This is a genomic window from uncultured Jannaschia sp. (assembly GCF_947494055.1).
Taxonomy (GTDB): domain Bacteria; phylum Pseudomonadota; class Alphaproteobacteria; order Rhodobacterales; family Rhodobacteraceae; genus Jannaschia.
The window spans coordinates 1-54,157 of record NZ_CANLTR010000020.1 but is presented as its reverse complement, the minus strand read 5'-3'; the positions used below and the strand labels follow the sequence as shown (position 1 = coordinate 54,157).

The following is a 54,157-nucleotide window of genomic DNA, read 5'->3' as shown; positions in this document are numbered from 1 at the left end:
CGGGTGGACCTCCTCCTTCCAGGCGTCGGAAGCCACGAGGTTGGTGAACTTCTGGTTCGAGCCGCAGAAATACGGCAGGTTGATCAGGTCGATCGCGGAGGCGAAGGGGGCGAAGTTCGACAGCGAGTGCTGCGCCGCCTGGATCGTGCCGGACTGGACCTTCTGGACGAGCTCGCCGCCGACGCCGAGCTGCCCGCCGGAGGCCAGCTTGACGTAGACCTTGCCGCCCGAAGTGTTCTGGATGTTCTCCTTCAGGTCGAGCTGCATGAGCGGATAGGACCGATCCGCGGTCAGCACGTATTCGGTGCCGATCGTCATGACGTGTTCGGCCGCGGCCTCGCGGTCCCGCTCCTCGTTGGCGGTCTGCGCCACCGCCGCGTCGGACCAGAGCGTGCCGGCGGCGCCCGCGACCATCGCGGCGGTGAGGCTGCCCGTTCCGGCGAGCTTCAGGAAGTTGCGGCGTTCGGCCGAATTCAGCGCGGTCCGGTCTTCGGTCATGGTGGTGTCCTCCCTGGACAATGTCGCGCCGCTACTTTCGCGCGGCGGCTTCGTATCTGAGGATGGCGACGACGAACGCGACGGCCGCCATGAACAGGACCAGCATCTCCGAGACGTTGCTCAGGAAGGCGTCCCCCAGGGAACCCATGACGACGTTGGCCATGAAGACCGCGAACAGGGCGGCCGATGCCAGAAGGGCCATTCCGATTCCTCCCTCTCGAAATGCCGGCTTTTCGAGGTAAGCGCCCTCGTGTCGTTGGCGCAAGCCTTATTCAGAGCCACCTCCCGGCTCGATGCCGACGATCTCAGAGGATCTGGTCGAGGCCCCAGAAACGTCGGACCTGCTCGCTCCAATCGTCATGCGTCTCGGCGGCGGCAGGAGGAACGCACTCGACGCGGAAGCCGAAGCGTTCCAGGCGGGCAAGTCCGTCCTCCGACAGGACGATGATCCCGGTATCGCGCTCGAGCGCCAGCGCGGCGAGGCGCATGGCGCGCGCCGCGGCATCCGGCAACTCGCCCGCGACCCGGAAGCCGACGCAGATCGCGTCCTCGCGCTTGAACCGCGGTTCGGGGAACGGCAAGGCGTCGAACGCGGGGAAGACGTCTTGCCCGGGGGCGTCGGGCCGGGGGCCGAACGGTGCCGTCAGATCGTCGATGTCATCGGCGTGGTGCGGCGTGACGCGCGCCAGTATCGTCCAGTAATCCGTGGTCATCGTCATGAACCTCCTCGATCGCGCGTGCGGCGGCGCGGTTGCCGGGCTCCGGCAGGTCGATCCGCGCGAGCCGCGCCGCCGTCGCTTCCGCCTCTCCGCGGGACAGGAAGCGGTTAAGTTCGCGTTCGAGCCGCATGAGCTCGTTCGGCTCGACGACCGACGCCAATCCCCTCTCGCTCGCGGCGCGCGCCCGCGCGTTCTGATCGTCCATGAACGCGCCCGTCTGCGGCAGGAAGATCGCCGGCGTCCTGTTGTAGAGAACCTCGTGGAAGAGGTTGTAGCCCGCCGCGGCGACGCAGAGATCGGCTGCCGCGAGGAGAATGCCGGCCCGGTCGGTCCGGACGACGCGGGTCCGCCGCCAACCGAACCAGCCCGGCTCCTGCCGGGCTCCGGGCCAGAGGACCACGAGGTGGAGGACGTCGGATCGCGGCTCCGTCATGCCGCAGAGCGCCTGAATCTGCGCGCTCCGGTCCGCCGCGATGCCGCCGCCGAGCAGAGAGACCACGAGGTGGTCGAAGTCGAGGCCGTAGCGTGCCGCAAGCGATGCCCGCAGGGTATCGCGTTCGCGCGCGGAAAGCGTCGTCCGTCGCACGACGGGGCCGACCTCGCGGACGTGATCGCCGTGGGAATAGCGCGTGTTGAGCTCCGCGAAGGCCTCCAACGGGACGATCACCCGCGCGAACACCTTCTCGCGGTCGAGCGCGACCGAATTGTCCTGCGCCGGCTGCCAGAGGCCCCGGCGGATCCAGATGCCGCGGAGACGGTTCTCGAGGATCGTCCTGTAGATGGAGTCGAAAACGTATCCGCCGTCGAAGACGAGGCTCCTTCCGCCCGCCGTCAGGGCGCGGAGGCGGACATAGTTCACGAGGTCGTTCTCGAAGCTCTGCCGATGGGCGTCGCTGCGGCTGATCATCGGCATGACGTCGAAGCCGTAGGATTTCACGAGACGGGTGCAACTCGGAAAGGCGGCGAAGACGGGTTTCGTATCCGACGCGATCTCGCCCGCGACGAGCGCGCAGCGTTGCGCATGGCCGAGGCCGATCCCGTTCGTGGGGACGAAGGCGAGGGGGGCGATCGGGTCCGCGGGCGCATCGGGGGCCGGCGTTCCGAGGTCGGGCAGCGCCACCTCGGGCGCGAAGCAGGCGGCGGTGCGCGACCCCGCCGTCCGCCGCCCAATCTCGGCTCGGTTCGGCAGGATCTCCGCCTCCAGAAACGGCGCGAGCGTGACGGTGTCCACCGGGGCGCGCACGAAAAGCTCCAGATCCGAGGCGATCGCATGACCGGGCGTCGCGTCGAGGAGGGGAACGCCCGACCGGCCGAGATTGGCGACGAGACACTGAAGCCGGTAATTGCCGAGGAGCGGGGTGAAGGTCGCGCAGATATCGACGCGCTCCGCCAGATCGACGGGCAGAACCTCGCCGTAGTGAAAGACCGGCACCTCGGTCCCGTTCGTCGTCTGCCAGCCCCGCTTGGCACGGCCGTTCGTCAGGATCGTCACCTGCAGCCGCTGCGACAAGGCGAGGGCGACGACGCCCGCCGCTTCACGCGGGTCGGCGAGGTCCGGCTCGACGAGGAGGAGCCGCGGGCGGGCAGGGACCTTTCCGCGACGCGGCATTCCGAAGACCGGCCCGCGGGAACCGGCCCCCCCCGACCAGCCGTCATTCGTCAGGTCGTGAAGCTCCGGCTCGCTGCCGAAGACGTAGGAGAGCTTCGCCCGCAATCCGATGGCCGCCTGCCGGGTCGGATAGGTGCCGAAGGCCGTGCAGCGCGTCGCGTCCCCCGATAGCCGCCGCAACGCGACCAGCTTCGCGTCGGTGAGGCGGTGAGACGCGAGAAGGACGACGTGGTCCCCGGGACCCGGCAGCCGATCGGTAAGATATCGCGCGAGGTCGAATTGCAGGTTCCGGCCCAAGTCGGTGGGAATGGAGGCGAACTGGATGCGCGCACGGATACCGGCCGCGGAGAGCTGGCTTGCGAAGACCGCGAGATCCTCGAGATCGCGCGTCTCGGTGCCGCAGGTATCACAGAAGAGCATTGGCGCGGCCCTCGATTCCCTCGAGCCCGGCAAGGACCGTGCTGCGGAACGCCTCCGGCCGGAAGCGCCGGAGCCCGTCTTGCGCCTCCTCGACGAATGCGACGTACTGGGCCGGCTCGGCCAGGAACCTGGCGATCGTCCCGTCGACTTCGTTCGCGTCCGTCGGCACGACGGCCGGGCCGAAGGACTCCGCGGTCGCCGGGTCGGTGAGGACCATCTTGCCGGCCGCGATCGCCTCGGCGATGACCCGGCCAAAACTCTCGCGCCAGAGCGGATGCGTGAAATAGACGAAGAAGTCGATCTCCTCTAGAAAGCGCGACACGTCCGTCTCGCCGAACCTGCGCAGATCCCAATGCACGGGCACGCTGTCCGGCTCCGACAGGAAGCCGTCGCCCCCGAGGATGACCACGCCCTCCGCATGGGGGGGGAAGTGCCGCAGCATGACCTCCATGGGCGGAAACTTCTCGAGCCCCGGCCGCGAGTGACGCCCGCGCAGGTCCCTCGGCCTCTCCGTCGGCGGCCGGATCGGCATGTCGCAGATGTTGAACCAGTCGAACGGGGTCGCCTCCCACGGCGCCCCGGTCTGCTCCAGCCACGTCTCGACGCCGCGACGGTTCAGGGGCGAGACGGGTGCGAGCCAGCGCGACGTGCAGACGAGGCGGGATTCGATGAGCGACAGGCAATGCGCCACGTCGAAGCTCTCGGTGTCGCCCGGACGCAGGAAGTTCTCGTGCGTGACCAGCACCGCGGTCGAGCAGCTGAACCGGACCGGAAGGGCCACATCGAACTTCAGGCACGACGGATTATGGAAGACGATCGTGTCGGCCCGCACCACGGACGGGCTCCACCGCAGCTCGAGACCGGCATCCGCGATCGCGTCCTCGAGGTCCGCATTCACCCTCCTGTCGCGGAACATGGCCGTCTCGATCCCGACGATCTCGAGATCGACCAACGGCGCGAGTGCCCTTATCTCCGCCGCGACCGCGGCCGACGTCCCGCCCGGAAACCTCGGGTCGACCACGAGAGAGATCCGACGCCGGGGCCGCGACGGGCGGAACCCATCGCCGGATGTGGAGGCAGGTAGCTGCCTCATCCGCATCTAGTAGATCGAGACACCGGGCGCGTCGTCCTGCGAATCCCCGTCCTGCGACGAGCCGAACCCGAGATAGCTGATCACGTTGCGCGACTCCGCCATGAATTGCACGAGGAGTTGGGACAGGTCCGTGTAGCCCTCGAGCAGTTCCGGATTCTCGGCGAGATAGCTGCGCAGCCTCACGACGTCGTTCGCCTCGAGCAGCTCCTGGATGACCTCCAGCTGCTCGAGGGTCGGCTCGGCCGCGGAGGCCGTGTTGCCGAACGGCATGGCCATGATCATCGCCGCGATCGCGACGGCATACCTCCGTCTCATTCTCTCGTTCCCCCGTCAGACGCGGCGCATCGTCCACGCTTCCTTTTCCCCGGACCCATGGATAGCCAGATTGACGCCTAAACGAAAGCCTCGCGCGGGGTGGTGCCGCCCACGTCAAGCAGACCCTGCCGGCAGACGCGGCGGAACCGTCCGATTGGACGGCTGGAGGGTCAGTCCAGCTGATCCCGCAGCAATTCCTGTACCGCGCCAGCCAGACGTTGCCGCTCCCGCTCCTGTTGCGTGACCCGACGTGCGGCGGCCGTCGCGCGGTCCACGGGGTCCTGCGCGCGCCCGGATGTCCCGGACGCCCGGGCCTGCGCGCGCGGCGGGGCCGCGGGGGCATCCCCTCGCAGCCAGACTTCCAGGAACCCTTCCGGCGGCCGGGACTGCGAATCCGTGAAGCTCCGGACCGCGACCGCCGCACCGTCGAACGCGGTCGACGTGGACGCGGCGACCTCTTCCGCGGCTGCCCGGTCGCTCTCGTGGTAATATCTCACCTGCGTCGAGCTTATCTGGATCGAGGCCGGATAGGCGGCGACATCGGCGAACCCGGCCTTGGTCAGTTCCGCCGACACCTGGTCTGCCTCAGCGGGGGAAACGGCCGGGAAATGCAAGGCGACGCGTGACGTCCTTGGCGCGATCGCGGGTTCCGTTTCCGGGCTTTCTGCGGCCAACGGGCTTTCCGCAGGCAGCGAAGGCAACGGTCGCGCGTCCTCTCGCGGCACTGGCAGGAGCAAGGGCGTATCGGCCAAGCTCAGACGGAGGTCGAGCGGGTCCGGGCCGCGGCCTGCCGGCAAGTCGGGGAGGACGGGAATCCCGATGTCGAACGAGGGCGCCTGCAACGCGTTCGTGACCGGCGGTTCCGGCGCCGGCCGAGGCAACGCGGCGATCTGCGGGGCCGACGTCCCGGCCGGTTCCGCCAAAGACAGATCCGGCAGGGGGTTCCGTCGGACCGGCTCCCCGGACGAAGGCCAATCGACCGCCGCGATCTCCTGACCGGATGCGGTATCCGGAAACTCGGGACGTTCCGAAACGGCCGCAGGCACGGCGTCTGCGGGGGAACCGCCCGCTCCGAGCGCGGGGGCTCCAGCCGTCTCGGTGACTGGCGCGACCGTCTCCGAACCGGCCGTCTCGCTCGGCGCGGGCGCAGGTTCCGCGCCGTCCCTCGGCTCCGGCACGCTTTCGACCGCCGGCGGCACGATCGCGATCTGCCAGCCCTTGAACTGCAGCATCAATGTGGAGACGGCCCCGATGGCCGCGCCCGAAAGCAGGATCGCGGCGATCAGAACGGGAGATTGCCGTTTCCGCGGCACCGCGACATGCGGCACGACGGCGTGACCGTCCTCGTCGGAAACCGCCTCAAGACGCTTCGCCGGCTGGCGGTCCGGGTCGTGGATCACGGCCACCGCATTGTACGAGGCAGGCGAGGCACTTTCGGCGAACTGGTTCGGTCGCTCCTTCGCCCGCGCCGACGTCTGCATGCGTGCCGCGAGAGGGAACGTCATCGGAGAATTCGCCGGCGCTTCCTTGTCGGCTCGGACCTCTTCCGACGGGATCGGCGCGGCAGGCGCGACTGGCCCCTTCGGCACGGACGCGCGGTCCGCATCCCGCGATCCCTTCCCTTTGGCGGCCATGACTTCCGCGCGGCGCGCCCGGGCGACCGCCAGGCGCGCTTCGAGAGCGGCGGGATCCATGAGTTTCCGGATCGCTTCCCGCTCCGGATCATCGCTTTCGCACCCGACAGGATCGGGCAAGGTCCCGTTCCGAACCTGCATGTCGATTTCCGGTTCGTTTTTGCGCCAGCAGGTCTTACGCGAAAGATTAACCATTCGCCAGTCGCGCCGCCGCCAACGAGCGAGAAATTGCGCAGTTTCGCCGGAGCGCAACGGCGATCTTCATCAGACAGGGCGTCCGCCACCTCGACCGCGATGCGGTCGGCGCGCGACGTCGGCATAGGAACAGTGCGAGGTCGATGTGGTACGACGACGGTTCTTCGCCCCTTGGGCCCTGTCCTCCCTCTCAAACCACGTGCGCCTGCGAAAAGGTCCGTGGCGTTAAGGCTGGGAGATTTACCGGGACACGCCACCTTCAGCGCAAGCTGGCCTTCGTGCGAAACGGTGACCTCGGTTGGTCGGGATTCCGAAGGCGATCCTGATAATGGGCCGAAGTCGATAGAGGCAACCTGCGGCGAAACGCATACGGCATCGTCCCGATCTCACGCAGAGCTTCATCGCAACCGTTCGGATCTTCCGGGCACCTTTTCGCTTCAGCTGAACCATGTCTCGAGGTTCTTCGAGACGATCGCATCTTCGGTAAGGGTGCCGAACCGGCCACGCATCCCTTCCGATCTTTCGATGATGCTCTGATCTGCCGTAGCGTAGATCTCGTTGATCGAGGTCTGCTGGAGCGTCCGGAAGGTCGCGGCGGCTGTGCCGGTGAGCGTCCGCAGTGCCGCCTTCCATTCGTCCTGCAAGCCTTGATCCATCGATGACTGGCGGGACGCGACGCTTGCGGCGATCTCCGGGCCAAAGCGCCATGGCACGCGCCAGCTATTTGGGGAGCGCGCGCGCCATGGCGCTCGGCACCCCAATATTGGCCTGGTTTTGCGCCGCCACGTGGCCGGTTTTTACTCTGCCGTTGACACCGGTCTCGCAATAAATCGGAGAATGACCGCTTCATTCAAAATACTGGATGCCTAAGTCCGCCAAAGACGTGATTTGACCCGGAAGCTTACCGTTCGCGAAGATATCTGGTCAGTAAGGGTCACTGCTTGGGTAAAGTTCGGACGGAGGCAATCAACGCAGCGAAGGTCGCGACAGCCTCAGCTTTGCTGATCGCACCCCTGATCACTCTGGCTGACAAGGCCTCACCAGCGCCGACGAGTCCGACACACATTCGATACAGTTCAGGATCAGGCAGGTCGCTGTGCGGCGTCAGCACTACGGTGAACATCTCGACCGACTTATCAAGCAGCTCCTCGAACACAGCCGCCTTCTCTTCGCTACCCGCAAGGGCTGCCCCGACCGCATGGAATGCGTCGGTCGTGTCCGCCGCGCAGTCGATATAGGTCTCGGCCAAATTCCGCACCGCCTCGTCGGCTCCGGGATCACGGCTGATCAGAGCGTCCCGGAACGCGTTGACGCGTTCGGTATCGATCCAGCGGTACAACTCGATCAGGAGCCCCGAGCGGTCACCAAAGTGGTCGTAGGGCACGGGTTTCGAGACGCCGGCACATCGAGCCAGGTACCCGAGTGTAAGCCTGTCGGCGCCTTCGTCGCGCACGATTGCCAACGCGACATCGAGCAGCTGGCTTCGCCGCTCCTCCTTCGGCAACCGCTTTGCCCTCTCGCTCCGGTTCGTTTCGGCCAAACTTGATATTCTCCTGGTCCGGGTTGAAACCTACCATCAGTAGATTACATTTTCTTACCGTTGGTAGGTTATAATCCCTGCCTGACATGGTCTCAACCCAGCACAAGGAACATCTTTGATGTCACCAGCACCCATACTCCTCATGGGCGGGTCCGGAGCGATCGGCCATCAGACCACGCGCAAACTGCGCGGCACTCATCCTGAAATTCCCTTACTCATCGGCGGTCGCGATCTCACGAAAGCAGAAAACGCAGCCGCCGAGATCGGCCATGCTGAAGGGGTCGCGCTCGATCCGACCGCCGCGGACCTCGGTCTTGGCGATCGCCCGATCCGAGCTGTCGCCGTGTTATACATGGATCACGCGCTTGCCGGCCTGCGCTTTGCCCAGTCACGCGGCATCCCGCATATCAGCATCTCGACCGGAATATTCGAGATCGCGCCGGAGATCGCGACCTACATCAATGCTCCCGACGCGGCGCCGATCGTGCTGGGCTACGAATGGCTCGTGGGCGCAACCACCGTGCCGGCCCTCGAGATCGCCAGGACGTATTCCCAAGTGGACGAGATCCTGATCGGTGCGTTGGTGGACGAGCAGGACACCGGTGGTCCGACGGTGGCAAAAGACTTTGCGCATCTGAAGAGAATGATGCCCGCTGCGTTCACGCGGCGTGGCGGCGACTATCTCTGGCGCGAGGGCGACGCAGCCAAGACCTCGTTCCGCGCCATCGACGGTACCGTCATGGACGCGGAAGGCTTCTCGTCTATCGATGTCATGGGACTGGCTGCGGCAACTGGTGCTCGGAACGTCGAATTCAACATCGCTACGGGTGTCAGTTCCTCCCGTCGCCGGGGCGAGCCGAAGTCGACCGAGATCGTTCTCGAATTCGCCGGTCGGGACCAGAAGGACGAGCCGCTTCGGACCCGCCATGTCGTGATGCACCCTGACGGTGCCGCGCCATTGACCGGGATCGGCATCGCGATGATCCTCGAACGGCTGCTCGGCCTCGACGGTGAGGTACCAACCGCGCCCGGACTCTACTTTCCGTATCAGCTCCTCAGCTACGATACGTATATCTCTCGCCTCGAGCAGGACGGCGGGGCGGTGATCGAAGGTGAGATTCGATGAGGGGGCGAAATCCTATGGAATAGCCCGTTCCTGCGGGAGGAACCCGCTAAAGCCATTGGACGATCGGACACGGTCGCTGCGACGAACCCCTCGCCGACCATCCTCATCACCGGCACGCCGTGTGCCACAGCTCGCGCCAACGGAAGATCTTATCAGACCGGATGTTGTTCTGATGGGCTGCAGTGATGGCCGTCTCGCGAGGATCATGATCCGAAAAGGACACCTACTCTGAAAGCGATGGGAGTTCTCTCGGTTCGGTCAGGGCCTGTTTCTTGCTGTCCGTCGAGGCGCTGCCGACCCGGTGACGATTTGAACACAACGCGGGCGACCTGGGCCGGGATACGGATGTCGCCGCATAGTGCATGAGCGTGACCCCGTTCTGCTCGCGGATAACAGGAGACGTGGCCTCGACCTTTTCGAAGAGCTCCGGAGCGATCTTGGATATCGTGCCAGGCCGTTTCGCACGCGTGATCAGCAGGCCGGTCGCGGCGCAGAGTTCGGCGGGGAATGCGCCACGGAAGCCGTAGCGCCGTAGGTCGGTGACGGACCAGACGGGCATCTGCGGGAAGCGAAGCGCGAGCGATCCAGTCATCGCGTAGTCGGTCGTGGCGATCCATGTCGCGCTCGTCTCCTCTAGCAATGCGCCGATCTCGGCTCGGATCGCGGGCCATCCGCGGGTTTGATTCGGGGGATTGTCACTGCGCCCGATCGGGACCACTGGATTGAAGGCCGCCGCGATCAGACCGACGCTCATCGCGGTTGCGAGTCCGAGCGTGGCACTCGCCCAAGCTCTCGGCGAGTGGGATCGAACGAGGCCGAAAGCCGCGAGGATCGCGACATGCGCCTGGAGCGGCACGATCCAGTTCGCCTGCACCTGCGCATGGGTCGCGTGATAGGCGAAGTAGGCCAGGAGCGGCGCGGCGCTCCACGCCAGGAGCGCGCCGTCCCTCGGCGGAGCCTTCAGCGCGCGAAAGGCGAACCAGGTGGCCAAGGGCGTCGGCGCCAAGAGGAGGAGCGCCGTATACTCCCCGAGATGGCGGAGGGAGTAGTTGGACGCGCCAAGACGTGCGCCCTGGCGCTCCAGGCCGAGCCAATCGTTCTGAAGGTTCCAGACCAGATAGGGGAGAAGCGGTAAGAGCGCTGCCCCCATGGCCACGTAAGGCAGACGCGTCGAAAGGTAGGCGCGGCGTTTGGGTACGGCTAGGAGATAAGACAGCAGTCCGACGGCGAGAAAGGCGTTGGTGAACTTCGACAGCCCGCCAAGACCAAGAAACAGACCCGTGCACGCCCACCAGAAGGTGATGGACGGCGTTTTCGGAGCCAGCTCCATCGCGCGGAGCGCAGTCCAGAGCGTGGCGATCCAGAACAGGGTCGACGGAGCGTCGGGGGTGGCGAAGCTGCTTAGGGCAAAGACGAGGAGTGCAAGGTTGTAGAGCGTCGTCGCGAGCACCGCCACGCCCGCGCCGCCATCCGACATGCGTCTTGCCATGTCCCCGACAAGGTATCCCGAGATGGCGAAGCAAACGACCGGAAGCAGGCGGATACCGAGCGAGGTCTCGCCGAGTAGGTCGGTCCCCGCCCGGATCATGTAAGCGATCATGGGCGGGTGGTCGTAGTAGCCGAGGGAGAGGTCGCGCGCCCAGAGCGCGTAGTAGGCTTCGTCGTCGAAGAGCGGCACCAAAGCGGCAATGGCGAGATGGGACGCGAGGAAGAAGAGCGACAGGGCGAGCAAAGGGCGCCGCATCGGTCCTCCGCCTACCGGCGCCGCGCCTTTCCGAGGCGTCAAAGCTCGATGCCGAATAGCCGCTGCGCGTTGCGGAACGCGATCTTCTCCTTGGCGTCGCGGGGCAGGTCGACCGCGCGGAACCAGTCGGTTCCCTGCGTCATGTCCGCGAAGGGATAGTCGGTCCCGAACATCACGCGGTCCACGCTGACGTAGCGCAGAAGGAGATGGAGCAGCTCGTCCTGGAAGAAGGCGCTGGTCGTGTACCAGAAGTTGTCGGCGAAGTACTGACCGAGGGGCTTGTCGAGGGAGTCCTCGGTCGACTTGGCCATGTCTCCGACGATCCGTTCGTAATAAAATGGAAGGCCCTCGCCCATATGACCGACGATCATCTGCAAGTCGGAGTGGCGGTCGAACGCCCCCGTGATGATCAGGCGGAGGCACTGGGTGACGACCTCTTGGTGCCAGCCGTAGCCCGAGCCGCTGAAGATGTAGCTCTGGAACAGTCGGTCGTGATCCGGCCGCGACAGGTCGTAGTAGATGTCGTAAACCGCCTTCGGCGGAAAGCCCGGATGGAGGTAGATCGGCACGCCGAGGGCCTCGGCGCGCGCCAAGAGAGGCTCGAAGTCCGGGTGGTCGAGGAATCGGTTTCCGACGAACCCGTTCGTCATGGCGCCCACGAAACCGTCCTCGCGGACGGCGCGCTCCAGTTCGTCAGTCGATGCCTCGGGTTCCTGGAGGGGCAGGGTCGCATAGGCGCGATAGCGCCTCGGATGGCTGGCCATCGGCCCCTTGGCGATCATCCTGTTCAGCCGGTAGGCGAATTCGATCCCTTCCTGCCCGCCGACGTTCTGCACGCCCGGCGTATGTGCCGAAAGGATTTGCATGTCGATTCCGGCCGCGTCCATTTTCCCGAGGCGCTCCGCGCCGATTTCGAGCAGCCCGGTCTCGACCAGATACTCGACATGCTCGTCGTTGATTGCGTTCAGCGCGATCAACTCGTCGGTCGTGTAGGTCTCCTCAATGGCGATGAAGGGCAGGTTGCGGTCGCGCTGCGCGATGATCGATGGCTCCGCCGCTGCGGCGCGGGTCACGATCGCGGGCGCGGCCAGGCCGAAGCCGACACTGGCGGTCACGGTGCTCCGCAGGAAGGCGCGCCGCTCGAGGATCGGGCCGTTCCTATGTCTCGACGTCTTCATCTTAGGTTCAACTCCGGTTCTCTGTCGTTTGCAGGGCGGCGATGTGTTGGGCGCGCGCGCTCGGGTCGGCGGGCTCGATCTCGAACGCGGCGTAGAGCCACGCGACGACTGCGACCGAGAGGATCCAAGCAAACAGCACATCGCTGAGAAAATGCGCGCCGAACGCCACGCGAAGCCCCGATCCAAGGAGGACGACGGTTACGATGGCCGAGATCGCGACGACCCGTTTCGTGTCCGGCAGCCGCTTCGCGAAGAGCAGGAGCAGAACCGCCGCCACCGTCGCCAAGGCACTGGCTTCACCCGACACGAAGCTGCAGTATTTTTCGCACTGATCGGACACCGCGAATGCGGGCGAGAAAGACCTGTCACCGCCGAAGATCTCCAGCTGGCTTGGACGGGCCCGGCCGTAGAAGCCTTTCAGGAGACCGTTGACGATCAATCCCGGGCCGACGACGTACGAGGTGACCGCGAAGGCCAGGATACGCTGGTCGAGCAGGCACATGCCTCTGAACGATCCTTGGATGATCAGCACGATCAGGGCCACCGCCATCGCCCCGTCCGTCAGGAGGATCATCATCGTCCTGACGGCCTTGAGGATCGGCGATTGTCCCAGGGCGAAGCCGTTCTCGTCGCCGAAGACCGCGCTGATGGCGATATCCGCCTGCGGGACCCAGACGAGACAGAGCCCGAGGATCGTCGCCGCGGCCAAGCAGGGGATCACCGCGCGCGCCACGTGAGCCTCGACGTCGTGACGTAGTTGAAGATGGCTCCCATCGCCGCGCCTGCCAGCCCCGCAAGCCACCAGACATGGGATTGCTCGTGGACGAGCTGTCCGACGCCGACATTTGCGATCACGCCGAGGCTGCAGAGGACGCAGAACGTGACTAGACCCCACAGCAGCCGCCAGCCTCCGAGCCGCCGGTCGCGGTAGGTGAGGGCGTTGTTGAGGAAGTAGTTACCGGTCATCGCGACATAAGCCGCGACCGTCTGCGCCGGCGCGAAGGCAAGGCCGAGCGCGAGGGATGCCTTGAGGGCGGCAAGGTGGACGAGGACGCCGAAGCCTCCGACCAACGCGAAGAGGACGAAGCGGATCGACACGACGTCGCCCGTCGCCTTTGCCGCGAGGAGGCCAAGGAACTCCGCCGCCACGAGGTTGTCGAGCTTGGACTCCCCGTGCCTGCGCGCGCGGAAGGACAATGGAACTTCGCTCGTCCGCAGCGGCTCGGGCACCGACGCGATGATATCCAGGAGAATCTTGAACCCTTGGGCGGACAGGCGCGGGGCGAGCGCCTCGAAGACCGGCCTGCGCATGGCGAAAAAGCCGCTCATGGGGTCGGTGACGTCGATATGTAACAGCCTGCGGGCGAGCCAGGTTGCAATCCGGCTCCCGCCCAGACGCGCCTGGGACAGGCCGTCATTCGCGCTGCCGGATTCGCAGAACCGGCTGGCGATTACGAGATCGGCGCCCGCTTGGATACGGCGAAGCATCTCCGGCAGAAGCGACTCGTCGTGCTGCATGTCGCCGTCCATGACGGCGACAACCGGCGCCGACGATGATAGCATCCCCTCGATCGACGCACCCGCGAGGCCGCGTCGTCCGATACGGCGGATGCAGCGGACGCGTCTGTCCGATCCCGCGACCGATCTCACCGTCTCCGCGGTCCCATCGGGGCTGTCGTCGTCGACGAAGATGACTTCCCAATGTGTGCCCTCTAGCGCCGTTTTGAGCGCGTCGATCAACGGACCCACGCTGGGCGTCTCGCTGAAGGTCGGCACGATCACCGAGAGGTCGGGCGAACGATGCGGCGTCTCGAACGGCCTTTGGGCGTGATGCTGCGGATGGGGCGAGGGTAACATCGGCTTGCCCGAGGGATCGTCCCGTGACGGCCCATGACTCGCGCGCCCGTCCCGCCTTGGTCCGGGGCGCGTAGGAACAAGGCGCCCGAGCCTCTGGGGGGTGCTCATTCCGCCTTGTCCGCGCTCGGCATCAGGATAAGGCGCGCGAGGGTGAGGAAGACGAGCGCGCAGAGCAGCCATGCCAGGACCACGTCGGACAGGTAGTGCCCGCCGAAGGCGACGCGGTTGAGTGATACGGCGGCGGCGTAGATTGTGGCGAACGCCGTGACCGGTGTGCGGTAGGGGCCAGGCGTCAGCAGCGCCACCGCCACCAGCCAGAAGGCCGAGGAGGCCTCACCGCTCACGAAGGAGCAGTTTCGCTCGCACCAGTCGCTGACGACCCAGACCTTCTGGTAAGGCGCCTCGCCGCCGAAAAGGTCCGTCTGGCGCGGGCGTGGCCGCCCCCAATACGCCTTCAGGATGCCGTTCACCATCAGGCCCGGGCCGACCAGGAGGCAGGCGAGGAGCCAGAGCGGCCCACGCCAAGGCCGTCGGGCCCACGCCCGGCGGGCGATCTCGACCAAGGCGAGCAGCGCGACCGCACGCATGAGCCATTCGGCGCTGGCCCGCAGCACGACGAGCGGCGCACTGGCTTGCAGTGCGAAACCTTCGTCGCCCTCGTAGAACCATGCGCTGACGGTCAGGTCGATGCCGGGGTAGGCGTAAAAGACCGCGCTGACGGCCATCACAACCAAGGTCACGAGGAGGAACGACGCATTCGAAGTGGCGAAGGCGGGACTGAGTCGAGCAAGGCGGCCCGATGGGGGAGGAAGCGATGTCATGCCCGGGCGGCTAGGCCCCGTGACTGGCACGAAACTTGCAGGGCGGGACCGATCGACCCGTCGGAGCAGCGAGGCGTCGACGGTGGCAGGCGTGCTTTGTTGCAAGGTCCGCGTTGACCGGCTGACGCGGCTGCGGGAAGGATGGCCGATGCGCATCCTTCTCGCGGAAGACGACCGGCAGCTCGCCGACGCACTCGCGCGCCGCCTCGCCGAGGCGGGGCACGCCGTGGACGTGTTTCCTACCGTCGCCGATGCCGAAGCCGCTTGGACCGTGGCCCCCTATGACCTGGCCATCATCGACGTAATGCTCAAGGACGGTGACGGTCGTGCATTGGTAAGGACGGTCCGAGCCGCAGGACAGATGACGCCGACGCTGATCCTCACCGCGCGTGACGAGATCGGCGACCGCGTGGCGGGCCTGGACGCGGGCGCCGACGACTACTTGGTGAAACCTTTTGCCACGGACGAACTACTCGCGCGCCTGCGCGCCCTGAGCAGGCGAACCGGCGACGTGGCTGCGCCTGTAATTCGGATCGGCAACCTGACCTACAGGCCCGCGACCACGACCCTCGCCGTGGGCGATCGGTCGGTCCGGCTAACGGCAATGGAGCATGCCGCGCTCCATCACCTGTTGCGCGCCGGGGACCGGATCACGCCGAAGCAACGCATGGGCGAGCAGCTCTACTCGTTTGACGACGACTGGTCGGAGAACGCCGTCGAGTCGGTGATCCACCGGCTGCGCAAGAAGCTCTCCGAGGCGGGCGCGACCGTGGAGTTGAAGGCTATGCGTGGCCTCGGTTACCTGCTGGTCGAGACCCTGAGGTGAGTCGGCCGTATCGTCTCGACGTCCGGCTCGCCGTCATCGTCAGTGCGATGTCGGCCCTGCTCCTGGCGGCGGCCGGGACCTTCCTCGTGCTGGAGTTCACGGGCGAACAGATCGCCATCGAGGAGCGCGGGCTGGTCTCCCAAGTTGAGGACTGGGCCGATCTGGTGAACCGTGGCGCCGATGGCGCTGTAGTCTTCGAAAGACCCGCGGAGGTGCCGCAGGATCTGGACGCGCCCTATACCGGCCTACTGACCGGCACGCGACCGATCTACGGGTACACGGTCGTCGACGCGGATGGGCGTGTCTTGGATCGGTCCGAGGTGAATGCCCCGGCTGGCCGGCCCGGCGCCCGGACCTCCACGCCCGTGCTGTCGAGCGGTCCGGCGCTGGAAGGGTCCGGCCTCCTCTTCGTTGGTGAACTATACGTCCCGGAGGCCGACGTCTGGCTGCGTGTGGCGCGCGCGCGGTCGGATGTGGATGCCCTCGCAAACACTTTTTTGGCCCAACTCCTAGGTGAATTGGGTTGGGCCGCTTTGGCGATGCTGGCGGTGTCGGTCGTCACCGTCGTGGCGATCGTCCGCATGAGCCTTCGCGGCCTCCGCCGTGTCGCGGCACAGGCAGAGCGGATCACCTTCGAGAACCTCGGCCATGAGCGCCTCGGCGGCGAGGCGGCACCCGAAGAGGTTCAGCCCCTCATCCGTGCGGTCAACAAGGCCCTCGATAGTATCGAGGCGGGAGCCGGTGCCCAACGCGACTTTTCCATCCACGCCGCCCATGAGCTGCGAACGCCTCTGGCCGATCTCCGCCTCCGGCTGGAGGGACCGTCTTCGGAGACGGACCGGACAGCGGCCCTCCGGGATGTCGACGCGATGGCACGTCTCCTGGAGCAGCTCCTTCATATCGCCCGCCTCGACGGCGGCGCCCCGCTGCAACTCGGGACACTCGACCTATCGGAAGCCGTTTCCCGGGTCATGCAGGAAGCCGCGCCGCGTCTCGTGTCGGAAGGCTGGCCCATCGAAGCGGAGGGGCTGGAGACGCCGGTTTTCGTCATTGGCGATCCGACCTTGATCGCGCTCGTGCTGCGCAACTTGCTCGACAACGTCCGTAGGCACACGCCCGCTGGAACGTGCGTGACGGTCCGGATCGGCGAGAATGGTAGCGTCTCCTTCGAAGACACAGGCCCCGGACCGCCCGACTACATCCGCGAGCGCGGCTTCGAGCGCTTCGCGCGCGGCACTCGGGATGCGCGGAGCGGCAGCGGCCTCGGCCTCTCGATTTGCGAGACCGCGATGCGCCGCATGAGCGGGACGTTCCGGCTGCACCGGTCCCGGGAGGGATGCCGCTTCACGATGTCTTTTTGCAGGGCGATGGTGGATTAGGATGCGCGCTCCCTCGGCTTGGCCGCGCAGGCCGAGGCGACGCTGAAGCTCGATCCCTTTGCCGGGCATCTCTTTGTGTTCCGGGGCCGACGTGGCGACCTGATCAAGATCATCTGGTACGACGGCCAAGGCTCGTGCCTGTTCTCGAAGCGGCTGGAACGCGGGAGGTTCGTATGGCCCTCGGCGAAGGAGGGCCGCGTGGCGCTGACCCCTGCGCAGATGGCCATGCTCCTCGATCATCCATGTCGATGCCCCTCCGTATCATGCTGATGTGCCCGTAGGTCGATGCATTCGACGGCGCGGCTGCAGAGATTGCGCAGGGCCTCGATGGTGTGCGGGGTGTCGTCGAACAAGTAGGCGCCGTTGGCCCGGCGGTCGATGGTGATACGCCCCTGGCGGATCTGGACGTAGAGCCATTTGGGCGGAATGCCCAGACGTTCGGCCAGGGCGGTGACACCCAGACGACCCGGCTCGAGAGGCCATCGGGTTCGCTGTCGGGTGATCTTGATGCCGGCCCCGAGGCGGACGCCCTGAACGGTGGTGGGCAGAACGCGCTCGGGACATGAGGGCGAGCGGTGCCCCTCCCGGGTGAGCTGGGCGGCAATCACGTTGTCGGTGAGGCCCTGACCGGCCAACTCGAAGATACGGCTGCGCATCTGCGTGCCATGGGCAAGGTCGTCGATTCCGTTCACCCGGCGAGGTACGGCAAGCTCGCTTACCGCCCCGCCGACCCAGACGAGACGCACATTGACCACGTCATGCGTTCCTCGTTCGAGGACGGCCTTCTCGACGAGGCATCGCAGGAGCGCCTTGCGGCGTGCGTCCCCCGTGGCCGGATCGTCCCAAAGCGCCGGCAGGCGCCCGGCCAGCGAGACGACCTTGTCGCGCAGTGCCCGATCGAGAACGGCATCAGAAGCGGGCAGCGTATTGGATGCTTCCGCCTCGGCCTCGCGCAACTCGATCAGCGCGGCCTCCCACCGGCGCTCCAGCTCGGCGGCGACGAGCCGATTGTCGGGATCGACCTTGTCATACTGGCGCTGCGCCAGTGCGGCCTGGTAGCGCTTTCGTTCGATCTGCTGGAGGATGGCGGTTCTGGCGGTAGTGCTCACGTCCTTGCGCAGGTTGTGGGCGCGCGACAAGGCATCGATTTCAGCCGGTGCGACGGCCGCCAGGAAAGCCCGTCCGACAGCGGCGTCGATGGCGGCGGCACGTACAGTCTGGCATTCCGGCAGACCCTGCTGCGTCCGCAGATGATTGCAGACGTACTGGCCGCCGCCTTTGTAGCGGACAAACATCTTGTGGCCGCAGCGCGCGCAGTAGGCGATGCCTTGCAACAGCAGCTCCCCCTCGCGCGGCGTGCCTCTGGTCTTCCTGGCCATGTACTCCGCCCTGTTGTCAACGAGGATATCCTGATTTGCCTGATAGGTCCGCCACGGGATGTAGGCGGGATAGCGGTCCTTCACGACGATCCGCCAGTCCTCCATCGTACGCGGCGTCTTCTGCGGCTTGCCATCCGGGCAGGCCAGCTCGTCCCGTGACTTCATCCTCTTGCGTCCGTACACGAAGGCGCCGGCATAGGCGGGGTTCTTCAGGATCCCCGTCACGGCCGAGATGGTCGGCCGGGTCCAGCGCAGATCGCCATGTCGATCCCGGCGGGGCAGATCGAGCCCCCGGGCCGCGAGATCGCGCATGATTGCGGCCGCGCTCCTGAGGCGTGCGAAGCGCGAGAACACCAGCCCGAGCCGGCCCCGAACTCCCTCATCAGGGTCGAGAACGACGACGTCGCCCGGCAGCCGCACCAGACCCACCGGCAAGGTCAGCGCCAGATCGCCGCGCTGCGCCTTGGCCAGTAGCCCCGCCGTCAGACGCGAGCGGATGGTGTGCAACTCCAACTCGGAGATCGAGCCCTTCAGACCCAGGAGCAGCCGCCCGTTCGCCGAGCCGGGATCGTACACTCCATCGCGGTCGGCGATCAGGCAGCCGCGCAGCGCACAGACGTCCAAGAGCGGGTACCAGTCCGAGCAGTTGCGCGCGAGACGGGTGACGTCGATCGAAAGTACGATGCCGATCTCCCCCAAACCGACACGAGCGGCCAGGTCCTTGAAGCCGTCCCGCCCTATGAGCGAGGCGCCGCTCTGACCCAGGTCGGCGTCGATCACGTCGACGTCGGCCGCGTGCCACCCGAGGTTACGGGCACGCCCGGTGAGGGCGTATTGCAGCCGCAGGCTTTCCTGGTTGCTCACCACCTGTGCCGGCGTCGACTGACGGATGTAGACCACCGCCCGACGCGCCAGATGCGCCGGCGTGACGAGTTCGGACTTCATGAGGCGTCTCCTCGGCCAGGATCGCGGCCAGTTCCGCGGCGATGCGCCGGCGCAGAGCCAGCGGGAGCATCGCCCAGACCTCCTCCGGCTCGATCGGGATCGTCTCGTGGGGCATCGAACGTCTCCGCCAGCGAGATCAGATCCCGCAGACCCTCAACGCTCAGCTTCACATTCGACTCATCTCCAGGCGCCGCCACGCAGGCGGTCTCGGGGATCAGGAGCGTGGCGCCGTCAGCATGGGCGACCTCGAAGGACGGCTGCATGTTGCCCGATCGGACCGGCACTCGGCGCAGCACGCCGAAACGGCGGCCGAACAGAGGATGACGGGGGTCTCGAACTTCGACCTCATCATCCCAAATGGGACCGTCAGCCTCAGAAGAGGGGATATTCCTGTAGACCTTCGTTGGAGGGGATCGACTGGCGCACCCCGCAGCGAACGTGGCGACCGTCGCGGACCGGCTGATCGCCGCCAGCCTGGCCGTCATCCTTCCGATCATGGCCGCAAGGGATTCCCCGACGGATCCGGGCCCGGTAGGATCCGTCCATGCTCGACGAGGCCGCCACGCTCCCGGACGATCCCGACGATCTGCGCGACCTGGCCTCGCGCCTGATCGCCGAGGTGAAGGCGCAGGCGATCCTCATCCATTGCCCGGCAGGGCATTGCGCAGCAATGTCCCGATAGGGGAGAAGCGGCGCCACCAACTAGCCGGCCACCGGGCACATCGGTTCGGCGCCTCCGCCGAGACGGCCGAGCAGCTCCAGCTGGCCCTGGAGACGAGCGAGCTGGCGGCGGCGGCGATGACGGCCAGGCTGCGGCTGCCCGACGTCGAGGAGACGGCGAGGGACAAGCCCAAGCGCCGTCCCATCCCCGACCACGTGCCGCGCATGGAAGTAGAGCTGTCGCCCTCCCACAACGACTGCGTCGCATGCGGAGGTGCGCTCCGTCGGATCGGCGAGGACGTCACCGAGGAACTCGAGTACGTCCCCGGACGGTTCATCGTGAACCGCATCGTGCGGCCGCGCTTCGCTTGCCGGGGCTGCGAGGCCTTCACGCAATCGCCGCTGCCGTCACGGCCCATCGAGCGCGGCCGGCCGGGGCCCGGCCTGCTCGCGCATGTCCTCGTTTCGAAGTACGGCGACCATCTCCCGCTCTACCGACAGTCTCAGATCTTCGAGCGCGACAGCATCGACCTCGACCGCTCGACGCTGGCAGAGTGGGTCGGCAAGTCCACCGCGCTGCTGGAGCCGCTGGTGGAGGCGATCGGCCGGCACGTGCTCGACGGCGCGTCGATCCACGCCCCCTCTCGGCAGATTGCTTTGCAATCGCCTGCCGGGCAATGGACGACACGCCGGTCCGGATGCTGGCGCCCGGCATCGGCAGGACGCAGACGGCGCGGCTGTGGACTTACGTACGCTACGAGCGACCTTGGGGCAGCGACGCTGCGCCTGCCGCGCTCTACCGGTTCTCGCCGGATCGGAAGGGCATCCACCCGGCCCGCCATCTTGAGGGCTTCCGGGGCTGGATGCATGCCCCCTCTCGGGACATCGCTTCGCGATGCCCTGCGGGGCAATGGACGGCTACGCGGGCTTCGAAGAAATGTACCGCGGCGGCGCGATCCGCGAGGTCGCTTGCCTGGCCCATGTCCGGCACAAGTTTGTCGACGTGCACCGTGCGCAAGGCTCGTCCATTGCCGAGGAGGCCATTAGGAGGATCGACGCGCTCTATGCCGTCGAGAAGGCGATCCACGGCTCGCCGCCCGACGCGCGGGTCCGGGCCCGGCAGCGCGAGGCCGCGCACGTCTTCGATGCCCTCGAAGCCTGGCTCGCCGCGCAGCTTCCCACGCTGTCGGGCAAGACGCCGCTCGCGTTCGCAATTTGCTACGCGCTCACCCGCATGGCAAGGCTCCGGCCGTATCTCGACCAAGGGGAGCTAAGCGTCGACAACAATCCAGCCGAACGGGCCATGCGCGAGATCGCCCTGGGCCGGAAGAACTGGCTGTTCGTCGGCTCGGCCGCCGGCGGACGCGCCGCCGCCATCGCCGCAACGCTGATCGCGACCGCCAAGCTCGACAACGTCGACCCCGAAGCCTGGCTCGCCGACACGCTGGCCCGCATCCCCGACCACAAGATTACGAAAGTGAGCGAGCTGCTGCCATGGCACCATCGCCGCTGAGCGGTGACGCCAGACGCTTGCTGCGGACGCACCAAGCGTCCCAGTCGACCTTCACGAACTCGCGGTCCGCGTCCGACAGATGCGGTGCCGCGTCTTGGATCAGCTCGCCCCCGTCCCATGCCGCGAGCTGCGCGGGCGTCAGGTCGATCTCGCGGGTATGTTTTACGCCGGTCAGCCTGGAGATGCGGGTGATCTTCATGGTGTCGTCCTTTCCGTCCGGTCCAAATCCAAACGAAAGGAAGCCCCCTTGTATCTTTCCTGTGGGACGTTTGCCGCGCGCGGACTGTCTCCCGGGAGGTGCTGTCCTATGCCACCCTCCGGCGGGGATCGGGCCGTAAGCCCCCTGGTCTTTCAGGGCCGCGATGGAGCAATGGCCGGTCCCCGATACGGTTCTTGGCCTGCACAGATGAGAGGGGAATCAGCGATGTCCCGAATACAAGGAAAGGCACCGAACGAGCACGAGGACAGGAATGCCTCCGTCGTCGGCATTGACGTCAGCAAAGCAACACTCGACGTCTTCATCCATCCCACCGGTACGAAGTTTAGCGTTCGCAATGACCCATGCGGCCTTGCCACGTTAGGCGAGCAGCTTGCGCAGGTCTTTCCATCCATCGTGGTGATGGAGGCAACCGGGCGATATCACCGAGCGGCGTGGCTTGCCCTGCACGCGGCAGGGATCAAAGTCGCTGTGGTCAATCCCTACCGCTCACGACGCTTTGCCGACGTGATCGGACGGCTCGCCAAGACGGACACGATCGACGCCGAAGTTCTGGCGCGTTTCGGGGCAACCATGCGGCCTCGACCCAGCGAACCGCCCTCCGAGATCATGGCACGGATCGGCGAGATCGCTGTGGCACGGCGCCAGCTCGTGGCGCAGCGGGTCATGCTCGAGCAGCAGTTATCCGAGACCACCGTGGAGATCGTCCAACGTCAAATCGAGGCGAGGCTTACCCTATGCCGGACCCAGTACGACGAACTCGAGGCGACGCTTCTCGACCTGATCCGATCCGACGCGCATATCCGCCGGCGATACGAGATCCTGACCTCCATTCCGGGGATCGGTGCCGTCACCGCCACGACATTGCTGACCGAGATGCCGGAGATGGGCTCTGCGACCGCGGTGCAGATCGCCTCGCTTGCGGGCGTTGCACCGATGAACCGGGATTCCGGCACGATGAGGGGACGACGAACGATCCGCGGCGGACGCGTCGCTACGCGCAGCATGCTCTACATGGCGACCGTGGTCGCGGTCCGCTGGAACCGTGATCTCGCGGCTTTCTATGGTCGGCTCCGACGTAAGCATCCGGCGTAGGCCGCGATCAGGCGGCTTGGCGATGCTCTGAGGTTCGCCAGTTCCACGGGAGCAGGTCTGGCACTTGCGAAGCAGTTATGTCGGGCAGCCGGCCGAGAACATCGGCCAGCCATGCCTGGGGATCGATGTCGTTCATCTTCGCGGTAACGATCAGGGAATACATGAAGGCGGCGCGGTCGCCGCCGCGCTCGGATCCGGCGAAGAGCCATGACTTCCGACCGAGGGCGATGCCGCGCAGGGCGCGTTCGGCCGCGTTGTTCGTCAGGCAGATCCGGCCGTCGTCGAGAAAGCGGGTGAAGGTTTCCCAGCGGTTCGCCTTGAACATGTAGGCGATCGCCTTGGCGACGGAATTGTGCCTGGACATCGTGCCCTGTTCGGCGCGCATCCAGTCATGGAGGTCGTCGACCAGCGGCCGGACGAGGCGCTGCCGCGCTTCGAGCCGCGCCGCGGCGTCCAGACCGTTGATGCCGCGCTCCACGTCGAAGATGGCATCGATCTTCGTCACTGCCTCCAACGCCACGGGGGATATATCATGGGCGTGCTTCCCCTTCCGGATATTTCCCCTGATGTCGGCCAGTTCGAAGAACTTCCGGCGGGCGTGGCTCCAGCACAGTGCGCTACTCACCGGACCGGGATCGCGATTGCCGCGGTAGAGATCGTTGTATCCGCCATAGGCATCGGCTTGGAGGATGCCCTGCCATCCTGTGAGATGCCGATTGGGGTGGGCCATCTCTCTGTCTCGCGAGAAGTAGAACAATGCCGCGGGCGGCGCGCCGCCGGCGAAGGGCCGGTCATCGCGGACATAGGTCCAGAGCCGGGCCGTCTTCGTTCCGCCCTTCGCGAGCAGCGGCACCGTGGTGTCGTCCCCGTGCAGCCGTTCCGCCCCCAAGACATGCTCGCGGATCAGCCTGTGAAGGGGCTCAAGCGCAGCGGCACAGGCGCCGACCTGGTCGGCCAGGGTCGAGAGGCTGAGATCCACGCCTTCCCGGGCATAGCGTTCCGCCTGCCGGTTCAGGGGCTGATGCTGACCGAACTTCTCGAACAGGATAGTCGCCAGCAGGTTCGGCCCCGCCCATCCTCGCGGCGTCGCATGGAAGGGTGCCGGCGGCTGGGAGATCTTCTCGCAAGAGCGGCAGGTGAATTTCTCCCGGACGGTCTGGATCACCTTCCACCGCCGCGGAATGACCTCCAGCGTTTCGGTAATGTCCTCGCCCATCTTCACGATGCGGTCGGAACCGCAGCAGGTGCAGGCCGTGGGTGCCTCGATCACTACGCGCTCGCGCGGCAGATGCTCCGGGAAGGGTTTGCGAGCCGGGCGGCGACGGTCGAAGCCGGCGACCGGGATTGTCCTTGTCGTCTTCTCCGCAGCGATCTCGTCCTCGGTCGCGGCGGCCTCGAGTTCCTCGAGCTGCAACTCCAACTGGTCGAGCAGGCGCGCCCGTCGCTCCGAGCTTTGGCCGTACTGCTCCCGTCGCAGCCTGGCGATCTCGAGCCTGAGATGCGCAATCATCGCCTCGGACGCCCCGACGACTGCCCGGACCTGCGCCAGTTCGATCTCGGCGGTCTCTGCACGGGCCTCCGATACCGCGAGTGCGGCACGTAACACGGCGATCTCGGACGCGGCATCAAGCATGCTGCACCCTACTACGGGACGCCGTGAAGACCTATGAAAACTTGAGGATACGGCGGCGTTTAACCTGCTTTTACAGGCCTTTGCGTCCAGCGCGGATTACGCCAGTCGATGCCCTCCAGCAGGTATCCGAGCTGCGCCGCCGAGATCGCAACCGCCGCGCCCGAGGTGCTCGTCGGCCAGATGAACTTACCTGCCTCGAGCCGCTTGATGTAAAGCGACATGCCCACGCCGTCGTGCCAAAGCAGCTTGATCAAGTCGCCACGACGCCCGCGAAAGCAGAAGATCTCGCCGGCATGCGGGTCTCGACCAAGGCCCTGCTGGATTTGCAATGTCAGCGTGTTCATCCCCCGCCGCATGTCCGTCACCCCGCCGGCAATCCACACACGCACCCCTGCCGGAAACGCGATCATGACCGGTCCAACACGCGAAGAAGCCGGGCAAGAATCTCCGGATCCATCGTGAAAGGAACGAGAAGCCGGCGATCGTTGCGCAGCACGACCTCGAGCCGGCTATCCGGGTGATTGGCACGCGCCATCGCCCGAAGCGGTGGCATGGATGCGTGTGCTCCGGGCGCGAGCGTCAACGGGATGAACGCCGCCGACGTCCCGGCGACCAGCTCACCATGCCGATACTGCCGCCGCCATGTCGTCAGCAGAGAACGCGACACACCATGCCGCCGGGCCGTCGCCGCAACTTGGCAGTGCCCCAGAAAGCTCTCCTCCACCATCCGGAGCTTGTCGGCATCGCTCCAGTGTCGCCGCCGCGCGGCATCCGCGGCAGATAGCACTTCTATCTCGGGTCTGAATTTACGGTCGGCCATAAGGTCGGACGTATCACTGACCTCGAAATCCCGTCAGACGGCCTCCGCCGCAGGGATACGCTCCGACAGGCGGGCAAACCCTTCAAGGTCGCGATCACGGCAGCCATGCGTAAGCTGTTGCTCTTGGCAAACACGCTGCTGAAGGAAGACCGGGTCTGGTTGCCCACGCCACCCTAGACCGGGCATTCGCTGCGCCTTGCCATAAGGTCAGCAGTGCGGGACGAAGCGAGCTTTCGCTGCGCAACGCTCCGATGTCCGTTCCGGCCGGGCATACAGCCGAAGTTACTGCTGGCGTACCGAAAGATCCCTGGGATCGATGAGCCATGTCGCCGATCCGGTCGGGCAGCATCTGGGATCGCCATCGCGCAACATCGTGGTCGTGACGAATGTCGCCTCGGGCGTAATCCTCACGTTTCTTGGAGACGTCCCGTAGAGATCAGAAACAACGCCCTGGAACGCATATTCGCTTTCGTCAACGCCGTAATAGGCCACGGACAGCGCCATGCTTCCGGCCGATCCTTCGATGAAGTGATATAGAAAGCCCAACGCGCCGACGTCATTCGCGAACACGACGCTCGACATTTCAGAGGACGAAACGCCGAGATCTCTGGACAGTTGCGCCGTGAACGCCGGATCGTCCTCTACGGGCTCTATTCGTGAGGCGTTCGCGACTGGAAGTTGAGTTTGCGCCATGCTGTCCTGCGGAGACACCTCGACGGTTTCGCCGGTCTGCACATTGGACGTCGGAGACGGCTCCGGACAGGTTGCCTCCGAACGGGAGATCGCCGCGGAACTGCCGCGCAGGGTGAATGCAAGGGTCTCCCGCCCGAATGAATCATCTAGATGGAACGCCGCACGCGAGCTGCGCTTCAAGGCGCGCTTCAGCCCTGCAGCGTTCTCCTCCGACAGGAGCGTCATAAGCGTCCGGCCCTCGTCAAGCTCGGTTCCATGGAACCCAAGCCGGCCGATAGACTGCCCGTCAATGGAGATGTGGGTCGCGATTGAGGCATCGGCCAGATAAACGCCGTCAAGGGTCAGGCTCAGGACCGTTCCGCCGCTCGAATTACATCCGACCTCGAAACAAAAGGACCGCATCGCGTCTGATACGGCACAGACCTGCGCCGCCGCGACATCCGTGCCGCCTCGCGTGACGGTCGTCCAGCTAGTCTGTGCAAGCGCGGGGAACGGGCAGAGGCTCAAGAGGAAAAAGAGAATACGCAAAAGAAAAACTCCGAAAAATACAAAAGGGTTCAACCCATCTCGACCAAGCGGACCCGGCCGAGGATCATGCTGCCGTTTTCAGCATTCGCCGACAAGCACCCTCGACCATGAGCGGCAGTCGCAGTCGCGCGAGATCACCCGACAGCCGCTCTCAGAGCGCTATTCGCAGGTCCCGACGCGCGAGGGGCCACTCGATTGCAGGACGTGGGCACAATTGCGCTGCATTATCTCTGGCGAGAGGCCCGGAGCCGTCATCCTGCCGCCGGTCGGCACGGAGCCCACTGCGAATGTACCAGCTGCAGCGCAGGATCGCGGGCCAAGCTGCGGACTGTCGTGTCCGCCGAGATGAAAGCGCCGAGAACATGGACCGGATCGCCAACGAACGGGGCTATCGAGGGACGTTGTTGTGCTATTTCCGCGTCAAGCGTACTTCCCCTCTTCCCCTCTTTCCCTCTGAGTTCAGACGACAGCTTCGATCTCGACGGTGCCGAAAGCGAAGAAGCGGTCCATGAGTGCGATGCGGATCTGGATTTCGGCTGTCTGGCGGTCGGGGTCTCGCGACATGATCCTTTCGCCGAAGAGTTTCAGACAGTTCACCCTGGCCTCGACTCGACTTCGGACATGGTATCCTGCCCGCTGAACGATCCCCTTGCGAACACACATGGTCGTTCGCCGCGCTATGTTTGGAGCGGCCGTATAGCGGGACAGAGCGTGGGTTCGCTGCGTGGTGCACGAGGGTCTGTACGGAAGTCATTGCACGCTCTCATCTCTCGATTAAGCTTCTCCGGCAATTTTATGGGAGATGTAAAGATGGGCGGGCTTGTAGTGCGGATGTTGGGCGGGGCGACAACCGCAGCCCTTTTCTTGATGATCATCACGGGAGGCGCTTTTGCGCAGGACGCCGAAGGGGGGGCGCGGAAGCTTCTTGTGGAAGCATTGCGGGCCTGGAACTCGCCGATGGAGGAGGGAGACTATACCTCGCGGCTGGAAAAGCTTCGCGAAGCCGAAGCGGCGCTCGATCGCATCGCGTCCGAGTATCCGACGACCGATACGGGCATCCAGGTAATCTCGCGTGCGACCTTCGGAGAGTTCAGTGCCGCTGAACTCGAACGGACAATCGAGATCATGGAGGGGATGGTCGAGATGCAGGGGCTTGAGAAGGCAAATGTGCCCGCTGGACCGGAGGCGTCGCCGGATGAAGGTTTTTCTCAGTGGAGTTGTTCATTTCCAATCACGGATATGAAGGAACTCAGGGAAAGGCCCGACCACGGTATGATCCTAGCGGGCGAGCTTGAAGCGTGCCTCGATCAGGGACTCGATCCAATGGCACCGATGGACGCCGGAACGATGATTTGGAAAGCTGGCGATCCAATCGCTTATCCACTTGCACTGGAGATCTTTGAGCCGGAAGCGCTCCGTCTCCTGTTAGAAAGCACCGGCGACAGTCTTTCTGGCCCGATCGAGGAACGCGGTTCCACGCTTCTTCATTTCTACGTCAGCGATGTCTCAGCCGGTAACCGCGGATCCAGACCAGCGATCCCGGTCGAGTTCATTGCTATAGCAGGCGATGTGGTCCCGGTCGATAGCCATGATAACGAGGGCGAGACGCCTCTAATGCGCGCCAATTCTGGGCCGTTTGCAACAGAAGCTTTGGACGCCGTCCTCGCTCTTGGTCCGGACCTGAACGCTGTGAACGAAAATGGAGAAACGGCTCTACACATAATAGCCGGGAGTCGCGATAGAGAAGGTACCGCGGAACGTGTGGCGCGGCTATTGGAGTCCGGCGCCGATCCTGACATAGCGAACTTAAAGGCGAAGACGCCGCTCATAGCAGCGATCGAGGCCGGTCAGGAAGACGCTGCCGTTGTGCTGCTCGAAGCAGACGCAATTCTTGAGCCAGAAGTGGACCGGGGGCTCAGCGCGCTGCATGCGGCGATCCGGTCCGATGCCTCGCCAGAACTCATTTCGAAGCTGCTTGACGCTGGCGCCGATCCTATCGATGCCTCGCGATCAGGTATGACGCTTCTGCATCGGGTCGCGCGAGCCGGAACACCAGACGTGGCACATGTCCTCATCAGGGCCGGCGCTGATCCGGCGGCGCAGACCTCGAAGGGTGTAACCCCAGCAGATTACGCAGCCGAGAATCCGGCTTTCGCGGGAAGCGACGTCTTGCAATAGGGGGCCGGTGACAACCCTTTACGATTTGAAAGATGTTGCCCAAGAGAACGGTCGAATGCAACGCAGCGACCGTTCCAACAGACTTCGTTCTGCTCTTTGGAACCAAGTTAGCGGCACGGTCCTAGGAAACACTTAACTTCGCACCTTCTTTCTTTGAAGCGGCCATTCGTTCATCCGGCAGCATCCGTCTTTCTGGGCTCGGAGCGGTCGTTCGCCACGAGCGGCGCGAACAGACGCAGTGCGGACGAAGCTGCCATTCGCCATGCCATTTGGGAAATTCGCTTGCTGCCCCCAAATGGGAATATCCAATTGAGCATTCGCCGTGACATCTGTCGTACCGAGCGCGGCGCAGTAATATCTACAAATTCCCGTTCCGCACTTGGTGACCCTTCGATCCCTCACAGCCAACAGATCGATCGGAATATCAACTGTGATAGATGCCCTCCAGATCATAACGCCGGCAATGGTTCTGTTCGTCTTCGCTACGACGGCGGCCCCGGGCCCCAACGCTGCCCTGCTGCTCACGGTTGGCGCCCGGCTCGGGATTGGCGCGGGCGTGCCGGTCATACTGGGTCTCGCTACTGCAAATGCGGCGATGAAGGGAGCTATTGCGGCCGGCGTCCGTATCCTGGCGGAACTCGACCCGCTGGTGATCCAGATCGGCCGCTGGATCGCCGTGGCCGCGACCCTCTGGCTGGCTTGGCGGCTGATGCGCAAGCTGGGGGGTGTTGCTAGTCATGCCGGCGTTGCGGGGTTCTGGGACGCCTTTGCGTTTCAGATCGTCAATCCGAAAGCGGTAATCACGGGTCTGGCGGCAGCGGCGCTGTTCTGCACAGCCGAGACCGGCGGGATCGGACACGCCATCGCTTTTTTCGTCGTTGCCTTTCCGTCCGTGCTGCTAGGAGGCGGTTCTTGGCTCTTGGTCGGCCATGCCGGGGCGGCTTGGCTGCGAGGGCCAAAGATGGTCCGTGTACTAAACCTTACTGTTGGAACGACACTCGTCTTGGCATTGGCGCCCGTTCTTATCGGTTAGCGGGGCAGACGCATGTCATCCGGAGAGGCGCCCGCCCATGAGAAGGGAAATCAGCGGTCCCTGCCCATCGGTTCCAGTCTTGGCAAAGATGCGCTTGAGGTAAATGCGGACCGATCCGACCGTCAGGCCGAGTGCCTGCGCAATCTCCGCCGGTCGCGCCCCCGCCGCGAGGGCCATCGCCACGTCAGCCTCGCGAGGTGTCAGATCGTAAGCGTCGCGCAGACCCTCGGCACTCCATGCCATCGGCCGTGGCCGCCGCAGCGTGACGAGCACGCTGCGTTCATCGCGATAGCGCGGACCGGCTTCGATGGTGAGATGCGCAACGCCCACCCTTTCGGTGACGACGAGGCTGCGATCCCCGAACAGGCCGTCGCACACTGCCGCGACCGTTTCTTCGAACCGCGCCGCGAACCGGCGGTCTCTTGGCATTAGGATTCCCTTGTCGCGGAGCAACGGACCGCCACCGTCCTCCGTTATTTCGCGCGCCGGTCCGTTCAAGATCCGGATCTCCCGACGTCGATCAAGTAGCCAGCAAGGATCCGGTGTGCGGCCCGCGACATCAGCGCAGGCAGCTTTATGTGCGAACGCGGCAGAGGCACGGAGTGCCCGCGCCATGCTCTCACAGGCCGCACTGGCGTAGCGCAGTTCGGAAGCATCGAACCAGTCACGGTCGCCCAAGCAACCCAAGGTGACGTAGACCACACGCCCGTCCGGCGATTGTAGCAAATAGCCACCAGCGTGGTCGCGTACACCGCTCGGGATCCACCAGTCGGCGTGGAACCGAGTCATGCGAAGCCGTGAGAGATCGAGAATTTCGGAGCAATGGAGGAACTTGCCTGTCTGCATACGGGATACGCTTCCCATGATAGGATTGGTCTCTGGCGTTCCGAAGTCCCTTGCCATCACTTCCATCAGGTCCGGGTCGAGATAAGCGAAGCCTTCTGCCATTCCGCCCCCGGTCGCCGGATCAACGAGCGAGGCAAACGCATCACATCTTCCTAGTACATCGCACATGACCCGCGCCGCCATTTCGGGACCGGCTCCTTCCGCAACCTCCCAGGCCATTCGTTGGGTCAATGCCAAATCGTCTATGCTCGGCATGACGTATCCTTTCGGAATGCCCGTGAACGCTTAAGCTTCCACATTTCAAAACCTGTAAAAGATTTTCTTTAGAAAATCTCGCGCGGCGTTAACATGAGCGGCTAACTCTGTCCTATCGCGACTAGCTAAGTTGCGAAACGCCGATGCTGACCTTCAGGCTAGCTGCAGGATTGGTAGAAAAGGGCTCGGAGCCGCCATTCGCCGATCGCTGCTCGAACGGCCGCTCTGGCTTGGACGCCGCCTGACCGGACCTCCGATAGTTAGAGATCTCCGGTCCGGTCAGGCTCGTCGCGACATTTCGGGGCTTGCGCTCAAGACAGATGCTCCATCTCTCGATGCGGGGGCCTCGCGTCTTGGTCTGGTGGTAGGTGGGGCGGTTACTCGGCGGGGTGTTCCCGTCGGTCCTCGCGATCAAGCCGCTTCTGCGACCACCGCGACCAGTAAAGGCCGCCGAAAGAGAAGATCAGGGCCATGCCGATGAGGATGAGTTGCCCGGTCATTTGCGCGTCTCCCTGTTCAAGTCGGTTGCGTCCTTCTGCAGACCACCAAGAGCAATATAGGCATTTGCCCCCATGAGGATAGAGACGGCGAAGTAAACGATCACCCAGAACGTGATCGGAACCGTCGCATCCACCAGCGGTCGTGCGACGCCAAGCCCGAAGAAGGCGAGCCCGACAGCGTTCGAGATATTCACATAGAACTTCACCCGTTCGTTGTGGACCGCCAGGTCGTCACGCTGCCTCATGGGTCGCCTCCTTCGCCTTCGTGCCGGCTTCCGACGCCGCGATGAGAAAGTCCACGGCCCGCTGCGCGTGGGCAGCCGCGGTGAACAGGAACCGGGTGTCGGTCTTGAGGACCTGGATCCACGACGAGATGTAAGCCGCGTGATTGTCGATGTGATCGGCATAGAACCCCATACGCTGACCCATCAGCGCCTCACTTACGCATGCCACGAGCTCCTCCTTCGCATATGCCTCGTTGCCGAAGCTGGACACGCCGAAGCTGCGATCGAGTCGGTGCTTTGCCTTCGTGGCGTGAGACATCTCGTGGGTCAGGGTAGACATGAATGCGCCCGCGCTTTCGAACCGGGAAAGCGGTGGCATGTGAACCTGGTCGAGAGACGGGATGTAGCACGCGCGGTCCCCGCCGTAGCGCACGTCGATGTCGATTGCGTCGAAGAACGCTTGGGCGTCCGGGTCCATCGTTGGACCGTCGCTCGGATCACCCTCGGGCTCGGGGTGGTAGGAGGCATCCAACCCCTCGATCTGGCTGACGTGGAAGACCCGGTAGGACTTCAGGAAACGGTAGCTGCCGCCTTCGCGCCCGTCGTCCTCGCCACCGGCATCGCTGCCTTCATCGCTCTTTTCCGCGCCGCGTTTCTTGGCGGTGCCGTAGTAGACGACGATAGAGGACCGCTCTCCTTTCCGGACACTCGCGTCGAGGGCCTTCGCCTGAGCAAACGTCATCCAGTAGGGCGAGCTGTAGCCCATCATCGTCGACCGCAGGCCGAGCAGGAAGGCGTTGATGCCTTGATACCGCTCGCCGTTGTGGCGCAGGGGTACGCCGCCGCCCGCGATCTTCCACGGCTGCCGCCAGGGCATCGTGCCTCTCTCCAGTAGGGCGATGATCTCGTTGGTGATCTCCGTGGCGGGGTCGAGTTTTTGCGTGCTGGCCATCGGTCCGGGTCCTTTCTCCGGGGTGAAAATCCACCACGAAAAAAGGCCCCCTTGTATCTTTCCCGCGGGACGTCCGCCCCGCGCAGACCGTCTCCCGGGAGGTGCTGTCCTATGCCACCCTCCGGCGGGGATCGGGCCGCAGGCCCCCTGGTCTTGCAGGGCCGCGGGAAAGCAATGGCCGGTCCCCGATACGGTTTTTGGCCTGCACAGATGAGAGGGGAGTCAGCGATGTCCCGGATACAAGGAAAGGCACCGATCGAAGACGAGGATGCTACCGTCGTCGGCATCGACGTCAGCAAAGCAACGCTCGACGTTTTCATCCATCCCGCCGGTACGAAATTCAGCGTTTGCAACGACCAGCGCGGCCTTGCCGGGCTGACGAGGCGGCTTGCGCAGGTTTCTCCGTCGATCGTGGTGATGGAGGCAACCGGCCGGTATCACCGGGCGGCGTGGCTCGCGCTGCACGGCGCAGGGATCAAGGTCGCGGTGATCAATCCTTACCGCTCTCGACGCTTTGCCGACGTGATCGGACGGCTCGCCAAAACGGACACGATCGACGCCGAAGTCCTGGCGCGCTTCGGGGCCACCATACGGCCTCTGCCCAGCGAGCCGCCCTCCGAAGTCATGGCACAGATCGGCGAGATCGCCGTGGCGCGACGACAGCTCGTCGCGCAGCGGGTCATGCTTGAGCAACAGTTGTCCGAGACCACCGTGGAGATCGTCCAACGTCAGATCGAGGCGAGGCTTGCCCTGTGCCGAACACAATACGACGAACTCGAGGCTACGCTTCTCGACCTGGTCCGATCCGATGCGCACATCCGCCGGCGATATGAGATCCTGACCTCCATTCCGGGAATCGGTGCCGTCACCGCTACAACATTGCTTACTGAGATGCCGGAGATGGGCTCTGCGACCGCGGCGCAGATCGCCTCGCTTGCGGGCGTCGCACCGATGAACCGGGATTCAGGCACGATGAGGGGACGACGGATGATCCGCGGCGGGCGCGTCGCTGCACGTAACGTGCTCTACATGGCGGCCGTGGTCGCCGTCCGCTGGAACCGCGATCTTGCGGCTTTCTACGGTCGGCTCCGACAGGCAGGAAAACCTTTCAGGATTGCGATCACCGCTGCCATGCGGAAGTTGCTCCTCCTCGCGAACACACTGCTAAAGGAGGATCGAGCTTGGTCGCCGACGCCGCCGTAGAACGGAACTTTGCCGTGGTACTGAAGGTATGTCATACATGACTGAGCCATGCCTCTCCGCTTGGAGCAGCAACGAAGATGTCATAATCACTAACGCATAGCTATATTACGAAGGCGTGCAATGTCTGGAAACCAGATAGTTCTAATAGTGGTGCCACTATTAATTCCTGCGTTCTTGCTTTTCGTTTATCGTAGGGTTCGAAGTGTGAAGAAAAGTCGTCCTGAAAAGGTTCATGGCCCTCACACCCCGGGAGCAGGATACGACCGGATAGAAATCACGCGCAGCCGAGGTCAAGGAACGGCGGATGGCGGTGTCAGCTGAGGCCGTTTCGAGAACTCAGTTCAGTCAACCCGTGAGACCCTTCATCGAAAGGGCAAGAGCCAGAACTGCCTCAGCTAGGGTGGCGTGGCGCCAGAACGATCTGAGCATCGAATGAAGCCTTGATACCACGTATTCTTGATTTCCTGGCAGCGGCAAGTTCTGCTGCACGGCTATCCCGCAGGACGAGATTCCCTACTGCGCCTGCTCGGACGTTCCTTACACTACTTTTCTTGATGGCTGGCTTGGGACAAGTGGCCTCTGAACCGGGCCTACAACAACAGGAGATAGCGACGTCGCAGCGCATAGTGTTCTGCTCAGGACATCCTGACATTACGCTTGAGTATATGCGTGGAGTTTTTTCGAATTGGGAAAAAGCTCCCAAGGCCGTTGTGATAGGTACATCATTTTACGAGAGCGCCGATCCTGCAGACCTCTTCTTCTTGATCATCGAGGACGAGCTCATCGAAGAGACGCTAACTGCTTGTATTAAAAAATACCCTCCGTCCATGAAAAACGCTCTCACCGATATCGTTGAAATGATCGGACAACCGATGCCCGAATATTCGTCGATCGCTGAGTCTCTTGGTCCAATAGCCGGTACAAGCCGCTCCTTTAGCGATGGCGAATGGATCGGAAAAATCCTAGCTACTGCGTTTACTGGCGAGGATGCTCGTAGTTTGCTGAACGAATTTCTGCCTTCCCCGCGCTAAATGGGCTATCTGATTCAGCCCTATCGAGTTCCATGATGCGTTCTAAACCCTCGGTCGCTGCAGCCGGGACGAACGACAGCTTCTGCTTTACCGGCTGCCTACATCTGAGGGAATAGAATCGCCTGTTCTTGGTTTTGACGCCGCCTGACTTCAGGCCTTGCGCTTCAAGACAGATGTTCTTGTCCTCTCGGGACCGGGAGTCTCGGGATCACGCGGGCGGGGGGAGATTGCCGCCCACGCCGGCCGCGCGCAGCCGCGTCACGCGGTTCGCCAGTACCACGATGATCGAGGTCTGCGGCGCTGCGCCCCGCGCGCCCCGGTGGGGCCGCTCGAACCCGGTGGGGAAGTGATGCGGCGGACCTTTCAGGACCGCGACGACGTGTTCGAGGAGCTGCATGTCCATCTCGACCTCGATCTCGTTCACCGGGAACGCGCGCATATGGCGGGCCTCTGCGGCGTATCTCGCCGCAGAGATACGGCGGCCCTTGATCGTGAACACCATCGCCAGCCAGTTCGCGATCGTCACGAGACCGCCGGGGCGCAGGTCTCGGCGGCCTCGACCTGCCAGCGACCGAGATCGGCGTCGTAGCGGATCGTCGCGTCGGGACCGTGCTGCGTTACGAAGGTGCGATCCGCGGCCATGCGTCGGGACAGGTGCAGATCGGCCGCGCGGTGGCCGCTCGGGCGCCTGCACCATGCGCCGGCGGCGGCGCGGCAGTCGCCGCAGGGTACGGCGAGGACGGGATGCTTGTGTCGAGAGAAGTCGGGCATGAGGGCCTCCATTCTGCTTGGCGCCGCAGCGCCGGATGCGGTATGGGTGCCGCAGCCCCGCGAGGGGCTGCGGCGGGGGCTGTCGTCAGACGGTCCCGTGCTGGAGGAGGAAGGTGCGGGCGATCTGGCCACACAGGCCGCCCTTCCTCAGCAGCGCTTGAGGTAGGGCCGGCGCGCTGCGATGAAGTCATCGAAGGTTTTCAGTGTTCTCACCCCCTTTCGGAGTTGCTGGTGGGGTCCCGGTGGGGCGTCTTGATGCGCCCTTGAGCCTGCGCGGGCAGGCTCGGCCTCGGCCGAGGCTGGGTCGCCGCCCGGCCGGTCCGGTGTGTCGCAGTAGGGATCGTGGGTCGGCCTCGCCGTGGCGCACCGTCCCCGTCTCTTCCTCCCGGACACTCATCCCGAAAGAAGCCTGCTTTCCCTCTCTCGCGGGACGGGCACGGCCAGGCACACCGCTCGCGGTGAAGACGCGGCGGCACCGCTTGCCCCGGCGGATGTTCTGCTATTGTTCTCGGCTATGGGCACCCGCCGACCACGCCGCCACGAGTACGCGCCGCATTGCTTCGCCGTGCGTCTCGCGGCCGAGGCCACGGCCTACCGCTACCTGCCGCCCTATCTCGCACGGCTTCGGGGCGGGCATTACGTCCAGCCCTACAACGCCGTCACCTTCGTCTTCGTCGAGGACCTGGCCGACGCCTGCCGGCTGGTTCTGTCCTGCGTCGAGCTCCGCCTGGTCGGGGTGACGGCCGACGATTTCCCGGCCCCGCCCGCCGACATCGGCGGCGAGCATTACTCGGTCCGGCTGGTGATCGCGGTCGAGGGGAAGCGGGGCGATCCGGCGAACCGGCGGACGAGCGACGACCTCGCCGGGGTGACGCACCGCTTCGCGATGTCGAAGGGACGTCTCATCGCGGCGGGCGATCCGATCGTGCGGATGCACCTGCCGACGCTGCGCGAGGCCGTCGATCTGGTCCGGGCCTGTCCGCATCTGCGGCTCGCCGCAGACCAGTGGCGGGGGTCGTCGAGGTAGCGCGGGCCGGGGGTGCCATGCGAAGCTGCCGTTCGCTGCGTGACGCTGGAAGGTCGGCAATGCGGGACTTTCCGGTCGTTCGGCGACTTACCGATGCAACTGCAGCATGACGATGGAGTCGCTCGCAGCCGCAGCACGCAGGGTTCTGCGCCGCGGCGCAGATCACGGAAGCGGTCGTTGAAGGCTGCGCCGGACCAGGGAACCTAATCCCACCTTTCGCTGCGCCTCGTCGCAGCGCCGCCGATACGGACAAAGCGAGCTTTCTCCGCAATTGAACGAACGGACGCTCTTGGATTTCGGCCTCGCAAGCGATGTCTCCGCCTCACGCGGGATCAGCAGACGGCTTAAGATCCCAGGGGAGCAGTGAGCCAATCCTGCTCGCCGGGTGGTCAGCAGAGATGGCTTCGAGGCAGGCCTTCAGGTAGGCGTCGGGGTCGACGCGGCCGTCATCGATGAATGTCTGCTGACCGCCCCACTGGCGATGGATGTAGGTCAGCTTCTCGCCGAGGCGTGACTTGGCCGAAATTCGGAGACGTTGTGCCTGCAGCCAGGCTCCGAACTCAGCGACGAAGAGTCCGCTACGGGCGTCACGAGCGGACAGTCGTTGGTAGGCACCCATGCCACGGATCTCCGTCTCAATGCGGTAAGGCTCGGCAATCCGGTGCAGTCCCTTGGCGGCGAACTCCGGTTCGTCGCGGTCGAAGACCGCTAAAGATCCAATTACGACTGAAGTTCAGTGTTACAAATCCGTTGTTCCAAGTAACGTTACAGGGGCCCTTCTTGTCCTTGAAACCGGACGAGAAGGATACCGGATGCGGCCTCCGTTTCGTGCCCCCCTCATCCGGAGCGCGAGACTTCCAACTGATAGCTGCGCTCGCGCTCTGGCCATGTGCTCTTGATGTAGTCGAGAACGGCACGGATCTCCGCATCGCTCAGTACGTCTGCGAAGCCGGGCATGTCGCTCTCGTACCCGCCCCCCACGATGGCGGCGGTGCCTTCCTTGACGATGCGGAACAGGACCTCGTCGGGATGGTGCCATGTGTGGCCGCTTTCGTCGTGCGGCGGTGCGGGCAACCGGCCGGACGGAAGCGGCGAGCGCCAGTCCGGCTGGCCCTCCAGGTCCGCGCCGTGGCAGGCGGCGCACTGATCCGCATAGATCTGGCGTCCTTGCGCGATGATGTCCGCCGACGCCACGGCGGTGGATGCGGTACCGGCATAACGCCAGCCGGCAAAGACCGCGAGGATCACACCTCCGACGACCAGACCGATCCCGACAGTATTTCGGAGAGCTTTTTTCAAGACGTCTGTCCCCGATCACTGCGGAATAACATTCGCGTTTGGTCGAGACCACGTTGTGCCAGCGGCGAGGCGCCTGCGACAATGGACATTCTCGTGAGCAATGCCTATCTTTGCAGCATGCTCGCACGTGTCGTCACCATGCTTGCCATACTCGCGATCACCGTGGTGACGACGGTGACCTCCGCGCATGCGACACGCATGAGCATGAATTCCGGTGTGGATCACTCGATGCATGTCGCCGATATGATGCACGCTCCGGCCATTGCGGGCCTCGACTGTGACGCTGGAGAGCAGTGTGGATCGGCCGATGCCGAGATGTGCGAGTTCGTCTGCGCAGGCCTCTCGGCCTTTCTGACGTCGGCAGGCGGCGAAGCCGGGCACGCCCACGGCGCCGCAAGTCATGACGTCGCGTCCGAGGCAATCCACGTCAGCCGTGCGCCGGGACTGAACGAACGCCCTCCCAAACTCCGTCTCCTCTGAGCGCGCCCGGGCCGACGCCCGCGGCGTCCCATCGGTATTGATGAACGGGACATAAGTCCCGAGGAGACGACAATGAACACGCTTTCAAGACGCGGCTTTCTTGCCGCAAGTGCGGCCGCCATTGGCGCTGCACAGATGCCCCGCATCGCCTTTGCGCAGGCGGTGGCACCGATCAGCCTCTCCGCTGCGACGCGCACGCTCGACATCGACGGTCGCGCTGCCACGGTCTTCGGGCTTGCCGGCCCCGGCGGTCAGGGACTGATCCTCGACCCCGGCCAGAGGTTCCGGGTCGATCTGACCAACGATCTCGATGTCGGCACCATCATCCACTGGCACGGCCAGATCCCGCCAAATGCGCAGGACGGCGTGCCGGACATGCCGATGCCCCTTCTCGCCCCCGGTGAGACCCGATCCTACGACTTCGAGGCGCTGCCGGGCACCCACTGGATGCACAGCCATGTGCCGACGCAGGAGATGCAGTTGCTCGCCGCGCCGCTGATCGTGCGCTCCCAGGAGGATCTGACCGCCGACCGGCAGGAGGTCGTGATGTTCCTGCATGATTTCTCCTTCAAGACCCCCGAAGAGGTTCTGGCCGAGATCAACGGGGGCCATGACGTCGGGCACGGCGCAGGCCATGGCGCCGGCGCAGTGCCCGATCAGGGCGCTCCCATGGGAGGCATGGGGGCGATGCAAGGCATGGATCACGGCGCCGTGGGCGGCATGCCGATGGGGAACACGCCCGGAATGGGCGGGATGATGGGCATGGGCGGCCGGATGGGCGGCATGGCCATGGACCTGAACGACTATGACTGGGACGCCTATCTCGCCAATGACCGGACCCTGTCGGACCCGGAGGTGGTCCAGGTCGAGCGCGGTGGCCGTATCCGGCTTCGGGTCATCAACGCCGCTGCGGCGACGGTGTTCTGGATCGACACCGGGGCGGCCGCGGCGCGGCTCGTCGCAGTAGACGGCCATGCGGTGCACGCCCTGCCGGGCAGCCGGTTCGGCCTGGCGATGGGCCAGCGGCTGGACATCGAGATCGACCTGCCGAACGAAAGTGGCGCCTGGCCGATCCTTGCACTGCGCGAAGGCGCGCGGGAGCGCACCGGCCTTATCCTCGCCACGCAGGGTGCCGAGGTTCGGTGCCTCGATGCCATGGCGGAGACCGCGGCACCCGCGTTCGACACCGATCTTGCGCAGGAGGCGCGCCTCATCGCGCTGGACGCCCTGCCGGTTCGACCCGTGGACCGCAGCCAGATGCTGATGCTGGGCGGCTCGATGCAGCCCTATGTCTGGACGATCAATGGGGCCGTCTGGGGCCAGCATCAGCCAGTCGCCGTGCGCAGGGGCGAACGGGTCGTGCTGTCGTTCCACAACATGTCGATGATGGCCCACCCGATGCATCTGCACGGGCATGTGTTCCAGGTCGTCGGCCTGAACGGACGGCGTGTCGCCGGTGCGCTGCGCGACACGGTTCACGTGCCGCCGATGTCGATGGTCGACGTGGCGCTCGACGCGGGCGAAGCCGCGCGCTGGATGCTGCATTGCCATCACATGCCGCACCTTGCGACCGGCATGATGACCGAGTTCGCGGTCACGGCGTCGGTCTGATCCGGGCGGGGCGTCCGGACAGGGCGCCCCGACGTCCCGCCACCGATCCTGTGCTGTCCTGCCCCATGTTGTCGTGAGAGCCGGTCAATAGGCGCACCTTGCGGGTGAAAATCAGGAGAATGAGATGATGAACTGGAACGACATGGGCTCTGGAATGGGTTTCGGAATGGGGTTTGGCTGGCTTTTCGGCCTGCTGATCCTCGTGCTGGTGGTTTTGGCCATAGCGGCACTGATCAAATACCTTCGGAAATGAGAAAAAAGACTTGGAAATGACCTACACGATCAATCGAATGATCGCCGACGCGGGTATCGACGACATCGACGCTCGCACACGAAAGGCGCTGGCGGATCATGGCTTTGGTGTCCTGACAGAGATCGACGTCAAGGCGACCATGAAAAAGAAGTTGGATGTCGAGATGCCGGCCTATCGCATCCTCGGCGCCTGCAACCCCAAGATGGCGCATCAGGCCATCGGGATCGAGCCGCGTGTTGGCGCGATGCTGCCCTGCAACGTCATCCTGCGCGAGGTGGACGGTGGCGTCGAGGTCAGCGCTATCGATCCTGTGGCATCGATGCAGGCGATCGAGAACGCCGAACTGATGGCCGGGGCGGGCGAGGTGCGCGCCCTCCTGGCGAAAGCCGTCGCGGCGATCTGAGATGAGCCTGCGCGCCGCCATCCTCACGGGCCTTGCGATCCTCGGGATCGGACTGCTCGCTGTCTGGCAGTTCGCGCCTTCGGTATTCGCCGAGGCGCGCGACCTTCTGGAGCCCGAGCGTCTGGAAATGCTGGTGGCGCGCGCCGGTCTCTGGGGGCCGGTCCTGATCGTCACGTTCATGACCTTTGCGGTCGTGGCCAGCCCCATTCCGAGCGCGCCGATCGCGCTGGCGGCCGGAGCGGCCTACGGGCATGTCTGGGGCACGGTGCAGGTCGTGATGGGCGCGGAACTCGGAGCACTGATCGCCTTTGGGCTGGCGCGGGTTCTGGGGCATGACGCTCTGCGGCGGGTGTTCGGCGCCCGCGTCGATGCCGGGCTGCTCGGCTCGCAGAACGCTCTGACGGCGACGGTCTTTGCCAGCCGCCTGATGCCCTTCGTGTCCTTCGACATGATCAGCTACGCGGCCGGACTGAGCCAATTGCACGCCTGGCGTTTCGCCGTCGCAACACTGGCGGGGATCATACCGGCAAGCTTCCTGCTGGCGCATTTCGGCGGTGAGGCGGTGAGCGGAGACCTCGGGCGCGCGACATGGGCGGTGCTCGGACTCGGGTTTCTGACGGGGTTGCCGCTGCTCTGGGTGGCGCTGCGGCAAAAGCCTGAAAAGGAAGATCCATGACGAAAAGCGACTACGAGAAGAACAGCATCACCCTTCCTGGTGCGGTAGCCATGGGCACCGGCGTGATGATCGGCGCGGGCATCTTCGCGCTGACCGGCCAGATCGCCGAACTCGCCGGGCCTCTCTTCCCGCTCTCGTTCGTCGTCGGCGCCATCGTGACCGCCTTCAGCGCCTACACTTATATCAAGATGTCGAACGCATACCCGTCTGCGGGCGGCATCGGGATGATCCTGAAGAAAGCCTACGGACCGACGACGGTCGCGGCGGGCGCAGCTCTCCTGATGGCGCTGTCGATGGTCATCAACGAAAGCCTCGTCGCTCGCACCTTCGGAACCTACACCCTGCGAGCCTTCGGCGGCGATCCGGACAGCATTCTCGTGCCGGTCCTCGGCGTGGGGCTGATCGTCTTCGCCTATCTCGTGAACGTCTCTGGCAACCGGTCGGTCGGGCTGCTGTCCATTATCATGGCCATTCTCAAGGTGGGCGGCATTGCGCTGTTCGGGGCGGCCGGTCTGTGGGCCAGCGGCATCTCGTTCGAAGCGTCGGGCGGAGATTTTCGTGCGGGTGGGTTCGTGGCGTCGGTCGCGTTGTCCATTCTCGCCTTCAAGGGGTTCACGACCATCACCAACAGCGGCGCCGAGGTGACCAATCCGCATCTGAACGTGGGCCGGGCCATAGTCCTGTCCATCGCCATCTGCGTCGTCGTCTACCTGCTGGTCGCATTCGCGGTCGGCTCCAGCCTGCCGCTCGATCGCATCGTGGCGGCGAAGGACTCTGCGCTGGCCGAAGCGGCCCAGCCCTCCCTCGGTCAGACCGGCTTCTACCTGACCGTGGCGCTGGCGTTGGTGGCCACGGCCTCAGGTCTGATCGCCAGCGTGTTCGCGGTCTCGCGGATGCTGGCGATGCTGACCGACATGAAAATGATCCCGCACAGCCATTTCGGGATGCCGGGCACGATCAAGGACCACACGCTCGTCTACACGGTCGTGATCGCAGGCTCCCTAACGGTATTCTTCGATCTCAGCCGCATCGCCTCGCTCGGGGCCTTCTTCTACCTGGTGATGGACATGATTATCCACTTCGGCGTGTTCCGGCATCTGCGTGAGAAAATCGGCGCGCGGGGCTGGGTGTTGGTGACGGCCATCGCACTTGATGCCGTGGTGCTGGCCGCATTCGCCGCGATTAAGTGGCAGTCCGACCCCCTCATTGTCGTCCTGGGCGCGCTCGGCATGGCGCTGGTGTTCCTGTTTGTCGGGATCTTCCTCGCACGCAATCCCGCCACGGAAGACGCTCACGACCATCACTAAAAAGGGCTTGAGCTTCCAACGGCTGGATGCCGCAAGCTGAAACAAGAGTTCGAAAGGCTGGCAGACCATGGAGCACGAGCATCATCACGCGGCGCCCGACATTCCGGCGGGGGCGAATACCGCAAAGGACCCGGTCTGCGGGATGACGGTCGCGGTCAAACCGGACGGGCGTCACGCCGAGTTCCAGGGCGAGACCTTTCATTTCTGCTCGGATAAGTGCCAGACGAAGTTCAAGGCGGATCCGTGGTTCTACGCTTCGGGCCGGGCCGCCCGGCAGAAGAAGGCGGCTCCGGCCAACGTCCAGTACACCTGCCCGATGCATCCGGAGATCGTTCGCGATGCGCCGGGGTCCTGCCCGATCTGCGGCATGGCGCTGGAGCCGATGGTCCCCTCGGACGAACCCAGCGAGGAGTTGACCGACTTCACGCGTCGGATGTGGATTTCGGCGGCGGCGGCGGTGCCGCTCATAATCCTGACGATGGGTGAACTGGTCGCGCTGCCGGTGCGCGACTGGATCGGGCATCAGACCGCAAGTTATCTCGAGTTCGTGCTGGCAACGCCGATCATCCTCTGGGCCGCCTTGCCTTTCTTCCGGCGCGGCTGGGACTCCATTGTGAACCGCAGCCCAAACATGTGGACGCTGATCAGCATCGGCGTGGCGGCGGCCTACCTTTACTCGCTCGTCGCGACGTTCCTGCCGGGGGTGTTTCCGGAACAGTACCGGATGGGCCACGGCGTCGGCACCTATTTCGAGGCGGCGGTGGTGATCGTCGCGTTGGTCTTCGTGGGCCAGGTGCTGGAACTCCGAGCGCGAGAACGCACCGGGGATGCGATCCGCGCGCTTCTGGATCTGGCGCCGAAGACCGCGCGGCGCATCCTGCCGGACGGCACTGAATACGATGCGCCGCTGGAGAACATCATGGAGGGCGACCGGCTGCGCGTCCGTCCCGGCGACGCGGTTCCGGTCGATGGTGTCGTGATCGAGGGCCGATCATCCCTGGACGAGAGCATGCTGACCGGCGAGTCGATGCCAGTGGAGAAGGGCCCGGGCGACACTGTGACCGGGGCCACGATCAACAAGAACGGCTCTCTGGTGATCGAGGCGGGCAAGGTCGGGTCCGATACCGTGCTGGCGCAGATCGTCGCGATGGTGTCGAACGCGCGGCGCTCGCGCGCGCCGATCCAGGGTCTGGCTGACCGGGTGTCGGCGGTCTTCGTTCCAACCGTTGTCGCCATCGCCATCATAGCCTTCATCGTCTGGACGATCTTCGGCCCAGAGCCCGCGCTCGTCTTCGCCATCGCTTCGGCTGTGTCGGTGCTGATCATCGCCTGCCCATGCGCCCTGGGGCTGGCGACACCGATCTCCATCACCACGGCGGCGGGACGCGGGGCGCAGGCGGGCGTGCTGATCAAGGACGCCGAGGCGCTGGAACGCATGGCAGGAGTCGATACGCTCATCGTCGACAAGACCGGCACGCTGACCATGGGCAAGCCGAAGCTGACCGATACGGTTGCGCTCGGGGACGTCACCGAGACCGACCTGTTGTCGCTGGCCGCAGCGCTGGAGCGTGGCTCCGAACACCCGCTGGCTGAGGCGATTGTCGAGGGAGCCGAGGCGCAGGGTGCGCCGCGTCAGGAGGCCACGGACTTCGACGCCGTCACTGGCAAGGGCGTACAGGGCCGGGTCGGTGGGCGCGCGGTGGCGCTCGGCAACGCTGCGATGATGCGGGAGATGGGGCTCGACACCGCGCAGGCCGAGTCAAAGGCCGACACCCTGCGCGCCGAGGGCAAGACGGCGATGTTCATCGCACTCGATGGCGCGCTCGTCGGCATCGTGGCGGTCGCCGACCCGATCAAGGACAGTACCGCGCAGGCCATTCGAGAACTTCACGCCCAGGGGCTGCGGGTGATCATGGCGACGGGCGACAACGAGCGCACCGCGCAGGCCGTGGCGGACAAGCTCGGGATCGACGAAGTACGCGCGGGCATCCTGCCCGAGGCGAAGAAGGACCTGATCGACCAGCTGCGCCGAGAGGGCCACAAGATCGCGATGGCCGGCGACGGGGTGAACGACGCGCCGGCACTGGCCGCCGCCGATGTCGGCATCGCCATGGGCACGGGCGCGGATGTGGCGATGGAAAGCGCCGGCATTACCCTGCTGGGCGGCGACCTGATGGGCATAGTCCGGGCGCGCAAGCTGGCCCGCGCCACCCTGCGCAACATCAAGCAGAACCTGTTCTTCGCCTTCGCCTACAACGCCCTTGGCGTCCCCATCGCAGCAGGACTGCTCTACCCCGTGACCGGCCTGCTGCTCTCGCCGATGATCGCGGCGGCGGCGATGAGCCTGTCGTCGGTCTCGGTGATCACCAACGCCCTGCGGCTGCGCCGGATCGATCTTTGACCCGACAGCACACCACACCAATCAGAAAGGAAACCCAAATGAGGCTCGATACTATTTCTCGCCGAAAGACCCTCGTCGGAGCGACGGCACTATTGGCTGCATCGCCCCTCAGTGCCTTGGCGCAAGGCACCGAACCGGCGATCCACGTGATGAAGGACCCCAACTGCAGCTGCTGCTCAGCATGGATCGAGATCCTCGAAAACGACGGCTTCGTCGTCACGACGGAGGCGAGCGCCGGGACGCTTCTGATGCGCTACAAGCTCGACAACGGCATCGCGCAGGAGATGGCTTCCTGCCATACGGGCCGCGTGGATGGCTACATGATCGAAGGCCACGTGCCTGTTGCCGACATTCGCCGTCTTCTGGAGGAACGCCTTGACGCTATTGGCCTCGCAGTGCCGGGTATGCCCTATGGTTCGCCCGGGATGGGGCCGGAACGTGAGCGCGAGGCCTACGACGTGTTCCTCATCCGAGGCGATGGATCGACCGAAGTTTTCACCAGCTACGCTGCTGCGTGACCTTGAAGCTGCGATTCCGCTTCTAATCAAGGACGATAACACAGGCGCGTCTGCTCCCGCATCACCGCGTAGTCGCTCAGCACCTCCTTGATCGCCGATCTCTCGGGCAGCAGAGACAAGTGCCCAGCCGCCCTCGCCTGAAACTCCTGGCTTTACACACCCCGAGGCCGCCCAGGTCAGAAGCACCCCCGGCGTTGGACAGCCGAAGCAGGTCTGGGCGATCCGCGCGGCTCGAACTATCGGAGAATCTGCGCGATCTCACGTTGTTCAACTTGGCCATCAACAGCAAGCTTCGCGGTCATGACCCCGTCCAGATCTCAATACTCGCTGACTGATATCATTGTTCTTCCTTGGCATTGGCCAATTGTCTCTGCTGTGGCGCCAGCTCGCTGGCTGCCTCATGTTGGCTGAGGAACACCTCGCCGGTCAGTTCGTCGAGGAAATGGCTGCGCTTGAGCCGGTCCATCACCGGGCCCTTCACCTCACTCAGGTGCAACCGGATGCCGGCGTCCCTGAGTCTCGTGTTGATCGCCTCGAGCGATTCCAGCGCCGACAGGTCGATTTCGTTCACTGCCGCGAACATCAGCACCACGTCGGTGAGCTCCGGCTTGTCAGCGGCCAAAGCTGCCAGTTGGTCTTCGAGATAGCGAGCATTCGGAAAATAGAGGCTCTCGTCCAATCGCAGCGACAGCACGTGCGGCTGGGTCTCAACCTCGTGGCGCAGCACGTTGCGGAAATGCTCGGTCCCCGGCACCCGGCCCACCACCGCCATGTGCGGGCGTGAGGTCTTATAGAGATGCACAAGGACCGACGTGACGACACCCGCCGTCACTCCGACCTCGACGCCCAGGAGGAGCGTCAGCAGGATCGTGACCGAGACGGCGGCGAAATCGGCCCGGCTGAAGTTCCAGGCGCGTTTCAGGATCGAGAAATCCACGAGGCTCAGAACAGCGACGATGATTGTCGCGGCCAAGGTCGCCTTGGGCAGGGAGTGGATCAACCGCGTGAGAAACAGCGCAGCGAGCGCCAGCCCCGCGGCGGTGAACGCCCCGGCGGCGGGTGTCTCCGCGCCGGCGTCATAGTTGACCACCGAACGCGAGAAGCCCCCGGTGACCGGAAAGCCTCCGGTGAAGGCCGCGCCGATGTTCGCGGCGCCGAGGCCGATCAGCTCCTGATCCGGGTCGATGCGCTGGCGCTTCTTGGCCGCCAGCGTCTGCGCGACCGAGATGCTTTCGACGAAGCCGATGATCGAGATCAGCAGCGCGGGCACGAAGAGTTGTGAGAGCAGATCGGGCGAGAATGACGGGAGCGTCAGCGGCGGAAGGCTTTGGGGCACCTCGCCGACAATGGCCACGCCACGCTCGCTCAGATCAAAGACCCAGACCGCGAGAGTGGTGGCGACGATGGCCAGAACGGGTCCGGTCTTGGCACCGATATCGGCCATGCGCGGCCCCAGCCCGAGGCGGCGGAGCAATGGCTTCAGCCCTCTGCGAACCCAAAACAGGAAAGCTGTGGCCGAGACTCCGATGACCACGGTCACGAGGTTGGTCTCGCCCAGATGCGTAAACATGCCGGCGAGGATCTCGATCAGCGTGTGGCCCTCGCCCTGGATGCCCAGGATGTGGCGCAGCTGGCTCGCCGCGATCAGGATGCCGCTCGCGGTGATGAAGCCCGCGATCACCGGGTGCGACAGGAAGTTGGCGAGAAAGCCCAGGCGGAACAGCCCCAGTGCCAGTAGCAAGGCGCCGGACAGGAAGGCCAACGTCAGCGCGGCGGCCACATAGCCCGCCGTGCCGCTGGCCGCGACATTGCCCACCGCGGCCGCCGTCATCAGCGAAACGACCGCGACGGGGCCCACTGCCAGCGCGCGGGAGGTTCCGAAGACTGCGTAGAGCACGATCGGCGCGATCGAGGCGTAGATCCCGGCCTCCGGCGGCATGCCTGCCAGAAGTGCGTAGGCCAGCGATTGCGGGATCAGCATGATCGTGACGATCACCGCGGCGACCATGTCGCCGGTGAAGGTCGACCGGTCGTAGCGCCGTCCCCAGTCGAGGATCGGCAGGTAGCGCGACAGCGGAGGAAGGGTCATTCCGGAGCGATCCGACTTGTATGGATTGGAAGGATGGGCGGCCCGCGACTGATCACCGGGCCGCCCATCGAATTAGTCGAAACGGTTCACCGGCAGCTTCAGGTAGTGGTTGCCGTCATTCTCGGCCGGGGGCAGCCGCCCGCCGCGCAGGTTGATCTGCAACGCGGCGAGGATGCGGTTCGGCAGCGCCAACGTCTTGTCGCGTGCCTGTCGGCGCTCGATGAAGGCTTCGCGCTCCGTGCCGTCCTTCACATGGATGTTGTGCGCCTTGTGCTCGTCCACCGTGGCCTCCCACATCGGCTCTTTTCGCTCCTTCGTGCCATAATCGTGGCCCACATTCAGGCGCGTGTTGCCGGGCAGCGCGAGGATGGCCTGGATCGAGTCCCACAGCTCAGTGGTCTTGCCGCCGGGGAAGTCCGAACGCGAGGTGCCGGCGTCGGGATGCATCAGCGTGTCGTGCACGAAGGCCGCGTCGCCGCAGACATAGGTGATCGAGCCCAGCGTGTGACCGGGTGACAGCATCACCCGCGCTTCGAGATCGCCAATCCGAAAGGTCTCGCTATCCGCGAACAGGTGATCGAAGTCGCGGTCGGGCACGAAGGCGCCGGGCAAGTTGTAGATCTCTTCCCACAGCCTTGCGATGTCGTGGACCTTCTGGCCAATTGCGTTCGGAGCGCCCGTGCGCTCCTTGAGATGTGCCGAGGCCATGACGTGGTCTGCGTGGGGGTGGGTATCCAGCACCCACTGCACTGTCAGGTCGTTGTCGCGCACGATGTCGAGCACCTGATCCATGCTCTCAGTCGAGAAGCGGTAATTCTTGTGATCGAAGTTCCAAGCCACGTCGATCAACGCTGCCTGACGCGTCTTCGGATCGGCACAGATGTACTGGATTGAACCGGTATCGGGCTCGTAAATGCCCCAGACGTCGGGGCTGCCTTCGCCGGTCGAGGGCGAATGGCGGACAACGCGGCTCTTCAGGGGATCGGTCATTGCGTAGCTCCTTTGCGGAAAGGCAGGGAGAGGTCGGGTGTGTGCCGGGCCAGCCACATGCCGGCCAGCATGAAGGGGAAAAAGACCAGCGTGCCGGTCGCCGCGATCGGCAGCGCGGTCAGCGCCGGGCCGGGGCAGAATCCGCCAAGGCCCCAGCCGATGCCGAACAGCACCGCGCCAGACAACAGCCTCGGATCGATATCGGTCCGGTTCGGGAGACGGAACTCGGTGTCGAAGAAGGGGCGCGAGCGGCTGCGGGTGAGCCACGCGAAGCCTGGCGCGGTCACCGCGATGGCACCGCCCATGACGAAGGCGAGGCTCGGGTCCCAGGTGCCGAACACATCGAGGAAGTTCAGAACCTTGGCCGGGTTAGCCATTCCCGAGAGGATCAGGCCGAAGCCAAAGATCAGGCCGGAGAGAAGCGCGAAGAACTGTTTCATCTCAGCCTCCGATCAGGTGACGTGTGACGAGGACTGTGACGACGGCCGCTGTCATAAAGGTCGCGGTGGCGGCGACCGAGCGAAGCGAGCCGCGGCTGATGCCACAGACGCCGTGGCCCGAGGTGCAGCCATTGCCATATGTCGCGCCGAAGCCCACGAGGAGGCCCGCAACCGCCATCAGGGCGGGGTTCGACGGCACCCATTGCTGCGGCCATTCGCCGGAGGTCAGCAGCCAGATCGGCGCAGCCAGAAGCAGGCCCAGGACGAACAGGGCCGAGACGCCGCGTGCCTCGCTGTCGGTGGAGCGCGCGAAGACGCGCGAGGTGAGGCCGCTGATGCCGGCGATGCGGCCGTTCGTGGCCATCAGCAGCACCGCCGAGGCCCCGATCAACAGGCCGCCGCCAAGCGACAGCCAAGGGGTGAATGAGGTTTCCATCTTGCGACTCCGTGATACGACGACCTGCGCCGTCGGGCTTGATCTGTCTCAGAATTCCTATATATTATTACTTCCTAATATTCAATAGGTCTAAAATGCAAACCACTGACTTCCTCGAGGGGGATATCCCACGGGCGGCAGCGCTGATGGAGATGCTGGCCTCTGAGGCGCGCTTGCAGATCCTGTGTCGGTTGCTCGATGGCGAGCGTTCGGTGGGCGAGCTGGCGCAAGCCTGCGGCATGTCGCAGTCGTCGATGTCGCAACAGCTCAAACGCCTGAAGGACGCCGGCCTGATCGAGGGACGGCGCGACCGGCAGACAATCTATTACGGTGTGAAGGGACGAGAGGTCGCAGCCGTGCTGGAAACGCTGCACGGGCTCTATTGCGCCCGCGAGGCGGACTAAGCAGCACAGGCCGGTACACTCGCCCGAGAATTCCGACCTTCGCCTTACGTTCGGCGTCGTCCTTCACGAACGGGCCGATCTTTTCCTGCGAAAGGCGGAGGCCCCGTTTCAGTCCCAGAGCCACAGCGGCTCTGTCGTCCAGACCGCTCCGCCGACCGCGTAGTGCAGCGGCGTGGGCTCGGCAGGTCTCAAGAGCGCGGCGTAAGTTCTCCGCTACTGAGCATGGGTTACCGGCTCGCGCCGGAACAAGCTGAACTGGAAGGACTGGCTCGCACCACCCGGTGTCGCATGCAGGTGATGACGCTGGTTCACGAGAGTGAACTCGGACCCCAGGCATACAGCCAGCGTGTCCGGGCTGTATCGGACCACCGGCAGACCGCTGCATTTCTCGGGACCGTCGAGAGCGAATGTCGCGAGCATCGCCCACCCTCCGTTCGGGACCGCAGCCTTCAGGGCCGCGAGATAGGCCGCTCGATCCCGCGGATCGGTCAGAAAGTGAAACGTGGCCCGGTCGTGCCAGAAGGTATAATGTCGTTCAGGTTGCCATCGGGTGATGTCGGCAGCGATCCACTGAACTTGTTCGGCGGCAGCGCCGAGACGCTTCCCCGAGACGTGAAGCGCCATCTCTGAGAGATCGAGCACGGTCAGGTCTGTGAAGCCGCGATCGAGCAGAGCATCCACCAGGTTCGAGGCCCCGCCGCCGATGTCGACGATCGCCGCATCGCGGTTTACCCCTGCCCTCTCGATCATTTTGAGAGAGACGGAGGGGGTGTCCTGATACCAGCTGACTTCGGCTTCGTCTTTCGTCGCGTAGACGCGTTCCCAATGATCGTTCCGCTCACCGGTCATTATGGCCTCCAGAGTTCTGCGCGAACCTATCATCTTGCGCAGCTGACACACCGCGTGAATGTCCGAAGTGTTCGCTGCTGCGCCGCGTGGATCTGCGCCGCAACGCAGCTGCGGTTCTACTGCGAGCAGCAGCGCAGCAAGGATTTGGCACTTCTGCAATGGGCTCGAAGCAGGCGTTCGCCGCGGCCAGGACGAACGGCCACTTTCGCTTCGACGCCGCCCGACCGGACCTCCGATAGTTGGAGGTCTCCGGTCCGGTCAGGCTCATCGCGTCGTTTCGAACTTGCGCTTCAAGACAGATGCTTTCCCTCTCGCGCAGCGCCACATGCGCCCACCACGCCCGGGTCTCGGCGCGCAGGCGGCGGAGTATCCAAGCGTTCATGCTCCCGCCTCCGCCGAGGATGGCACCGGCTCGCCCGCCAGGATCGCCTTCAGCTCGGCCAGCGCCTCGGCGTCGCCTTGGTCGCAGAGGGCATGGATGCGCTCGGCATGGGTCTCGACGCGCTGACGGACGTCCTTGAGCGCCTTCGGACAATAGCGGTCGAGCGGGACGACGCAGATGTAGCCCACCCCGCGCTGCGGCTCGCCGATGCCGATCTTGTAGGTCTTGAAGACCGAGCCCTCCTCATGCTCGTAGACGGTCGAGCGGAAGAAGATGCCCTTCGGCTTGGTGCTGTAGTCGAAGTAGTTGATCCCGCCGCGGTCGTAGTGGACGTCGAGTTCGCGGATATGCGTGGGCGAGATGCGCTTGGCGTGGACGAGGCGTTTCTGGGCCATGACAGGCTCCTTTCGGTGGGGTTTCAGTCCACGCGAAAAGGAGCCCCCTCGACCCTTTCGGGCGGGAGGCTCCGGCAGGCCGGGCGGCTCATTCGTAGTGCGGCGGGATCTCCGGAAAGACGCGCGGCGCGGTATGCTCGAACACGCAGGCCGCGTAGCGCCCGCCCGTGTAGGCCATCGAGCCGATGTCGCGCTTGCCCCTCTGGAGACGGTTCATCAGCCGGTTGGCGCGGGCGGCGAGGGTGTAGGCGGCGTCGGCCGACGGCACGACCTTGAGAACGCGGCAGAGCGCGCCGTGGTCGTACCACCAGCCACCTTCTTCCGGGCCGCCATATGTGCGGTCCATCTCGTAGAGGGCGACGACGTGTCGGATGCGGTCTGGCATGAGGGGGTATCCTTTCCGGTCAGCTCGGGCCTGAACGAAAAGAAGCCCCCACTCCCTCTCGGGCGGGGGCTTCGGGCCGGGGCTGGCCCGGTCTAGTGGATCGTGCCGGCCTCCGCGTCCTCCGCGTCGCCGTCGCCGAACACCGCCGTCCATTCCTCGGCGGTGATGCCCGTCATCACGAACTCGTGGTCCGCGTCGGAGAGATGCGGCGCCGCGTCTTGGATCAGCTCGCCGTCTTCCCACACCGCGAGCTGCGCCGGCGTCAGGTCGATCTCGCGGGTGCGTTCCGTGCCCGTCAGCTTGGAGGTGCGGGTGATCATCATGGTGTCGTCCTTTCCGTTCGGTCCAAATCCAAACGAAAAGAAGCCCCCTTCATCTCTCGATGCGGGGGCCTCGCGTCTTGGTCTGGTGGTAGGCGGGGCGGTTACTCGGCGGGTCGCCTGCGCCGGTCTTCGCGCTCGAGTTGTGCCCGCGACCACCGGGCATAGAGTGCGCCCGCAATGCCGAGAGCCAGGCCGCCGCCTACGATGATGATCGTCTCGATGGTCATTTGTCGATCTCCACTTGGCTGACAATGTAATGGGCAAGGCCGTGCAAGGCCAGCGCGCCGACAAGATAGATCAGGCTGTTCAGGTCCAAGCTGACGGTGGCATCGACGATCGGGCGGACGACACCGAGCGCAATGAACGCGAGGCCGATGGCGTTAATGCTGGACCCGAGCAGCTTGACGCGTTCGTTGTGGCCACCGACCGGATCACGCTGCCTCATGGATCGCCCCCTTCGCCTTCGTGCCGGCTTCCGATGCAGCGACGAGAAAGTCTACTGCCCGTTGCGCGTGGGCAGCCGCGGTGAACAGGAACCGGGTATCGGTCTTGAGGACCTGGATCCACGACGAGATGTAAGCCGCGTGATTGTCGATATGATCGGCATAGAAACCCATGCGCTGACCCATCAGCGCCTCACTTACGCATGCCACGAGCTCCTCCTTCGCGTAAGCCTCGTTGCCGAAGCTGGAAACGCCGAAGCTGCGATCAAGCCGGTGCTTCGCCTTCGTGGCGTGAGACATCTCATGGGTCAGGGTAGACATGAATGCGCCCGCGCTTTCGAATCGATCCAGCGGCGGCATGTGAACCTGGTCGAGAGACGGGATGTAGCACGCGCGGTCCCCGCCGTAGCGCACGTCGATGTCGATTGCGTCGAAGAACGCTTGGGCGTCCGGGTCCATCGTTGGACCGTCGCTCGGATCACCCTCGGGCTCGGGGTGGTAGGAGGCATCCAACCCCTCGATCTGGCTGACGTGGAAGACCCGGTAGGACTTCAGGAAACGGTAGCTGCCGCCTTCGCGCCCGTCGTCCTCGCCACCGGCATCGCTGCCTTCATCGCTCTTTTCCGCGCCGCGTTTCTTGGCGGTGCCATAGTACACGACGATGGAAGACCTCTCCCCGCGGCGGACACTCGCATCGAGGGATTTCGCCTGAGCGAACGTCATCCAGTAGGGCGAGCTGTAGCCCATCATCGTCGCGCGCAGGCCAAGCAGGAAGGCATTGATACCCTGGTAGCGTTCGCCGTTGTGGCGCAGCGGCACACCGCCGCCCGCGATCCGCCACGGTTGCCGCCACGGCATCGTGCCCTTCTCCAATAGGGCGATGATCTCGTTCGTCACTTCCGTGGCGACATCGAGTTTCTGCGTGGTGGCCATCGGTCCGGGTCCTTTCTCCGGGGTGAAAATCCACCACGAAAAAAGGCCCCCTTTGTCCTCTCGGGACCGGGAGTCTCGGGATCACGCGGGCGGGGGGAGATTGCCGCCCACGCCCGCCGCGCGCAGCCGCGTCATGCGGTTCTTCAGCGCCACGATGATCGGGGTCTGCGGTGCCGCGCCCCGTGCGCCCCGGTGGGGCTGCTCGAAGCCGGTGCGATAATGATGCGGCGGGCCCTTCAGGAGCGCGACGATCCCCTCGAGAAGCTGCACGTCCATCTCGACGTCAATCTCGCCCACCGGGAACGCCCGCATATGCCGGGCCTCGGCGGCGTACTTCGCGGCCGACAGTCGGCGCCGGTCGATTGCGTAGGCCAGCTCCAGCCAGTCCATGATCGTCCTGATATGGCGAGGACGGATGCTTGTTCGGGTGAAGTCGGGCATGATCTGCCTCCAGGTCTCTTGGCGCCAGCGCGCCGGATGGGATAGAGGTGCCGTAGCCCCGCGAGGGGCTACGGCGGGGGCTGTCGTCAGACGGTCCCGTGCTGAAGGAGGAAGGCGCGGGCGATCTTGGTGGACAGGCCGCCCTTCCTCAGCAGCGCCCAGGCTTCGGGCCGGCGCGCTGCGATGAAGTCATCGAAGGTCTTCGTTGGTCTCACCCCCTTTCGGAGTTGCTGGTGGGGTCC

60 protein-coding genes and 6 pseudogenes (1 of these 66 cut by a window edge) are annotated in these 54,157 nt (G+C 64.8%); 25 read left to right on the top strand and 41 right to left on the bottom strand.

Annotated elements, in window-relative coordinates:
* The 9 genes from Q1A87_RS15085 to Q1A87_RS15045 form a co-directional block, all read right to left on the bottom strand.
* A protein-coding gene (locus Q1A87_RS15085; RefSeq protein WP_299652897.1) for a TRAP transporter substrate-binding protein crosses the window boundary here: on the bottom strand, positions 1–498 show its 5' end (the start). 651 nt of this gene lie to the left of the window's left edge; the window shows 498 of its 1,149 coding nt (coding positions 1–498); it begins with the start codon at positions 496–498; its stop codon lies off the left edge, out of view.
* A gap of 31 nt (positions 499–529) precedes the next feature.
* Positions 530–700, bottom strand: coding sequence for a hypothetical protein (locus Q1A87_RS15080; protein WP_299652895.1), 171 nt, complete (start codon positions 698–700; stop codon positions 530–532).
* Between the two features lie 103 nt (positions 701–803).
* A complete protein-coding gene (locus Q1A87_RS15075; RefSeq protein WP_299652893.1) occupies positions 804–1,217 on the bottom strand; it encodes a hypothetical protein in 414 nt (137 codons plus the stop codon).
* Positions 1,156–3,246, bottom strand: a complete 2,091-nt coding sequence (locus tag Q1A87_RS15070) for a glycosyltransferase (RefSeq protein WP_299652891.1) — start codon at positions 3,244–3,246, stop codon at positions 1,156–1,158. Before Q1A87_RS15070 ends, Q1A87_RS15075 begins: the two co-directional genes overlap by 62 nt.
* Complete coding sequence (locus Q1A87_RS15065; RefSeq protein ID WP_299652889.1) at positions 3,233–4,267, bottom strand: hypothetical protein; 1,035 nt, start codon at positions 4,265–4,267, stop codon at positions 3,233–3,235. Before Q1A87_RS15065 ends, Q1A87_RS15070 begins: the two co-directional genes overlap by 14 nt.
* Before the next feature lie 78 nt (positions 4,268–4,345).
* The gene (locus Q1A87_RS15060; protein ID WP_299652887.1) at positions 4,346–4,654 is read right to left on the bottom strand and encodes a hypothetical protein; all 309 of its coding nucleotides are present in this window, start codon (positions 4,652–4,654) and stop codon (positions 4,346–4,348) included.
* Positions 4,655–4,824: 170 nt separating this feature from the next.
* Positions 4,825–6,159 (bottom strand): hypothetical protein, encoded by a 1,335-nt coding sequence (locus Q1A87_RS15055; RefSeq protein WP_299652885.1) that lies wholly within the window; start codon positions 6,157–6,159, stop codon positions 4,825–4,827.
* A gap of 761 nt (positions 6,160–6,920) precedes the next feature.
* On the bottom strand, positions 6,921–7,127 hold the full coding sequence (locus tag Q1A87_RS15050; RefSeq protein WP_299652882.1) for a hypothetical protein: 207 nt from the start codon (positions 7,125–7,127) through the stop codon (positions 6,921–6,923).
* 290 nt (positions 7,128–7,417) lie between these two features.
* Complete coding sequence (locus Q1A87_RS15045; protein ID WP_299652879.1) at positions 7,418–8,023, bottom strand: TetR/AcrR family transcriptional regulator; 606 nt, start codon at positions 8,021–8,023, stop codon at positions 7,418–7,420.
* Positions 8,024–8,141: 118 nt separating this feature from the next.
* Between Q1A87_RS15045 and Q1A87_RS15040 the strand changes: the two genes are divergently transcribed.
* Positions 8,142–9,149 carry an NAD(P)-dependent oxidoreductase gene (locus Q1A87_RS15040; RefSeq protein WP_299652874.1) on the top strand — a complete coding sequence of 336 codons (1,008 nt, stop codon included), beginning with the start codon at positions 8,142–8,144 and terminating at the stop codon, positions 9,147–9,149.
* A gap of 223 nt (positions 9,150–9,372) precedes the next feature.
* On the opposite strand, the gene Q1A87_RS15035 is transcribed toward Q1A87_RS15040, so the two are convergent.
* The 5 genes from Q1A87_RS15035 to Q1A87_RS15015 form a co-directional block, all read right to left on the bottom strand.
* A complete protein-coding gene (locus Q1A87_RS15035; protein WP_299652871.1) occupies positions 9,373–10,893 on the bottom strand; it encodes a glycosyltransferase family 39 protein in 1,521 nt (506 codons plus the stop codon).
* Between the two features lie 38 nt (positions 10,894–10,931).
* Entirely contained in the window at positions 10,932–12,071 is a 1,140-nt protein-coding gene (locus Q1A87_RS15030; protein ID WP_299652867.1) for an amidohydrolase family protein, read from the bottom strand.
* Positions 12,072–12,078: 7 nt separating this feature from the next.
* A complete protein-coding gene (locus Q1A87_RS15025) occupies positions 12,079–12,804 on the bottom strand; it encodes a phosphatase PAP2 family protein (protein ID WP_299652864.1) in 726 nt (241 codons plus the stop codon).
* Positions 12,789–13,928 (bottom strand): glycosyltransferase family 2 protein, encoded by a 1,140-nt coding sequence (locus Q1A87_RS15020; RefSeq protein ID WP_299652861.1) that lies wholly within the window; start codon positions 13,926–13,928, stop codon positions 12,789–12,791. The genes Q1A87_RS15025 and Q1A87_RS15020 overlap by 16 nt, the downstream gene beginning before the upstream one ends.
* Positions 13,929–14,032: 104 nt before the next feature.
* A complete protein-coding gene (locus Q1A87_RS15015) occupies positions 14,033–14,653 on the bottom strand; it encodes a phosphatase PAP2 family protein (RefSeq protein WP_299652858.1) in 621 nt (206 codons plus the stop codon).
* A gap of 244 nt (positions 14,654–14,897) precedes the next feature.
* On the opposite strand from Q1A87_RS15015, the gene Q1A87_RS15010 reads away from it, so the two are divergent.
* From Q1A87_RS15010 to tnpB (Q1A87_RS15000), 3 genes and pseudogenes are all read left to right on the top strand, one after another.
* Positions 14,898–15,575, top strand: a complete 678-nt coding sequence (locus tag Q1A87_RS15010) for a response regulator transcription factor (RefSeq protein ID WP_299652855.1) — start codon at positions 14,898–14,900, stop codon at positions 15,573–15,575.
* Complete coding sequence (locus Q1A87_RS15005; RefSeq protein WP_299652852.1) at positions 15,572–16,954, top strand: HAMP domain-containing sensor histidine kinase; 1,383 nt, start codon at positions 15,572–15,574, stop codon at positions 16,952–16,954. The genes Q1A87_RS15010 and Q1A87_RS15005 overlap by 4 nt, the downstream gene beginning before the upstream one ends.
* An 18-nt stretch (positions 16,955–16,972) precedes the next feature.
* Positions 16,973–17,224 (top strand): annotated as a pseudogene (gene tnpB / locus Q1A87_RS15000) (IS66 family insertion sequence element accessory protein TnpB); the annotation flags it as partial.
* On the opposite strand, the gene Q1A87_RS14995 reads toward tnpB (Q1A87_RS15000), so the two are convergent.
* Entirely contained in the window at positions 17,191–19,278 is a 2,088-nt protein-coding gene (locus tag Q1A87_RS14995; RefSeq protein WP_299652849.1) for a recombinase family protein, read from the bottom strand. The pseudogene tnpB (Q1A87_RS15000) and the gene Q1A87_RS14995 sit on opposite strands and share 34 nt — an antisense overlap.
* Before the next feature lie 544 nt (positions 19,279–19,822).
* Here Q1A87_RS14995 and Q1A87_RS14990 point away from each other — a divergent pair.
* The 4 genes and pseudogenes from Q1A87_RS14990 (at position 19,823) to Q1A87_RS14975 (ending at position 21,451) form a co-directional block, all read left to right on the top strand.
* Positions 19,823–19,960: a hypothetical protein gene (locus Q1A87_RS14990; protein ID WP_299652846.1), complete on the top strand. Its 138-nt coding sequence runs from the start codon at positions 19,823–19,825 to the stop codon at positions 19,958–19,960.
* A pseudogene (locus Q1A87_RS14985) lies at positions 19,924–20,517 on the top strand (IS66 family transposase zinc-finger binding domain-containing protein); the annotation flags it as partial. The gene Q1A87_RS14990 and the pseudogene Q1A87_RS14985, both read left to right, overlap by 37 nt.
* 98 nt (positions 20,518–20,615) lie before the next feature.
* Positions 20,616–20,747 (top strand): annotated as a pseudogene (locus Q1A87_RS14980) (transposase); the annotation flags it as partial.
* Between the two features lie 101 nt (positions 20,748–20,848).
* Positions 20,849–21,451 (top strand): IS66 family transposase, encoded by a 603-nt coding sequence (locus Q1A87_RS14975; protein ID WP_299652843.1) that lies wholly within the window; start codon positions 20,849–20,851, stop codon positions 21,449–21,451.
* Here the strand turns inward: Q1A87_RS14975 and Q1A87_RS14970 are convergent.
* Positions 21,408–21,650, bottom strand: a complete 243-nt coding sequence (locus Q1A87_RS14970; RefSeq protein ID WP_299652840.1) for a hypothetical protein — start codon at positions 21,648–21,650, stop codon at positions 21,408–21,410. The two genes, Q1A87_RS14975 and Q1A87_RS14970, sit on opposite strands and share 44 nt — an antisense overlap.
* 225 nt (positions 21,651–21,875) lie before the next feature.
* On the opposite strand from Q1A87_RS14970, the gene Q1A87_RS14965 reads away from it, so the two are divergent.
* The gene (locus Q1A87_RS14965) at positions 21,876–22,763 is read left to right on the top strand and encodes an IS110 family transposase (RefSeq protein ID WP_299652837.1); all 888 of its coding nucleotides are present in this window, start codon (positions 21,876–21,878) and stop codon (positions 22,761–22,763) included.
* Positions 22,764–22,770: 7 nt separating this feature from the next.
* On the opposite strand, the gene Q1A87_RS14960 is transcribed toward Q1A87_RS14965, so the two are convergent.
* The 3 genes from Q1A87_RS14960 to Q1A87_RS14950 are packed head-to-tail and all read right to left on the bottom strand — an operon-like array spanning position 22,771 to position 25,216.
* Complete coding sequence (locus Q1A87_RS14960; protein WP_299652834.1) at positions 22,771–24,396, bottom strand: IS66 family transposase; 1,626 nt, start codon at positions 24,394–24,396, stop codon at positions 22,771–22,773.
* A 59-nt stretch (positions 24,397–24,455) separates the two neighbouring features.
* Positions 24,456–24,806 carry an IS66 family insertion sequence element accessory protein TnpB gene (gene tnpB, locus Q1A87_RS14955; RefSeq protein ID WP_299652831.1) on the bottom strand — a complete coding sequence of 117 codons (351 nt, stop codon included), beginning with the start codon at positions 24,804–24,806 and terminating at the stop codon, positions 24,456–24,458.
* Positions 24,803–25,216: a transposase gene (locus tag Q1A87_RS14950; protein ID WP_299652828.1), complete on the bottom strand. Its 414-nt coding sequence runs from the start codon at positions 25,214–25,216 to the stop codon at positions 24,803–24,805. Before Q1A87_RS14950 ends, tnpB (Q1A87_RS14955) begins: the two co-directional genes overlap by 4 nt.
* A 72-nt stretch (positions 25,217–25,288) precedes the next feature.
* Here Q1A87_RS14950 and Q1A87_RS14945 point away from each other — a divergent pair.
* Positions 25,289–25,393 (top strand): annotated as a pseudogene (locus tag Q1A87_RS14945) (IS110 family transposase); the annotation flags it as partial.
* A gap of 105 nt (positions 25,394–25,498) precedes the next feature.
* Here Q1A87_RS14945 and Q1A87_RS14940 read toward each other — a convergent pair.
* Together Q1A87_RS14940 and Q1A87_RS14935 are read right to left on the bottom strand one after the other, a co-directional pair.
* A complete protein-coding gene (locus Q1A87_RS14940) occupies positions 25,499–26,437 on the bottom strand; it encodes a hypothetical protein (protein WP_299652825.1) in 939 nt (312 codons plus the stop codon).
* Between the two features lie 459 nt (positions 26,438–26,896).
* Positions 26,897–27,076: pseudogene (locus tag Q1A87_RS14935) on the bottom strand (IS5/IS1182 family transposase); the annotation flags it as partial.
* A 171-nt stretch (positions 27,077–27,247) separates the two neighbouring features.
* Between Q1A87_RS14935 and Q1A87_RS14930 the strand changes: the two are divergent.
* Together Q1A87_RS14930 and Q1A87_RS14925 are read left to right on the top strand one after the other, a co-directional pair.
* Complete coding sequence (locus Q1A87_RS14930) at positions 27,248–28,615, top strand: ankyrin repeat domain-containing protein (RefSeq protein WP_299652822.1); 1,368 nt, start codon at positions 27,248–27,250, stop codon at positions 28,613–28,615.
* A 430-nt stretch (positions 28,616–29,045) separates the two neighbouring features.
* The gene (locus tag Q1A87_RS14925) at positions 29,046–29,648 is read left to right on the top strand and encodes a LysE family transporter (protein WP_299652819.1); all 603 of its coding nucleotides are present in this window, start codon (positions 29,046–29,048) and stop codon (positions 29,646–29,648) included.
* A gap of 15 nt (positions 29,649–29,663) precedes the next feature.
* Here the strand turns inward: Q1A87_RS14925 and Q1A87_RS14920 are convergent, their stop codons facing one another.
* The 4 genes from Q1A87_RS14920 to Q1A87_RS14905 all read right to left on the bottom strand — a co-directional run bounded on the left by Q1A87_RS14920 (position 29,664) and on the right by Q1A87_RS14905 (position 32,425).
* Complete coding sequence (locus tag Q1A87_RS14920) at positions 29,664–30,749, bottom strand: helix-turn-helix transcriptional regulator (protein WP_299652816.1); 1,086 nt, start codon at positions 30,747–30,749, stop codon at positions 29,664–29,666.
* A gap of 377 nt (positions 30,750–31,126) precedes the next feature.
* Positions 31,127–31,249, bottom strand: coding sequence for a hypothetical protein (locus Q1A87_RS14915; RefSeq protein ID WP_299652813.1), 123 nt, complete (start codon positions 31,247–31,249; stop codon positions 31,127–31,129).
* Positions 31,246–31,494 carry a hypothetical protein gene (locus tag Q1A87_RS14910; protein WP_299652810.1) on the bottom strand — a complete coding sequence of 83 codons (249 nt, stop codon included), beginning with the start codon at positions 31,492–31,494 and terminating at the stop codon, positions 31,246–31,248. Before Q1A87_RS14910 ends, Q1A87_RS14915 begins: the two co-directional genes overlap by 4 nt.
* Positions 31,481–32,425: a zincin-like metallopeptidase domain-containing protein gene (locus Q1A87_RS14905; RefSeq protein ID WP_299652807.1), complete on the bottom strand. Its 945-nt coding sequence runs from the start codon at positions 32,423–32,425 to the stop codon at positions 31,481–31,483. The genes Q1A87_RS14910 and Q1A87_RS14905 overlap by 14 nt, the downstream gene beginning before the upstream one ends.
* Before the next feature lie 174 nt (positions 32,426–32,599).
* Between Q1A87_RS14905 and Q1A87_RS14900 the strand changes: the two genes are divergently transcribed.
* Both Q1A87_RS14900 and Q1A87_RS14895 read left to right on the top strand, forming a co-directional pair.
* The gene (locus tag Q1A87_RS14900; RefSeq protein WP_299652804.1) at positions 32,600–33,628 is read left to right on the top strand and encodes an IS110 family transposase; all 1,029 of its coding nucleotides are present in this window, start codon (positions 32,600–32,602) and stop codon (positions 33,626–33,628) included.
* Between the two features lie 440 nt (positions 33,629–34,068).
* Complete coding sequence (locus tag Q1A87_RS14895) at positions 34,069–34,659, top strand: hypothetical protein (protein WP_299652801.1); 591 nt, start codon at positions 34,069–34,071, stop codon at positions 34,657–34,659.
* A 208-nt stretch (positions 34,660–34,867) separates the two neighbouring features.
* Here Q1A87_RS14895 and Q1A87_RS14890 read toward each other — a convergent pair whose 3' ends face one another.
* Positions 34,868–35,185, bottom strand: coding sequence for a hypothetical protein (locus tag Q1A87_RS14890; RefSeq protein ID WP_299652798.1), 318 nt, complete (start codon positions 35,183–35,185; stop codon positions 34,868–34,870).
* Positions 35,182–35,430, bottom strand: coding sequence for a hypothetical protein (locus Q1A87_RS14885; protein ID WP_299652795.1), 249 nt, complete (start codon positions 35,428–35,430; stop codon positions 35,182–35,184). Before Q1A87_RS14885 ends, Q1A87_RS14890 begins: the two co-directional genes overlap by 4 nt.
* A gap of 502 nt (positions 35,431–35,932) precedes the next feature.
* Here Q1A87_RS14885 and Q1A87_RS14880 point away from each other — a divergent pair.
* Positions 35,933–36,457: a hypothetical protein gene (locus Q1A87_RS14880; RefSeq protein ID WP_299652792.1), complete on the top strand. Its 525-nt coding sequence runs from the start codon at positions 35,933–35,935 to the stop codon at positions 36,455–36,457.
* Between the two features lie 322 nt (positions 36,458–36,779).
* Here the strand turns inward: Q1A87_RS14880 and Q1A87_RS14875 are convergent, their stop codons facing one another.
* Together Q1A87_RS14875 and Q1A87_RS14870 are read right to left on the bottom strand one after the other, a co-directional pair.
* Positions 36,780–37,178, bottom strand: coding sequence for a transposase (locus Q1A87_RS14875; RefSeq protein ID WP_299652903.1), 399 nt, complete (start codon positions 37,176–37,178; stop codon positions 36,780–36,782).
* Positions 37,179–37,294: 116 nt separating this feature from the next.
* On the bottom strand, positions 37,295–37,702 hold the full coding sequence (locus Q1A87_RS14870; RefSeq protein ID WP_299652901.1) for a cytochrome c: 408 nt from the start codon (positions 37,700–37,702) through the stop codon (positions 37,295–37,297).
* 135 nt (positions 37,703–37,837) lie between these two features.
* Here Q1A87_RS14870 and Q1A87_RS14865 point away from each other — a divergent pair, with 135 nt between their 5' ends.
* The 9 genes and pseudogenes from Q1A87_RS14865 to Q1A87_RS14825 all read left to right on the top strand — a co-directional run.
* Positions 37,838–38,236, top strand: coding sequence for a hypothetical protein (locus Q1A87_RS14865; RefSeq protein ID WP_299652789.1), 399 nt, complete (start codon positions 37,838–37,840; stop codon positions 38,234–38,236).
* Positions 38,237–38,308: 72 nt separating this feature from the next.
* Positions 38,309–39,847: a multicopper oxidase domain-containing protein gene (locus Q1A87_RS14860; protein WP_299652786.1), complete on the top strand. Its 1,539-nt coding sequence runs from the start codon at positions 38,309–38,311 to the stop codon at positions 39,845–39,847.
* A 124-nt stretch (positions 39,848–39,971) separates the two neighbouring features.
* On the top strand, positions 39,972–40,100 hold the full coding sequence (locus Q1A87_RS14855) for a hypothetical protein (RefSeq protein ID WP_281272860.1): 129 nt from the start codon (positions 39,972–39,974) through the stop codon (positions 40,098–40,100).
* Positions 40,101–40,116: 16 nt separating this feature from the next.
* A complete protein-coding gene (locus Q1A87_RS14850; protein ID WP_299652780.1) occupies positions 40,117–40,503 on the top strand; it encodes a DUF302 domain-containing protein in 387 nt (128 codons plus the stop codon).
* A 1-nt stretch (position 40,504) separates the two neighbouring features.
* A complete protein-coding gene (locus Q1A87_RS14845) occupies positions 40,505–41,179 on the top strand; it encodes a VTT domain-containing protein (RefSeq protein ID WP_299652777.1) in 675 nt (224 codons plus the stop codon).
* Positions 41,176–42,486 carry an APC family permease gene (locus Q1A87_RS14840; RefSeq protein ID WP_299652774.1) on the top strand — a complete coding sequence of 437 codons (1,311 nt, stop codon included), beginning with the start codon at positions 41,176–41,178 and terminating at the stop codon, positions 42,484–42,486. The genes Q1A87_RS14845 and Q1A87_RS14840 overlap by 4 nt, the downstream gene beginning before the upstream one ends.
* A gap of 67 nt (positions 42,487–42,553) precedes the next feature.
* Positions 42,554–44,887, top strand: coding sequence for a heavy metal translocating P-type ATPase (locus Q1A87_RS14835; RefSeq protein ID WP_299652771.1), 2,334 nt, complete (start codon positions 42,554–42,556; stop codon positions 44,885–44,887).
* Positions 44,888–44,925: 38 nt separating this feature from the next.
* Positions 44,926–45,405: a DUF411 domain-containing protein gene (locus Q1A87_RS14830; RefSeq protein ID WP_299652768.1), complete on the top strand. Its 480-nt coding sequence runs from the start codon at positions 44,926–44,928 to the stop codon at positions 45,403–45,405.
* 220 nt (positions 45,406–45,625) lie between these two features.
* Positions 45,626–45,728: pseudogene (locus tag Q1A87_RS14825) on the top strand (integrase); the annotation flags it as partial.
* 14 nt (positions 45,729–45,742) lie between these two features.
* Here Q1A87_RS14825 and sulP read toward each other — a convergent pair.
* The 4 genes from sulP to Q1A87_RS14805 form a co-directional block, all read right to left on the bottom strand.
* Positions 45,743–47,494, bottom strand: a complete 1,752-nt coding sequence (sulP, locus tag Q1A87_RS14820; protein WP_299652765.1) for a sulfate permease — start codon at positions 47,492–47,494, stop codon at positions 45,743–45,745.
* Positions 47,495–47,566: 72 nt separating this feature from the next.
* Positions 47,567–48,484, bottom strand: coding sequence for an MBL fold metallo-hydrolase (locus tag Q1A87_RS14815; protein ID WP_299652762.1), 918 nt, complete (start codon positions 48,482–48,484; stop codon positions 47,567–47,569).
* Positions 48,481–48,924, bottom strand: a complete 444-nt coding sequence (locus Q1A87_RS14810; RefSeq protein ID WP_299652759.1) for a YeeE/YedE family protein — start codon at positions 48,922–48,924, stop codon at positions 48,481–48,483. The genes Q1A87_RS14815 and Q1A87_RS14810 overlap by 4 nt, the downstream gene beginning before the upstream one ends.
* A 1-nt stretch (position 48,925) precedes the next feature.
* Entirely contained in the window at positions 48,926–49,360 is a 435-nt protein-coding gene (locus Q1A87_RS14805; RefSeq protein ID WP_299652756.1) for a YeeE/YedE thiosulfate transporter family protein, read from the bottom strand.
* Between the two features lie 146 nt (positions 49,361–49,506).
* Between Q1A87_RS14805 and Q1A87_RS14800 the strand changes: the two genes are divergently transcribed.
* Positions 49,507–49,764 (top strand): metalloregulator ArsR/SmtB family transcription factor, encoded by a 258-nt coding sequence (locus Q1A87_RS14800; RefSeq protein WP_299652753.1) that lies wholly within the window; start codon positions 49,507–49,509, stop codon positions 49,762–49,764.
* 213 nt (positions 49,765–49,977) lie between these two features.
* Here Q1A87_RS14800 and Q1A87_RS14795 read toward each other — a convergent pair whose 3' ends face one another.
* From Q1A87_RS14795 to Q1A87_RS14760, 8 genes are all read right to left on the bottom strand, one after another.
* A complete protein-coding gene (locus Q1A87_RS14795; protein ID WP_299652751.1) occupies positions 49,978–50,613 on the bottom strand; it encodes a class I SAM-dependent methyltransferase in 636 nt (211 codons plus the stop codon).
* A gap of 378 nt (positions 50,614–50,991) precedes the next feature.
* Positions 50,992–51,390 carry a hypothetical protein gene (locus Q1A87_RS14790; protein ID WP_299652748.1) on the bottom strand — a complete coding sequence of 133 codons (399 nt, stop codon included), beginning with the start codon at positions 51,388–51,390 and terminating at the stop codon, positions 50,992–50,994.
* A gap of 88 nt (positions 51,391–51,478) precedes the next feature.
* Positions 51,479–51,775: a hypothetical protein gene (locus tag Q1A87_RS14785; RefSeq protein ID WP_299652745.1), complete on the bottom strand. Its 297-nt coding sequence runs from the start codon at positions 51,773–51,775 to the stop codon at positions 51,479–51,481.
* Between the two features lie 92 nt (positions 51,776–51,867).
* Positions 51,868–52,098, bottom strand: a complete 231-nt coding sequence (locus Q1A87_RS14780; RefSeq protein ID WP_299652742.1) for a hypothetical protein — start codon at positions 52,096–52,098, stop codon at positions 51,868–51,870.
* 101 nt (positions 52,099–52,199) lie between these two features.
* The gene (locus Q1A87_RS14775) at positions 52,200–52,325 is read right to left on the bottom strand and encodes a hypothetical protein (protein ID WP_299652739.1); all 126 of its coding nucleotides are present in this window, start codon (positions 52,323–52,325) and stop codon (positions 52,200–52,202) included.
* Entirely contained in the window at positions 52,322–52,543 is a 222-nt protein-coding gene (locus Q1A87_RS14770; RefSeq protein ID WP_299652737.1) for a hypothetical protein, read from the bottom strand. Before Q1A87_RS14770 ends, Q1A87_RS14775 begins: the two co-directional genes overlap by 4 nt.
* Positions 52,530–53,474 (bottom strand): zincin-like metallopeptidase domain-containing protein, encoded by a 945-nt coding sequence (locus tag Q1A87_RS14765; RefSeq protein ID WP_299652734.1) that lies wholly within the window; start codon positions 53,472–53,474, stop codon positions 52,530–52,532. Before Q1A87_RS14765 ends, Q1A87_RS14770 begins: the two co-directional genes overlap by 14 nt.
* Before the next feature lie 81 nt (positions 53,475–53,555).
* On the bottom strand, positions 53,556–53,915 hold the full coding sequence (locus Q1A87_RS14760) for a hypothetical protein (RefSeq protein WP_299652731.1): 360 nt from the start codon (positions 53,913–53,915) through the stop codon (positions 53,556–53,558).
* Positions 53,916–54,157 lie beyond the last annotated feature (242 nt).

Excerpts from the sequence above, each read along its gene's own strand:
- Q1A87_RS15080 (WP_299652895.1), bottom strand. The coding sequence starts at position 700 with ATGGCCCTTCTGGCATCGGCCGCCCTGTTCGCGGTCTTCATGGCCAAC.
- Q1A87_RS15075 (WP_299652893.1), bottom strand. The coding sequence starts at position 1,217 with ATGACGATGACCACGGATTACTGGACGATACTGGCGCGCGTCACGCCG.
- Q1A87_RS15070 (WP_299652891.1), bottom strand. The coding sequence starts at position 3,246 with ATGCTCTTCTGTGATACCTGCGGCACCGAGACGCGCGATCTCGAGGAT.
- Q1A87_RS15060 (WP_299652887.1), bottom strand. The coding sequence starts at position 4,654 with ATGAGACGGAGGTATGCCGTCGCGATCGCGGCGATGATCATGGCCATG.
- Q1A87_RS15055 (WP_299652885.1), bottom strand. The coding sequence starts at position 6,159 with ATGACGTTCCCTCTCGCGGCACGCATGCAGACGTCGGCGCGGGCGAAG.
- Q1A87_RS15040 (WP_299652874.1), top strand. The coding sequence starts at position 8,142 with ATGTCACCAGCACCCATACTCCTCATGGGCGGGTCCGGAGCGATCGGC.
- Q1A87_RS15035 (WP_299652871.1), bottom strand. The coding sequence starts at position 10,893 with ATGCGGCGCCCTTTGCTCGCCCTGTCGCTCTTCTTCCTCGCGTCCCAT.
- Q1A87_RS15030 (WP_299652867.1), bottom strand. The coding sequence starts at position 12,071 with ATGAAGACGTCGAGACATAGGAACGGCCCGATCCTCGAGCGGCGCGCC.
- Q1A87_RS15020 (WP_299652861.1), bottom strand. The coding sequence starts at position 13,928 with ATGTTACCCTCGCCCCATCCGCAGCATCACGCCCAAAGGCCGTTCGAG.
- Q1A87_RS15015 (WP_299652858.1), bottom strand. The coding sequence starts at position 14,653 with ATGGCCGTCAGCGCGGTCTTTTACGCCTACCCCGGCATCGACCTGACC.
- Q1A87_RS15010 (WP_299652855.1), top strand. The coding sequence starts at position 14,898 with ATGCGCATCCTTCTCGCGGAAGACGACCGGCAGCTCGCCGACGCACTC.
- Q1A87_RS14995 (WP_299652849.1), bottom strand. The coding sequence starts at position 19,278 with ATGAAGTCCGAACTCGTCACGCCGGCGCATCTGGCGCGTCGGGCGGTG.
- Q1A87_RS14990 (WP_299652846.1), top strand. The coding sequence starts at position 19,823 with ATGCTCGACGAGGCCGCCACGCTCCCGGACGATCCCGACGATCTGCGC.
- Q1A87_RS14975 (WP_299652843.1), top strand. The coding sequence starts at position 20,849 with ATGGACGGCTACGCGGGCTTCGAAGAAATGTACCGCGGCGGCGCGATC.
- Q1A87_RS14970 (WP_299652840.1), bottom strand. The coding sequence starts at position 21,650 with ATGAAGATCACCCGCATCTCCAGGCTGACCGGCGTAAAACATACCCGC.
- Q1A87_RS14965 (WP_299652837.1), top strand. The coding sequence starts at position 21,876 with ATGTCCCGAATACAAGGAAAGGCACCGAACGAGCACGAGGACAGGAAT.
- Q1A87_RS14960 (WP_299652834.1), bottom strand. The coding sequence starts at position 24,396 with ATGCTTGATGCCGCGTCCGAGATCGCCGTGTTACGTGCCGCACTCGCG.
- tnpB (WP_299652831.1), bottom strand. The coding sequence starts at position 24,806 with ATGATCGCGTTTCCGGCAGGGGTGCGTGTGTGGATTGCCGGCGGGGTG.
- Q1A87_RS14950 (WP_299652828.1), bottom strand. The coding sequence starts at position 25,216 with ATGGCCGACCGTAAATTCAGACCCGAGATAGAAGTGCTATCTGCCGCG.
- Q1A87_RS14930 (WP_299652822.1), top strand. The coding sequence starts at position 27,248 with ATGGGCGGGCTTGTAGTGCGGATGTTGGGCGGGGCGACAACCGCAGCC.
- Q1A87_RS14920 (WP_299652816.1), bottom strand. The coding sequence starts at position 30,749 with ATGCCGAGCATAGACGATTTGGCATTGACCCAACGAATGGCCTGGGAG.
- Q1A87_RS14915 (WP_299652813.1), bottom strand. The coding sequence starts at position 31,249 with ATGACCGGGCAACTCATCCTCATCGGCATGGCCCTGATCTTCTCTTTC.
- Q1A87_RS14910 (WP_299652810.1), bottom strand. The coding sequence starts at position 31,494 with ATGAGGCAGCGTGACGACCTGGCGGTCCACAACGAACGGGTGAAGTTC.
- Q1A87_RS14905 (WP_299652807.1), bottom strand. The coding sequence starts at position 32,425 with ATGGCCAGCACGCAAAAACTCGACCCCGCCACGGAGATCACCAACGAG.
- Q1A87_RS14900 (WP_299652804.1), top strand. The coding sequence starts at position 32,600 with ATGGCCGGTCCCCGATACGGTTTTTGGCCTGCACAGATGAGAGGGGAG.
- Q1A87_RS14885 (WP_299652795.1), bottom strand. The coding sequence starts at position 35,430 with ATGCCCGACTTCTCTCGACACAAGCATCCCGTCCTCGCCGTACCCTGC.
- Q1A87_RS14865 (WP_299652789.1), top strand. The coding sequence starts at position 37,838 with ATGGACATTCTCGTGAGCAATGCCTATCTTTGCAGCATGCTCGCACGT.
- Q1A87_RS14860 (WP_299652786.1), top strand. The coding sequence starts at position 38,309 with ATGAACACGCTTTCAAGACGCGGCTTTCTTGCCGCAAGTGCGGCCGCC.
- Q1A87_RS14855 (WP_281272860.1), top strand. The coding sequence starts at position 39,972 with ATGATGAACTGGAACGACATGGGCTCTGGAATGGGTTTCGGAATGGGG.
- Q1A87_RS14850 (WP_299652780.1), top strand. The coding sequence starts at position 40,117 with ATGACCTACACGATCAATCGAATGATCGCCGACGCGGGTATCGACGAC.
- Q1A87_RS14845 (WP_299652777.1), top strand. The coding sequence starts at position 40,505 with ATGAGCCTGCGCGCCGCCATCCTCACGGGCCTTGCGATCCTCGGGATC.
- Q1A87_RS14840 (WP_299652774.1), top strand. The coding sequence starts at position 41,176 with ATGACGAAAAGCGACTACGAGAAGAACAGCATCACCCTTCCTGGTGCG.
- Q1A87_RS14835 (WP_299652771.1), top strand. The coding sequence starts at position 42,554 with ATGGAGCACGAGCATCATCACGCGGCGCCCGACATTCCGGCGGGGGCG.
- Q1A87_RS14830 (WP_299652768.1), top strand. The coding sequence starts at position 44,926 with ATGAGGCTCGATACTATTTCTCGCCGAAAGACCCTCGTCGGAGCGACG.
- sulP (WP_299652765.1), bottom strand. The coding sequence starts at position 47,494 with ATGACCCTTCCTCCGCTGTCGCGCTACCTGCCGATCCTCGACTGGGGA.
- Q1A87_RS14815 (WP_299652762.1), bottom strand. The coding sequence starts at position 48,484 with ATGACCGATCCCCTGAAGAGCCGCGTTGTCCGCCATTCGCCCTCGACC.
- Q1A87_RS14810 (WP_299652759.1), bottom strand. The coding sequence starts at position 48,924 with ATGAAACAGTTCTTCGCGCTTCTCTCCGGCCTGATCTTTGGCTTCGGC.
- Q1A87_RS14805 (WP_299652756.1), bottom strand. The coding sequence starts at position 49,360 with ATGGAAACCTCATTCACCCCTTGGCTGTCGCTTGGCGGCGGCCTGTTG.
- Q1A87_RS14800 (WP_299652753.1), top strand. The coding sequence starts at position 49,507 with ATGGAGATGCTGGCCTCTGAGGCGCGCTTGCAGATCCTGTGTCGGTTG.
- Q1A87_RS14795 (WP_299652751.1), bottom strand. The coding sequence starts at position 50,613 with ATGACCGGTGAGCGGAACGATCATTGGGAACGCGTCTACGCGACGAAA.
- Q1A87_RS14790 (WP_299652748.1), bottom strand. The coding sequence starts at position 51,390 with ATGGCCCAGAAACGCCTCGTCCACGCCAAGCGCATCTCGCCCACGCAT.
- Q1A87_RS14785 (WP_299652745.1), bottom strand. The coding sequence starts at position 51,775 with ATGCCAGACCGCATCCGACACGTCGTCGCCCTCTACGAGATGGACCGC.
- Q1A87_RS14780 (WP_299652742.1), bottom strand. The coding sequence starts at position 52,098 with ATGATGATCACCCGCACCTCCAAGCTGACGGGCACGGAACGCACCCGC.
- Q1A87_RS14775 (WP_299652739.1), bottom strand. The coding sequence starts at position 52,325 with ATGACCATCGAGACGATCATCATCGTAGGCGGCGGCCTGGCTCTCGGC.
- Q1A87_RS14770 (WP_299652737.1), bottom strand. The coding sequence starts at position 52,543 with ATGAGGCAGCGTGATCCGGTCGGTGGCCACAACGAACGCGTCAAGCTG.
- Q1A87_RS14765 (WP_299652734.1), bottom strand. The coding sequence starts at position 53,474 with ATGGCCACCACGCAGAAACTCGATGTCGCCACGGAAGTGACGAACGAG.
- Q1A87_RS14760 (WP_299652731.1), bottom strand. The coding sequence starts at position 53,915 with ATGCCCGACTTCACCCGAACAAGCATCCGTCCTCGCCATATCAGGACG.